This window comes from Telluria sp. AZSoR62 (genome assembly GCF_058111565.1).
Genome location: NZ_JBYTST010000004.1, coordinates 1 through 54,623 on the forward strand (window position 1 = coordinate 1; position 54,623 = coordinate 54,623).

Consider the following 54,623-nt stretch of genomic DNA (forward strand, 5'->3'; position numbering starts at 1 on the left):
CGAACCCCCACACCTCGCGGCACATGGACCTGAACCATGCGCGTCTACCAATTCCGCCACGTGGGCACTGAACTGCTTACTCTGCTACAATAGCAGGCTTTGTCATTTTTCGCCAGATCAACTTTCGTCGATCATCGCGCCAAACTTGGTTCCCGCTACTGCCTGCTCTCCCGCCGCGGCTTGCGCCCCGTGCTGAAGAGACCGAGATTATAGCGGAAGGTTTGCAAAAGTCAAAGACCCGCCGTGGCAAGTTTCCCCGGGCACGCTTCACGCCAACTGTTAGGCGAATCCCCGCGTCCTCCGTTACACTACGCCTGCCAAGGTGTCAATCAAACACAATCCCCGGCTTCGCAAATGGCGGCGCCCACAATCAAGAGAAATAAGAAAACGATTTGAAGCAACCTACTCATACCATTCCGAGCCGCGAGGAAATCCTCGCCGTCTTCCGTACTGCCAAGAGCCCGCTCGACGCGGCTGAACTGGCGCGTGCCCTGAAGGTCAAGCCTGCCGCCCAGGAAGTGCTTGGCCGCCGCCTGAACGCCATGGAGCGCGACGGCCAGATCCGTTCCGACAACAGCGGCACCTATTCGCTGGCGGACCAGTCCAGCTTCATCACCGGGCGCGTGAGCGCGCACCGCGACGGCTACGGCTTCGTCATCCCGGACGAGGCCGGCGACGACCTGTTCCTGAACGACAAGGAAATGAACAAGGTCTTGAACGGCGACCGCGTGCGCGCACGCGTGACCGGCACCGACCGCCGCGGCCGCCTGGAAGGCACGATCGTCGAGGTCATCCAGCGCGCCAACACCCACATCATCGGACGCCTGATGAACGAGGGCGGCGTCTGGATCGTTTCGCCGGAAGACAACCGCATGAGCCAGGACGTCCTGGTGGCGGGCGGTCCGGGCAAGGCCAAGGCCGGCCAGGTCGTCAGCGTCGAAGTCATCGAGCAGCCCTCGCGCTTCCAGCAGCCGACCGGCAGGATCCACGAAGTGCTCGGCGAACTGGACGACCCGGGCATGGAAATCGAAATCGCCGTGCGCAAGTTCGGCGTGCCCCACGTGTTCTCGCCGGCAGCCCTGAAGCAGGCCAACCGCCTGCCGAACGAAGTGATCGACGCCGACCTGGCCGACCGCGTCGACCTGCGCGACGTGCCCCTGGTGACGATCGACGGCGAAGACGCGCGCGACTTCGACGATGCGGTCTACTGCGAGCCGGTCCAGATCGGCAAGACCAGCGGCTACCGCCTGCTGGTGGCCATCGCCGACGTCAGCCACTACGTCAAGCCGAACGACGCGCTGGACGAGGACGCGATCGAGCGCAGCACTTCGGTCTACTTCCCGCGCCGCGTGATCCCGATGCTGCCCGAGAAGCTCTCCAACGGCCTGTGTTCGCTGAACCCGGCGGTGGACCGCTGCACCCTGGTGTGCGACATGGTCGTCACCATGGACGGCGAAGTCACGGCCTACCAGTTCTACCCGGCCGTGATGCACTCGGCCGCGCGCCTGACCTATAACGAAGTGGCCGACATCCTCGGCAACACCGCCGGGCCGGAAGCCCAGCGCCGTCCGGGCATCGTGCCGCACCTGCTGCACCTGAACGAGGTGTTCCGCGCGCTGTTGAAAGCCCGCCAGCAGCGCGGCGCGATCGACTTCGAGACCACCGAAACCTATATCGTCTGTAACGCCGTGGGCAAGATCGAGAAGATCATCCCGCGCACCCGCAACGATGCGCACCGCCTGATCGAGGAGTGCATGCTGGCCGCGAACGTCTGCGCCGCCGACCTGCTGATCCACCACAAGCACCCGGGCACCTTCCGCGTGCACGCGGTGCCGACCGAAGAAAAGCTCAACCAGCTGCGCACCTTCCTCAAGCTCGTCGGCCTGAACCTCGGCGGCGGCAGCAAGCCGACCGCGCGCGACTACGCCGAGACGATGCAGAAGATCAAGGAGCGCCCGGACGCAGCCCTGCTGCAGACCATGCTGCTGCGCTCGATGCAGCAGGCCGTCTACAGCCCGGACAACGTCGGCCACTTCGGCCTGGCCTACGAGGCCTATGCCCACTTCACCAGCCCGATCCGCCGCTATCCCGACCTGCTGACCCACCGCGCCATCAAGGCCATCCTGCAAGGCAAGCGCTACGAGCCGAAGGGCATCGAGCTGGGCAAACTCAACACCACCATGTCCAATTCCGCGCGCAAGCAGGCTGCCAAGGACAAGGCAGCGGGCACGCAGAAGAACGAAAGAGACCTGACCATCTGGGACGCGTTGGGGGTGCACTGCTCGGCCAACGAGCGCCGCGCCGACGAAGCGTCGCGCGACGTCGAGAACTGGCTCAAGTGCTTCTTCATGCAGGACAAGCTGGGCGAAGACTTTACCGGCACCGTCTCGGGCGTGACCGCCTTCGGCATTTTCGTCACGCTCGACCAGCTCTACGTCGAGGGCCTGGTGCACATCAGCGCCCTGGGTACCGACTACTTCCAGTACGACGAAGCGCGCCACGAACTGCGCGGCGAGCGCAGCGGCCAGCGTTACGGCCTGACCACCAAGGTCACCGTCAAGGTAGCCAAGGTCGACCTGGAGTCGCGCAAGATCGACCTGGTGCTGGCCGAGTCGTCCGACACCATGCCGGCGCCGATGGAACGCGCACGCCAGGCCGCCATCGATGCAATGGAACCGAAGGGCCAGAAATCCGACAAGCAGTCCGGTTCGCGCCGCGGCCGCGACAAGGACCGTGGCCGCGGCAAGGGCCGCGGGCAGGAAGCCGCCGCGCCGTCGCGCTTTACGACGACTGAACCCGAGTCCGAGACCGAAGCGGTCGTGGCCGCGCCATCGAAGCGTCCATCGCGCAGCGCCCGCAAGGCCGCTGCCGCAGCGCGCAATGCCGGCAACGGCATGGACAACGGCAACCGTGCTCCGCAAGAGGACGCGCAGTCCGTGACGCCTTTGACGCCTGTAGCGCCTGCGGCGCCTGTGGCGCCGGCAGAACCTGCTGCAGCGCCGGCTGCCAAGCCGGCCAAGGCCAAGGCCAAGGCGCCAGCCAAGGCCCCGGCCGAGGTCGCAGCGCCAGCCGAAGCCCCACCCAAGGCCAAGGCCCCGGCGAAGAAGGCGGCCGCGAAGACCGTGGCCAGGGCGCCGGCCAAGACGGCCGCCAAGGCCCCGGCCAAGACTGCTGCCAAGCCAGTCGCCAAGACCCCAAGCAAGAGTGCCGCCAAGACGAGCGCACCGAAAACCAAGACGGAGGCCAAGACCCCCGCCGCCAAAACTAGCCGGAAGAAGTAAGCAATGAAAAATAAAATGTTATTCGGGTTCCACGCGGTGACCTCGCGCCTGCGGCACGAGGCGCAATCGGTGGAAGAGATCTTCGTCGACGCGTCGCGCCAGGACCGCCGCATGCAGGACCTGATCGCCAACGCCAAATCAAGCGGCGTGCGCGTCATGCCGGTCGATGCCTCGCGCCTCGACAAGATCACCGGAACCCGCCGCCACCAGGGCGTGATCGCCTTTGCCAGCCAGCTGGCGCTGGCGCGCAACCTGGACGAGCTGCTCGACGCCATCGAAGGCCCGCCGCTGCTCCTGATCCTGGACGGCATCACCGATCCGCACAACCTGGGCGCCTGCCTGCGCGTGGCCGACGGCGTCGGCGCCCACGCCGTCATCGTCCCGAAAGACCGCGCGGTCGGCCTGAACGCCACCGCCGCCAAGGTCGCCAGCGGCGCGGCCGAGACCGTCCCCTACATCACCGTCACCAACCTGGCGCGCACCATGCGCGAGCTCAAGGAACGCGACATCCTCCTGATCGGCACCACCGACGACGCCGACAAGGGCCTGTACGAAGCCGACTTTACCGGCCCGGCCGCCCTGGTCATGGGCTCGGAAGGCGAGGGCATGCGCCGCCTGACCCGCGAGACCTGCGACGTGCTGGTCGGTATCCCGATGTTCGGCTCGGTCGAGAGCCTGAACGTGTCGGTGGCCTCGGGCGTCTGCCTGTACGAGGCACGCCGCCAGCGCATCGCGCGCGAAGGCTGACCGGTTCCGCTCCGATCGGGGGCAATCATGCTGCGGCATGATTGCCCCCGATTCCGTTGTGCCGCCATCGCGTCGACTTTCCCCGCATCACCTCAAGCACCCACCCGCAACATACGCTACCATCCCAGTTGGTTTGCGATCATCCTTATTATGTTTTCCAACTTACGCGACGATATCCGCAACATTCTCCAGCGCGACCCTGCCGCACGCAACGGCTGGGAAGTCCTGACCTGCTATCCCGGCCTGCACGCCGTGATCCTGCACGGCTGGGCGCATGCCTGCTGGCGGCTGAACCTGAAGTGGATCGGCCGTTTCATTTCCTATGCCGCGCGCGTCATCACCGGCATCGAGATCCATCCCGGCGCCGTGATCGGCCGCCGCGTCTTCATCGACCACGGCTTCGGCGTGGTGATCGGCGAGACCGCCGTGGTCGGCGACGACTGCACCATCTACCAGGGCGTCACCTTGGGCGGCACCACGCTGGTTGCGGGCACCAAGCGCCACCCGACCCTGGAGCGCGGCGTGATCGTCGGCGCCGGGGCCCAGGTGCTGGGCGCCTTCACGGTCGGCGAGTACGCCAAGATCGGCTCCAACGCGGTGGTCATCAAGCCGGTGCCCGGCGGCGCCACGGCGGTCGGCAACCCGGCCCACATCATCCGGAAAGAAGACCAGTCGCGCAGCGCCCACCTGTTCGCCGCCTATGGCGTCACGCCCAACGGCGACGACCCGCTGTCGAAAGCCCTGCGCGGCCTGATCGACCACGTGGCGCGCCAGGACGAGCAGATCGAGCGCCTGTCCAACACCATGCGCGAAGCCGGCCTGTGCTGTCCGAAGCTGGAGGAGGGTGATAAACTCGACTCGGAACAACTGAACCGACTGGTCGAATAAGGAAACGCATGACGAACGACGCTACTGTCGCGCAGGGCAGCGACAGCCCCGCGGCGCCGGCCCCCGCGGTGCTGGACGATGTTGAAACCCGCGTGCTCGCGGTGCTGGCCGAAAAAGAGGCGCTCACGCCCGATAACTACCCGATGTCGCTCAACGCCATCGTCAACGGCTGCAACCAGCTCTCCAGCCGCGACCCGGTGATGCAGATGACCGACGAGGTCGTGCAGGACACCCTGCAGCGCCTCATTGAGCGCAAGCTGGTCAACGCCACCTCGCAGGCCGGCGCACGGGTCGTGAAATACGAGCACCGCATGCGCATCAAGTGGACCCTGGAGCAGGACAAGGTGGCGGTGCTGAGCATCCTGATGCTGCGCGGCCTGCAGACCGCGGGCGAGATCCGCACCCGCACCGGCCGCCTGCACGAGTTCAAGAGCGTGCAGGATGTCGAGGCCACGCTGCAGTTCCTGATCGATAAATACCCGCCGCTGGTGGCGCGCCTGGAGCGCGCGCCCGGCACCAAGGAGCCGCGCTACGGCCACCTGCTGGGCGGCGAGATCGCCGCCAATGCCTACGAACCCGCGGCCGCCGGCTCCTCGGGCGGCAGCGGCGGCCGCGTCGGCCAGCTGGAACAGGAAGTGGCCGCATTGCGCGGCGAGCTCGATAGCCTCAAGGCCCAGTTCGAGGCGTTTCGCCAGCAGTTCCAGTAGGCGGCTCCTCGTAGCGCAGCTCGATGATCGCCTCGTCGCTCCAGCTGCTGGACGCGATCGATACCGCGAACCTGCTGTCCTTCACTTCCAGCACCTGCGTGCGCTCGCCTTCGCGCAGCACCGCTCCGGCAAGCGGGGCGTCGGCGTAGAAGTCGAAGCTGGCTTCTTTCTTGTCGTCGAAGAAGCTGCACCAGTCGGTGGTGAGCAGCACGCCGTTGATCAGGACGACGCCCCAGAACGGAATCTCTTCCTTCGCGACCGCGATCATCACCTTGCATTCGAGCCGCAGGTCCCCCATGCGACGCTGGTGCGGCGCCAGGCCGGGCGTGCGGATATCGGGCATGACGCGGTAGTGCCTGCGCTTGCGGTTCAGTTCCAGCTCGCTGTCGGCGGCCAGGGCCGCTTCGCTGCGCGGCACCACGAAGCGCCGCGCGCTATCGACCGCCACCGGCATCCTGAAGCCGCCGTCGCCGACCAGGCGGATCGCCAGCGGCTCCGGCGCCTGATCCTTGATTTGCGGCGTCAGCCGGAAGCGTAGCTGCTCGACCCTTGACGCGAGTTTGTGATGCCTGTCGAAGGCGTCCAGTCCGGCCAGCACCGCCTTGTACTTGCGCACTTCCGGGTTGCGCATCGCATTCACATGCACCGGATCGAGTTCTTTTACCGGCGTGTCCTGCGCCGCGCCGGCGGCGCTGCACAGGAGCAGGGCGGCGGCAAGGATGGTGGTCCGTGCCCGCATCGTCAGCCTTCGTCGCGGAAGCGGCGCAGGCGGATCGCCGCGTACAGCATCGCCACGCCGGCCACCACGCCCAGCCACACGCCAGGGGTTGCCAGGGTCGCGTAGGACTGACCCAGCAGCAGCGCCGGATCGAGGCCGTTGTCGGCATTCTCGAAGGCCGACATGTCGGCCGCACCCAGCCAGATCCCCGGCAGCAGGCCGCCCAGGCCGCGCACCACGACCTGTTCGACGAACCACTCGACATCGACCACCCGGTTCGTCACCTGGCTGAGCAGGAAGTTGAACCACTTGAGCAGCACCACGGTGATCAGGGGAATGCCCACCGCCCACAGGAAGACCTTGGAGCGCGCCCAGCTCGACACCAGCAGCAGCCAGCCGACGGTCGGCAGCGCCCACAGGATGTACAGCGGCAGGAAGGCCAGCAGGTAGAGGGGGCTGAGGTAGAGGTTCGGTTCCGACAGCACCGGGGCGAACAGGTTCAGGCCCTTGCTCGATGCGGTGATCATGCCGATCACCAGCAGCAGGAGCGAAGCGGCGACGGCGACCACGATCGTGATCAGGGGCGCCACCACCAGCGCGGTCACCACTTTCGACAGCACGGTGTCGCGGTCCGACAGCGGGAGCGACTTCCAGAACAGGATGCTGCGGTCGCGCCGGTCGTCGTACAGGGCCGACAGGCAGTAGAAGAACACCACCACCGGCAGCACGATGAACAGGGGCGCGGCGATGCCCATGTAGCTCGAGGCCGCGATGTGGGCGATCTTGTAGCGCAGCGCCTGCGGGAAGCCCTGGATCGAGACCAGGTTCTGGCCGTCGATCTGGATGTGTTCCGGCCCGCCGAAGGCCATGCTGTACATGAAGCCGCCGCCGATGAAGACCACCATCGCGATGGCTACCGCGATCGGCGCCCAGAAGAACGCGCCCTTGTGCTCCCAGAATTCGCGCTGGAGCAGCCATTTCATGGTTTTCATGCGTAGGTTCCTTTCATGGTCGCGACGAACAGGTCGGCGACGCTGGGGTTACGGGTTTCGCCCAGCTGGGCGAGCTGGCTGCGTGCGACGCCGCCCGATTTGTTCGAATCGAACAGCATCACCGACTTGCCGAACACGGTGCGCTGGTCGATCGGCGACAGCGCATTGGCTGCCGTGACCTTGTCGGCCGAGACCATCACTTCGGTATAGCGCTCGCCCACTTCCTCCATCGAGGCGGCCAGCACGATCTTGCCGTCACGGATGAACATCAGGTCGGTGAGGATGTGCTCGACCTCTTCCACCTGGTGGGTGGTGATGACGATGGTCTTCTCTTCGTCGAAGTAGTCTTCCAGCAGGTTCTGGTAGAACTGCTTGCGGTAGATGATGTCCAGGCCCAGGGTCGGTTCGTCCAGCACCAAGAGCTTGGCGTCGATCGCCATCACCAGCGCCAGGTGCAGCTGGACGATCATCCCCTTCGACATCTCCTTGACCTTCATCCCGGGCTGCAGCTTGGTGTGGGCGATGTAGCGCTCGGCCTTGCTGCGGTCGAAGCGCGGGTGCACGCCGGCCACGAAATCGATCGCGTCGCGGACCCGCAGCCAGCGCGGCAGGATCGCCACGTCGGCGATGAAGCAGACTTCCTTCATCAGGTCGTCGCGCTGGGTGCGCGGATCGAAGCCCAGCACCGAGAGCTGGCCGTCGAAGGGAATCAGGCCCAGCGCCGCTTTCAGGGTGGTGGTCTTGCCCGAGCCATTGGGGCCGATCAAGCCGACGATGCGCCCGGCGGGAATGTCGAAATCGATGCCGTCGACGGCGGTACGCTTGCCGTAACGCTTGGTCAGGCCGCGTGCGGAGAGCACGGTGCTCATGCCGAACCTCCCGGCGCAGTCCCAGGGCTGGCGCGCAGCAGCTGCTCGAGGTCCAGGCCGAGGCGGCGGATGCGCTCGACCATGGCGGGCCACTCTTCGCGGATGAAGCGCTCGCGTTCGGTGGTCAAGAGTTTCTCGCTTGCTCCTTCGGTGACATACATGCCAATTCCCCTTCGCTTTTCCACTAAGTTCTCGTCGACCAGTTCCTGGTAAGCCTTCGATACGGTGATCGGATTAAGTTGATATTCGGCCGCGACCTGGCGCACCGAGGGCAGGGCATCGCCCGCCTTGAGCAAGCCGTCGAGCATCATGCCCACCACCCGCTCCTTGAGCTGGCGGTAGATGGGGGTGTTGTCATTCCAGCCGACTGTCATGTCCAGCCCTCCTTTGTCGAAACGCGCTGTGGTTCATCCCTGTCTCCATGTTGGTGCTGCATTGAAGTGGTGTGGTAGTAATGTATAACACCAGTTTGGCAAGTGTCAACATACATACGCGAGATTATTCCGGCTTGGCCAGCGGGCGCGGTGTCGGCGCAAATGTTGGTAGGATGCGAAGCCATGGAACAAGGAGACGCACGATGCACAACTGCCCGAACTGTGGCGTGTCGCCACTGGTCCACGCCGCCCGCGAGATGGTCTACAGCTACAAGGGGAAGCAGCTCACGATTCCCGAGGTGATGGCGGACTGCTGCGCCGGCTGCAACGAAGTGATTTTTACGATGGGCGAGCACGAGCACTATGGCGAACTGATCAAGGCATTCCAGCGCCAGGTCGACGAGGCGGGGCCAAGCGAGATCCGCAACATGCGCAAGGCGCTGGGGCTCACGCAGCACAAGGCGGACGCCATGTTCGCCGAAGGAGAGGGGGAGTTTGCGCGCTACGAGTCCGGCAAGGCCGAGGCGCCGGTGGCGCTGGTGAAGCTGCTGGGCTTGCTGGGGCGGCATCCGCAGCTGCTCGACGAGGTGCGCTGAAGCCTGTCGAGCCCCATGATGTGACGCGACCCGTAGGGTGGGCAGGTTTCCTGCCCACGCGTTCAGCTCCAGCTGGGGCAGCCGCGACAACGCTTCAGGCACCTGTTGGACGCGTGGGCAGAATCTGCCCACCCTACGGGGCAACAAAACCTTGGCTTAATCGGCCACGCGCGGCGTGAATCGCCCCTGGTCATCCAGCTCCAGCCAGCCACCGCGCAGCGGCGCCACATCCAGCTCCCAATCCGGCAGCACATGGCGCACCCGCCCGTCGTCGCGCTCGTGCATGGCCGGCCGGTGCGTATGCCCATGGACGATCACCTCGGCCCCGGTCGCCTCGAACAGCGCATCCACCGCGCCAGGCGTCACATCCATGATCTCGTAGGATTGCCCGGCCTGCGCCTCGCGGCTACCCTCGCGCAGGTTAGCGATGATGGCCTTGCGCTGGGCTAAGGGCATGCCGAGGAATTGCTGCTGCCATTCGCGGTCGCGCACCTGGGCGCGGAAGGCCATGTACTTGAGGTCGGCCGTGCACTGGGCGTCGCCATGCACCAGCGCGATGCGCCGGCCGCCGGCCTCGAAGACGTGCGGCTCGGCCAGCAGGGTCAGTCCCGCCGCTTCGGCAAAGCCCTGTCCCACGAGGAAATCGCGGTTTCCGGCCAGCCAATAGATCTCGACGCCTGCAGCGCTCACGGCGCGCAGCGCATCGATGACCTGTGCGTGGAAAGGCTCGGCGAGATCGTCGTCGCCGGCCCAGTATTCGAAGATATCGCCCAGCAGGTAAAGCTGCCGGGCTTGCCGCGCCCGCCCGGTCAGGAAGCGGAAGAAGCTTTCCGCCGTGCGCGGGTGCGCCGCCTGCAGGTGCAGGTCGGACACGAAGAGCGCGAGCGTGGTCATCGGATCGATGGGTGCCGCAACAGCCCGCGCACTGCCTTCATCAGAGGACTTCGGCTTTTTCGATGATGATCGGGTCGACCGGCACGTCCGAGTGCATGCCCGTGCGGCTGGTCTTGACGGCGTTCATCTGGTCGACGATGTCCTGGCCTTCGGTGACCTTGCCGAACACGGCATAGCCCCAGCCGTCCTGGCCTGGATAGTTCAGGAAATCGTTGTTCTTGGTGTTGATGAAGAACTGGGCCGATGCCGAATGCGGCGCCGAGGTACGGGCCATGGCGACGGTGTACTTGTCGTTCTTCAGGCCGTTCTTGCCTTCGTTCTCGACGGTGGCGTCGGTGGCCTTCTGCTTCATGCCCGGCTCGAAACCGCCGCCCTGGACCATGAAGTCCTTGATCACGCGGTGGAAGATGGTGTTGGTGAAGTGGCCCTTGTTGACGTAGTCGACGAAGTTGGCGACCGTCTTCGGCGCTTTTTCCGCGTCCAGTTCGAGGGTGATGTTGCCCATGTTGGTGCTCAAGCGTACGCTGGTCATCGAATGTCCTTTGAGTTGGTTTTTGTTGAGAGTGCGAAAACAGAATGCATTTTCACGGCGCCGCTATTTTACTAGCTTGTCGCCCTTGAGGACGGTCGCGGACTGGATGAAGATCGGTTTCACCGGCACGTTCTGCATGCCCTTGACGTCGTCCACCAGCACGCCCTTGATTTTATCCACGACTTCCTGGCCCTTGACGACCTTGCCGAACACGGTATAGCCCGAGCCCTTGTAGTTCGGGAAGTCGATGCCGGAATTGTCTGCCACGTTGATGAAGAATTGCGAGGTGGCCGAATCCGGGTGGTCTTCGCGCGCCATGGCCACCGTGTACGGCTGGTTCGACAGGCCGTTGTTCGATTCGTTCTTGATTGGCTTGTTGGTCTTGCGGCCCTCGAACTTCTCGTTCATGCCGCCGGCCTGGATCATGAAGCCCTCGATCACGCGGTGGAAGATCGTGCCCTTGTAAAAGCCCTGCTTCACGTACTGCATGAAATTGGCGACCGTCCTGGGCGCCTTGTCCTGGTCCAGCTGCAGCACGATCTCGCCCATCGAGGTCTTGAGCGCGACCTGCGGTCCATTGACCGGCGCGGCGGCGGGCGCCGCGGCTCCCAGCGGCGCGTCGGCCAGCACGGCGCCAGACAGGAGCAGGGCGCCCGCGCCAAGCGCGAGGCGGCGCAGCAGGAAGGTAGAGATCGATGCGGTCATTGTCTGGGGTCTCCTCTGGTGGACATCGCGCAAGGCGATGTCAAGTCTTTTCCCGAAAAATAAAGCTGAACCATATGCGGCCAGCCGGGATTTTAACAATGCTATACTTTGCGCGGAACGTCCCATTCTATCAAAGAAGAACAACACCAAGGGTTCAGACGATCTCGACGCAATCCCGCCGTGCCGGCACACGCTACCAGCGTGCGTCCCGCTACCGCATTGCCCGATTTCTCGTCCCGTTAGAACACACCCATGAGCCAACTCAAGATCTACAACACGCTCGCGCGTGACAAGCAGGTATTTGTCCCGATGGAAGCCGGCAAGGCCGGCATGTATGTCTGCGGCATGACCGTGTATGACTACTGCCATGTCGGACATGCGCGGATGATGATGGCCTTCGACGTGATTTACCGCTGGCTCATGGCGTCGGGCTACGAAGTGGAATACGTCCGCAACATCACTGACATCGATGACAAGATCATCAAGCGCGCAGTGGAAAACGGCGAGACCATTGGCGAGCTGGTGGCGCGCAATGTCGCCTACATGAACGAGGACATTGCCGCCCTCAATATGCTGCCTCCGACCAAGGTGCCGCGCGCGACCGAATACGTGCCGCAGATGCTGTCGATCATCGAGCAGCTGGAAAGCAAGGGCCTGGCCTACAAGAGCACCGACGGCGACGTCAACTACGCCGTGCGCGGCTTCGAAGGCTACGGCAAGCTGTCGGGCAAGTCGCTCGACGACTTGCGCGCCGGCGAGCGCGTCGACGTCAACAGCGGCAAGCGCGACCCGCTCGACTTCGTGCTGTGGAAAGCCGCCAAGGAATCCGAACCGCTTGAGGCCAAGTGGGATTCGAAATGGGGCAAGGGCCGTCCGGGCTGGCATATCGAGTGCTCGGCCATGTCCTGCGCCACGCTCGGCGAGCATTTCGACATCCATGGCGGCGGCGCCGACCTGCAGTTCCCACACCACGAGAACGAGATCGCCCAGTCCGAAGGCGCCTTCGGCGGCAACATGGTCAACTACTGGATCCACAATGGCTTCGTGCGCGTCGACAACGAGAAGATGTCCAAGTCACTGGGCAATTTCTTCACGATCCGCGACGTGCTCAAGCAATACGACGCCGAAGTCATCCGTTTCTTCATCGTGCGCGCCCACTACCGCAGCCCGCTGAACTATTCCGATGCGCACATCGACGACGCCAAGGGCGCCTTGAATCGCCTGTACACGGCGCTGTCGATGGTCGAGCTGGACAACGAGACCCCGGCGGTCGACTGGGAAGAAGCCCACGCCGTTCGCTTCCGCGAGGCGATGGACGACGATTTCAATACGCCACTGGCAATGGCCGAACTGTTCGACCTGGCAAGCGAAGTCAACCGCACCAAGTCGGTCGAGGCTGCGCGCCAGCTCAAGGCCCTGGGCCGCGTGCTGGGCTTGCTCGAGCGCTCGCCCCAGGCTTACCTGCAGGGCAGCACGGGCGGCGCCGACGCCGGCATCGACGACGCCATTGCCCGCCGCGCCGCCGCCAAGAAGGCGCGTAATTTTGCCGAAGCCGACGCCATCCGCGCCGAACTGACTGCCGCCGGGATCATCCTGGAAGACAAGCCGGACGGAACGACGACCTGGCGCCGCGCATAATGGCAGACAAGGACAAGCCGGTGGCGGCTCTCGAAGCGCCGGGCGAACTGTCGGGAGAGCTGTCGGTTCCCGCCTATTGGGCGGAAGCGAAAGCCGCGCTGATGGCGCGCGACCGCATCATGAACAAGCTGATCCCGCAGTTCGGCGACTTGCACCTGCGCGGCCATCCCGATCCGTTCACCACGTTGGCCCGTTCCATCGTCGGCCAGCAGGTCACGCCCAAGGCGGCCGACCTGGCCTGGGGCAAGCTGCTGGCGATCTGCCCCAAGCTCTCCCCGGCACAAGTGCTCAAGGCCGGCGCGCCCGAGCTGGCCGGCTGTGGCTTGTCCAAGCGCAAGACCGAATACATCCTCGACCTGGCCGACCATTTCAAGGCCAGGCGCGTCCATGCCGACCTGTGGTCGCAGATGGACGACGAGGCCGTCATCGCCGAACTGGTCCAGATCCGCGGCATCAGCCGCTGGACAGCAGAGATGTTCCTGATATTTAATCTGCTCCGCCCGAACGTCCTGCCGCTCGACGACGCCGGCCTGATCCAGGGCATCAGCCAAAACTATTTCTCTGGCGAACCTGTTTCCCGCAGCGATGCGCGCGAGGTGGCGGCCAACTGGGAACCCTGGCGGACGGTGGCCACCTGGTACCTGTGGCGCAGCCTCGACCCGGTTTAGGCCTTCCCAGCGCACACGGGTACGGTAAAATAGCGCCCAAAATCAGGCTAGACGCGTGCCGCGCAGTCGGACGCCGCGGCCACGAAATAATACGGAGGTACAATGACTAAAACAACTTTCCTCAATTTTGAGCAGCCAATCGCCGAGCTCGATTCCAAGATTGAAGAGCTGCGCTTCGTGCAGGACGATTCCGCCGTCGACATCTCCGAAGAGATCGACCGCCTGGCCAAGAAGAGCCAGCAGCTGACCAAGGACATCTACGCCAAGCTCACGCCATGGCAAGTGTCGCAGATCGCGCGCCACCCGCAGCGTCCCTACACCATGGACTACGTGAACGAGATCTTCACCGACTTCCATGAACTGCACGGCGACCGCACCTTCGCCGACGACCAGTCGATCATCGGCGGCCTCGCGCGCTTCAACGGCCAGGCCTGCATGGTCATCGGCCACCAGAAGGGCCGCGACACGAAAGAGCGCGCGATGCGCAACTTCGGCATGCCGAAACCCGAAGGCTACCGCAAGGCCATGCGCCTGATGAAGGTCGCCGAGAAATTCGGCCTGCCGATCTTTACCTTCGTGGACACCCCGGGCGCCTTCCCCGGCATCGACGCCGAAGAGCGCGGCCAGTCCGAAGCGATCGGCCACAACCTGTATGTCATGGCCGAGCTGAAAGTGCCCCTGATCGCCACCATCATCGGTGAAGGCGGTTCCGGCGGCGCGCTGGCCATTGCCGTGGGCGATGCCGTGCTGATGCTGCAATACGCGACCTATTCGGTGATCTCGCCGGAAGGCTGCGCCTCGATCCTGTGGAAGACCTCGGAGCGCGCCTCGGACGCCGCCGAAGCCCTGGGCCTGACCGCCCATCGCCTCAAGGCCAACGGCCTGATCGACAAGATCGTCAGCGAGCCGCTGGGCGGCGCGCACCGCGATCCGAAAGGCATGGCGCAGATGCTCAAGCGCGCACTGGCCGATACCCTGCGCCAGTTCACCGGCGTCAAGACCAAGGACCTGCTCGAAGCCCGTCACCAGAAACTGATGAGCTACGGCAAGTTCAAGGAAACGCTGCCGCGCGAAGAGTGAGCCGTTCGAAAGCCGGAGCCGTTCCGGCAGTCCTTGCGCAGGCCTTGACCGGCCTGCGTGCTTCAACTTCCCCGACGTCCATGGCGATTGCCTGCAGCGGCGGCCTCGATTCGATGGCCCTGCTGCGGCTCGCGCACGACTGGGCCGCCGCTCAAGACATCGAGCTGCACGCCTTCCATGTCCACCACGGGCTGAGCCCGCATGCGGATGCCTGGCTGGCGCACTGCCGGCAAGCTTGTGCGGCGCTGGGCATCGCCTTCGACCATCGCCGCGTGGACGTGGTCAAGGGCAAGGACGGCACGGAAGCCGCCGCGCGCAAGCTGCGCTACCGCGCCCTCGGCGAAATGTGTCTCGCGCACGGCGTGCCCTTGCTGCTCACCGCCCACCACCTCGACGACCAGGCCGAAACCGTGTTGCTGCAGCTGCTGCGCGGCTCGGGCCCGGCCGGCTTGTCCGGCATGGACGCCGCGAATCACGCGCCCGAGCTGCTCGGCGACGCGCACCTGCTCATGGCGCGTCCCCTCTTGAGCGTCTCGCGCGCCGAGCTCGAAGCCTATGCGCGGCTGGAAAACCTGGCATGGGTGGAAGACGAATCCAACAGCGACCCACGCTATGCGCGCAATGCGCTGCGCCACACGGTGATGCCGGCCCTGGGCGCCGCCTTCCCCGGCTTCCAGCAGCGGCTGGCGCGCGGCGCGGCGCACGTGCAGGCGGCCCAGCGCATGCTGGACGAGCTGGCGGCGCAGGATCTCGCCGGCTGCCTCGACGGCGACACGGTGGACCTGGCGCGCCTGCAGCTGCTCAGCCGCGACCGGGTGGACAACCTGCTGCGCCACCTGTTCGCGAAGCGCTGCCTGGCCATGCCCTCGACGGCCTGGCTGGGCGAGATGGTCTCGCAGCTGTTCTCGGCGCGCGAAGACGCCCAGCTCAAGGTCACGCACCCGGCCTGCCATATCCGCCGCCACCGCGGCAAGCTGCACATCACGCCGCGGCTGCCGGACCTGGCCGGCATGCGCGATCCCGACGACGAAGGCGTGATCGAGAAATTCGGCGAGCGCTTTCGCTGGCAAGGCGAAGCATCGCTGGCTTTTCCGGCCTATGGCGGCGTGCTGCATTTCGATCCTGCGCCCGAGGGCTTCGATGCGGCCTGGCTGCGCGCGCAGCTTCTGACCATAGATTTCCGCAAGGGCGGCGAGCGCCTCAAGCTCGCTCCCAACCGTCCCACGCGCGGCCTGAAGGCCCACTACCAGTCGCTCGGCGTGCCCGCCTGGGAACGCGAACGCGCGCCGACGGTCAGCGCCGGCCGCGTGCTGCTGTTTGCCGCCGGCATCGGCATGGATTGCCATCACCTGGCCGCAGGGGAGGGCGCACGCATCGCCCTGCGCTGGGTGCCCGCGAGCGAATAGTTTCTGTACGAAAAACGTATTACTTTATTTTCTTTTCGTATAGCTTTTTCTATTCCCTGCCTTGTGATACTGCGCTGCAGCATGCTAGAGTAAGGGTCCCCTTTTGATCCTTCAACAAGCTGGAACCCTCCTGATATGGCTTTAATTGTCCACAAATATGGCGGGACGTCGATGGGCTCGACGGACCGTATCAAGAATGTCGCCGCGCGCGTGGCCAAGTGGCACGACGCGGGCCACCAGATCGTGGTGGTGCCGTCGGCGATGTCCGGCGAGACCAACCGCCTGATTGGACTGGCCAAGGAAATCATGGCCCAGCCGGACCCGCGCGAACTCGACATGATCGCCTCGACTGGCGAGCAGGTTTCGGTGGGCCTGCTGGCGATGGCGCTGCTGGCGATCGGCAAGGACGCCGTCTCCTACACCGGCTGGCAGGCGGGCATCCGCACCGACTCCTCGTTTACAAAAGCGCGCATCCAGTCGATCGACGACACTCGCGTGCGCGGCGACCTGAACGCGGGCAAGATCGTGATCATCACCGGGTTCCAGGGCATGGACGAGGACGGCAATATCTCGACCCTGGGCCGCGGCGGCTCGGATACGTCGGCGGTCGCGATTGCGGCAGCGCTGAAGGCCGACGAATGCCTGATCTACACTGACGTGGACGGCGTCTACACGACCGATCCGCGCGTGGTGGACGAAGCGCGCCGCCTGTCGAAGATTACCTTCGAAGAAATGCTGGAGCTGGCCTCGCTGGGTTCGAAAGTGCTGCAGACGCGCTCGGTCGAATTCGCCGGCAACTACCAGGTCCCGACGCGCGTGCTGTCGTCGCTGACCGATCCCCTGATGCCGCTGGACGAGGAAGCGAAGTCCGGCACCCTGATTTCGTTTGAGGAAGAAAGCAATATGGAACAAGCCGTCATCTCCGGTATCGCCTTTAACCGCGATGAAGCCAAGATCACCGTCCTGGGCGTGCCGGACAAGCCGGGCGTCGCCTTCCACATCCTCGGCCCCATTGCCGACGCTAATGTTGAAGTGGACATGATCATCCAGAACCAGTCGGTGGACGGCAAGACCGACTTCACCTTCACCGTGTCGCGCGGCGACTACGTCAAGGCCATGAGCGTGCTGGAAACCCAGCGCGAATCGCTGGGCGCGGCCAAGGTGCTGGGCGACGCCAAGGTCTCGAAGGTGTCGGCCGTGGGCGTGGGCATGCGCAGCCACGTCGGCGTCGCTTCGCAGATGTTCCGCACGCTGTCGGAAGAGGGCATCAACATCCTGATGATCTCGACCTCGGAAATCAAGATTTCGGTGCTGATCGACGAGAAATACATGGAGCTGGCCGTACGCGCGCTGCACAAGGCATTCAACCTGGAACAGGCTTAATTATTTTCAGAAATTTTGCCGTGCAATCTTGACCAAACGAGGTCCAGACCTTAAGATGCCTGCACTCAGCGCTGACTGCGAAGCCGGCCCTGATTGGAGACGTGGCCGAGTGGCCGAAGGCACATCCCTGCTAAGGATGCATACGGCTTATACCTGTATCGTGGGTTCGAATCCCACCGTCTCCGCCAGATTATCGTCCCTAGATGTTTAGGGACATCAAGGAACCCGCTGTTCTCATAGAGACAGCGGGTTTTTTGTTGCCTAATACTGTCCAGTATCGTCCCCCAGGAGCCAGCATCCTTGGGGGCTCGTTTGGGGGCCTCGTTGGGGCTCCCCTGGACAGGAGGCCCCCAGATGCCCAAGCGCGTACCGCCGCTGACCCAGCTGCAGATCAAGAACGCCAAACCCGCGAGAAGCCCTACAAGCTCGCCGATGGCGGGGGCCTCTACCTCGAGGTCACGCCAAGCGGCGGCAAGCACTGGCGCATGAAGTACCGCCAGCCCAACGGCAAGGAAAACAAACTTCACTTCGGCGCCTTCCCTGCCGTGTCGCTCCTTGACGCGCGCGAGCGGCGCGACAGCGCCCGCCAGCTCCTGGCCGCTGGTGCCGATCCGGCCCGCGTACGCGACGAGCAGGCGCGCCAAACACGAATGGCGGCCGCAAACACCTTCGAGCAAGTGGCGCGCGAATGACACCAGACGATGCTTGCGCAGTGGCAGCCCCAGACCGCCCGCGATATCCTCCATCGTTTCGAACAGAACATCTTCCCCCAGATAGGGAAGTTGGCCGTCACCGAGATCCAGCCGCGTGACGTCATCGATGCCATCCGTGCGGTTGAGCGGCGCGGGGCACTCGAGATCGCCAGCCGGCTTGCCGCAAACTGTTCGCGGGTATTCAGGTACGCGATGCGCTGCGGGCTGGCCGAGCGCAACCCGGCGGAGCACTTGCGGGAGGTGCTCGCGCCGCGGGAGAAGGGCCACTTCGCAGCAGTTGGGCCGGATGGGCTGCCGGAATTCCTGCGCGCCCTGAACGCGAACGAGGCGTGCATGGGACTGCCCGTGCGGGTCGCGATGCGCCTGATGCTGTTAGTGTTCGTGAGAACCTCCGAGCTGATCGAGACGCCGTGGGCAGAGATCGACCTTGAGACGGGAGAGTGGGTCATCCCGTGGCGCCGCATGAAGCGCGGGAAGCGGCGTATCAACCCGGACAAGACGGATCACCAGGTATGCCTGCCGCGGCAGGGCCTGGCCCTGCTGCGCCAGCTGCACCGGCTCACGGGTGGCGGCACCTGGCTGTTTCCCAACATGCGCGACCCACAGCGCCCGATGAGCAATAACACCTTGCTGAAGGCGCTTGAGCGGATGGGGTACAAGGGGGACATGACCGGGCATGGCTTCCGCTCGCTTGCCATGAGCACCTTGAAGGAACAGCTGGGCTACCGGCATGAGGTGGTGGACCGCCAGCTCGCCCACGCGCAGAAGGACAAGCTGGAAAGTGCATACGACTGGGCGAGTTACCTTGAAGAGCGGCGCGCGATGATGCAGCGTTGGGCTGACTACCTCGACGAGGTGGCAGTGGCCTCCTTTCCGCCGCGTAGCGAGGTCCGTCAGGTACGAGCCGAGGGAGAGCGCGGTCGGCTGGCACCATGAACTTGGATCGAGGCCGTTGTCCACACTCTCTCAAGTCACACGATTCATGATTTTGTTGCCTGGAGGATCGCCGAGCGGATAAAGGGGCCAAAATCGGGGGTATTAAGCGCTGGTCCTGACCAGCTTTGCAGGGCTATTCTTGAAGACGTCGCAACTGATTGGAATAGCAATGCAAACGCCAGTTTTTCCGAGCCACGGCCGGATCATCCGCATCAGGGAAGTCATCGCCATGACCGGGCTTTCCCGCTCAAGCATCTACGCAGCCATCAAGCAGGGCACCTTTCCAACGCAACTCAAGCTGTCCACTCGCTCATCAGGTTGGCTGGAGAGCGAAATAATCGAATGGAGGGAGATGCGGCCACGAGGTTCTCAGCGGGAAAGCTGAAGGGCGGTCCAGCTGAAAGGGATTTCAGATCACATATGGGTCACAAGGGCGTTCTTGACTACGTCTCGCACTTCTAGGGCAACGATAATGATCAATCAGCGGTCGCGAAACTCGCTGAGTGGTCGACATTCGATTCTGAAGTCGATGTGATAATGGTCGTCGTGCCGGACCCAAGGGCGCTTCTTCATGAAAGGCATCGTGCGGCGTAAGTCGTCTCCGCGCGGGCTACTGCTGAAAAGATTTTCCATCAGCCCCCGATCGAAAATGACCCGTTCAATGGCGATGCCATGCTGGCGAGCCGCCAGTGAAATTTGATAAAGATGTTCGGCCATCGCATCGAAGTCTATGCGAAAACCCGGGATGTGCCCGTGCTCGTCAAATTCGAGTCCGTAGCCAAATTTGTTCTTGAGCGTCGACGGCAACGGTACTGAACGATTCGCATCGTCCAAGACTGGCACCATGAAGTCAACGGAGAGGCCCGCCTGATGCGTTCGGTGGGGACGTATTCGGCCACCGTGTGCAAATCCGGTTTCTCCGTAGACATACGTCTTATCAGGCATCGTCTTTCTAACGTTCGCGTATGCGCTTAGCACAACCTGATGCACGAGATTGTGAACGTGAGTCCTGCCCAACTCAACCCCCATTGTGCTATAGGCCAGGAAGTTGTCGCCCTGGGGCGGCAATCGCACTCCACCAGATAGCCGCCCGTTGCCGACTGTGCCGTAGCACGTACTTGCACTCGCCAGGCACGGCATGCATAACGCCAGGGCGGCAACCACGAGCGGGGCTTGCGTCCTGATTCGAGTGACGAGTGCGGCGCGCCAAAGCCTGAAGGGTACGCTCGAAACCATCATAGTGAAGAGATCAGTTTTGCGCCACAAGCGGTCAAATCGCTATCATATGCATAGGGGCGTCCGATATGCTTTGCCCCAGCGCCATCTGGCTTGATGGGGAAGTTGCCTTTGCACTTGGGGCAAAAGGTCATATCGTCTGCAAGCGCTGCTTCTTTTCCCAAGACCACCGTTCCTGATGAAACAGAAATAACTTGGCCGCCGTGATCGGTCTTGTCATTCAAGCGTATTACTCCACGTCCTTCATGTTTCATCTGGCTCTCTCTTTCACCGCATAAGGGCATTGCGTCAAGCATTTCCCGCAGTCCGTCTGATGGCTTATTTATTGGTCAGGATCCTGCACTAGACCGGTCTTGAAATGCTTGTCGCTATCCGTTAGCGTTCTCTTTTTGCCAGCATCATCATCCACCAGCCGATAGCTAAGGGATCCGTTTTTTTCATCTATTAATCCGTTTTTAGGGTGGTCGTCTCCCTGATCGATGTACATTGATATGCTCTTGAGGCAACTCTGCAATAGAAATTGATCTCGAAGAAGTAGTTTTCGTCCGAGCATCTCGACCAACAGCAGGTAGTCTTCATAGCCTGCACCGCAGTAGCCCCGTCCCATTGCATTAGGACGCGAGGGTTCTCGGGTCATCACAATGAAGATTTGCGACTCTGAATTGCTGGGATTTCCAATCAGACGAACATCTTCTGCTCGTTTCAGGTGTTTGGAAATGCTTGGAGCCACTTCGCAGGCGATGTTATTCTGATCATCTTTTGCTGTAACCTGTTGCCTTTTCACGTTTAAGGTTATTCGCCCGCCATCAGGCGACTTCAATAAGAGCTCAGTTGCTGGGGCGGACTGAAATATAAAAGCCGTAATGAGAATAAACAGGAAATTTTGGAGACTAAACTTTCCGTGGCCATCGCAATCGGTCTTAGCGTTCATGCGAATCACTTCGCGGACCTCTTGTTCCATGGTCTGTCCAGCTCATCGGTTCTTGCATTATCACTTCGTACCTGAAGTATCCGGTTTGCTTTTGGGTAAAAGGTAGGATCCCTCGGGTGCGCCAGGCACTTTAACCCTGAACTTCAGGCTGGAGAGGAGTTTGTCCCACAATGCAACGGCCTCGTCGTCACTGACCGATGCCTTACTTGCGGCCCCGACTAAATTGTCCTTGACCTTGGTGAACATGGCGGCGTGAAACTCTGATGGGTTTGCCACGTCTGTCGGCGTACCTACGAAGGCCCACTCGAAATCGTGAGTACCGTCGGGCCTCCGAATGAGCGATTCTTCGCCCTTCCAATGTTGTACGTCCCGTTTGCCTTCGCGCAGGACGTCCCGCTTGGGATACGAGGCACCCTGGGTTGTTTGCGCGGCTTTGATGCGGGCGAGCAGGGGCAACTCGTTACGCTTCATTTCCTCGAATGTGGCTTTGTCGTAATCGGCGTAAGCGTCCTTGTTGGAACTGACGGAGAAGGTGACGTCCGGAAGGCTGGGCAAGTAAATTCCTGCGCTGATCGTTTCCTGAGCCACATAGCGATCGCTAGGCATGAAGCCGTGTTCGATGCAGAAACCCGGCTCAGTCGGTATTTCCTCTGCAGCGCGCAATCGCAAGCTTTCGGCCCGCGCTAGCTGTCGGGCGATCACCGTGCTTTCGGTCTCGCCCTTTAAGATCGAATCATCCAATACGAATGTGAGTTGGTCTTTACTGATGTATGTATCGAAAAAGAGAGCATTGTCCTCTTTATGGTATTTGCTTTCAAAATAGCGCACTTGCCAGCTATTTGCGATGGGCCCTGGACCGTAATAAGTGATCTCGGCACTGTCGTCTTCCCACTTTACTTTCCTTATTTTCTCGTCGGCGCGGTGCTTTGCCTTCTCCAATCCGCCGGAAACGACCTCAATGCCAGAGTCGAGAACGGCACTTCCCGGAATAAGCTGCGCTTCCTGAGGCACTTCAATCGCATAGCGGCCAAAACAGAGAATTTTGGTTTTTTCGAACAACGCTTGCAGACGTGGGCTGAGCTTGACTGGTTCGGGCACGGCAGTCTCCTTATAAGTGTAACTGCGGGAATTTCCAGGTAGCGAAACCGAAACGATCAGCGAGACTGCCAGAATAGAGCCACTTATTAGGTAAGTCATGGTTTTCACGATCACTCCCATTTCGCTGTCTTGGCGATTTGAACAACGGAATACAGCAGGGACGCCAGCACGTTCTGGTCGGCATAGCTTTTTTGGTGCTCATAGCTTTTGCCCTTCGTCTCGCCATGCACGAACAATTTTCCGGCGATCAGCTTGGCGGAGCGGGCGGCAGGAACAGTTTCGTCGCCCGGCGCCGCTGGGGGCTGCAGCGTAAGGGTCAGCACGCGCGTACCAGCTTGGACTTTCAGTGTGCTCATGGCATCATCGCTCAAGAGTTTCCAGCTCTCGACCGGGGGAAGCTTGACGTTCCTGGCATCCCATACTTCGCGGTCAGCCACCTTGAACACGACTTCGCCGTAGCTGGGGCGTTCCAATGACGAGCAGAAGCTGCCATAACAACTGCTCGGGTGGAATGTGGTTTTGATATCTTCTATAAATTCTGCAGCCTTTTTGAGACGATAGATGACGCCAGCGATGCCACCACCAGCAGCAGCTCTCACCCTCCCCGGGTTGACCCAATCTGGATGGAGAAGCCGCCACCACTTGTCCGGTGGCTGAAGGTAAATGCTTTCCAGTGCACTTTCTGCGTTGCCGGGCCAACTCCACATTTCGCGCCCCGACCCGTCTACTACCTTAAGCCATGCCGTGCCATACGCCGAACCGGGAAACAGCTCCAATGCTGCAGGGGCATTGGCGAGGATGGCAGTGGCGTGTTTCCCATTGATGCCTAAAACCTTTGCTACAGTCTCGGCTTCTATACCCGACCCATCAAGAAAACCGAAACGCATGCGTTTATAGGATGCGGCGGCGCCCATGGTTGGCATCACGTTATGGTAAATGCCGAGCACCTTGACTGCAGGGTCGTTGAGCAGGTTTCCATACTTTGGATGGATGAGCGCACGGGCGAGCAGACCGCCCATGCTGTGCGTAACGATGATCACTTCGTCGCATTTAAAGCCCCGCTTCTGGTAGCCCTTGGCAAGCCCACGTATGCGTTCCGCGATCACCCGAGCAGATACGCCATTGCTCTTCAAATAGTTGTACCCCATGGCGTGCACTGGGTACCAGCACCCGGCGATCTTCTTGAGATCCTCCTCCGTCAGTGCAGTGCCTGCATCCACGCCACCAAAAGTGCGGGGATCGGCAAAGAAAGGTTTCCACATTGGATTGGCCGCACCTCCTACCATCATATTGTTGAGGTGGCTTTCCGTTGTTTTCAACATCTGCCCATAAGCTCCGGCAAACAGGATCTCGCTCCAGCCACGCCACCGTGCGACCTGTGCCGGCGTTTCGCGCTTCTTCACCAATGGGCCGCGCCTGAAGTTCCGTCCTGTTGCCGCACGCGTTCCTATCAGGGGCGGAATGGGTTCGAGGTTGTCGGGGACGTTTTGATGCAACTTGTCCGCAGCCAGCGTTTCAGTGCCTTCGGGATCGAAACGATCCTTGCTCTCGGTGTAGTGGTAATACTCGACTTCCGTTTCGTTCGGATCGAGGATGAGCTGCCGCTGTGCCGGCGAAGCATCCTTATACCACCCACCGATACCAGTGCTAAAAAGAAAAAGGCCGGCTTTGTCGATTTTGCTAGACATGTCGTCGGGGCGCCACGAGCGATTATCCGGCCGCTCCAGCTCCTTCTGCCGTTTTTTGCTCAGCCGAAGATTACTACCCATCACGCCGGGCAGGAAAATCACGGGAATCACTTTTTTTGGCGGGAGCTTGACGTCGTGGCGGATCGTGTCGGACGTCTTCGTCATGTAGACTGTGTATTCCGCCCACCCGCCAACGCCTTGCGTGAACTCACCCTGGTGATTTCCCCGCTCGTTCAATCCCGATTGATCGCTCATGGTAATTCGCCCTTGTAGCGGATGGTGTAGGAGTCGAAACCACCGGATTTCTGTACCTCGGTGCTACCGTTGGCTGCGGTTTTGCCGTCGATGACCGTTCCATCGTCACGCACGAGTTCGTATGCAATGTTCTTTTCGGGCTTCAGGTTCGCGTCGACAAAGTTGACCTCCTGGTCGAACTGGTACTCCGACGAGCGTTCGTTGAATGCTTGCGACACGCTCTTGGCTGGCAGCGTTTCGAGATTGCCGTGGAAAAGTACAGGCGCGGAGGTGAAAAACTGCACCTTTTCGCCGATCTCGACCATGTTGTTGACCCCGTGCAGGCGAACGCCTTTTTTCCCACGAACGTTGACCCAGTCGGTCTCGCTGAGCATGTCGAGCACTTTGTTTGCGATGATCTCGACGTTGTCGCTTTGCGCCTGTACCGACACGACACCACTTGCGGCGATCAGCTTCATTCCTGCCTTGTGGACGAAGAGCCTGAAGGTCTTGCCGACGCTGGCAAACAGGCCATCGGCGCTTGCCACCGATAGACTCTTTCCGCTCGTGATCGCAGTGTGGCGTTCGCTAGCGATATGGGTCGACTGCGCGCTCGTTAGCTCGATCCCGGCAGGGCTGGCCATGACAAGATGCGGCTCGGCGAGTTCGGGAAACGATCCTTTCGGCGCTCCCCGGATTGCCGAGTTCTGGGCCTTGATGTCCTCGGCAGCGTCTTCTTGCTGCCCGGCCTCCTGGGCTTCGTGATCGATCGCCATCGAGGCCAGCTGTTCCTGGATCTGTGCCGCTGATGCCAGTCGCTGTGCGGTCTCCCCTAACTCCTTCATGTGGGACGCGGCGTTCTGCCGCGCCTCAGTCGTGATTAGCATGCCCTGCGCGGCGCGTGCGACACCCCATGCGTTGGTCGCCAGTTCCCATCCTTCGCCACGTGCGTCCTTGCGACCAGCGTTGTCCTCGATACGCGTGATATGGCCGAGCGAGAGCTGACTGCACTGGTGGTCGCTCTTGAGTTGGGCCTGGATCTGCCCGTTTGTGTCGTCGAGGACCAGATGATTGCTACGCCCGGCAGAGGAGTTGCCGGGAGCTAGCTCGCGACTTCGCAATCCTGTCAGTGCCCGCTGCGGGGGAACGCTCCACGGTGGCATGTTCCGTTCATTGAAGACGGCCCCTGTGATGATCGGGCGATCGGGGCAACCTTCCAGCCATTGGACAAGCACTTCGGTCCCCACTCGGGGGATCGCTGCGGCTCCAAATTCCGCACCCGCCCAGGAGCTCGCTACTCGCACCCAGGCCGAGCTGCGTTCATCGTTGCTGCCCACCCGGTCCCAATGGAATTGCACCCGCACCCGCCCGTACTCGTCGGTATGAATCGAGTCCTGGCCGGATGGCCCGACGACGATGGCAGTCTGCGGAGCGAGGATCCTGGTGTCCGTGCTGTTGAAGCTCCTGCCTGGCCGCCAAGGAATACTCTTGCGGGTGCAGGTCAACCAGTTGCGATAGACGATTTTTTCATCCGCATCTTGCAGGTAATTGTTGGTGGCGGTGTGGCGAACTGACAGGATCAAAAATTCGTCCTTGCTGGCGTCGCGCTTGGCAGCAAGGATGTTGTGATTGAAATGGTCTACCAAATGGAACCAGCGGCCCGGCATCAGGAAGCGGTCGTTACCTTGTGCTTCGACGTACTTGGCGACTGCCTCGAATTCTTCCATCCGGATGCGGCTTTGCGCATCGCCATCCCTGAAGTTCCGGAAGCCGTAAGCGCCCGTGTATTCATACGACTCGATCGCTGGCACATCTCCCTGTCGGTTCACAGTGGGCACACTGACGCTGGTAGGAATCGGATCCTTGAAATTGAAACCGTTCAAGGCAACGCTGGAAGGGACGGCTTGACGTGCTGGCGACCAGTGGTCGATGGCGTCCTCTTCCAAAGAGCTGCCTTCGCCGTGAAAGCGCACCTCGGTAACGCCATCGATCGCTGTAGCTTGTGTGGAATCGCTACTGATGACGAGCTTGTGTCCACTGAGGTCATGTTCGTACCAGTAATACCAGCCTGCGGCTTCCCAGCGTCGGCTCAGGTAGTTGTAGTCTGTTTCGTTGAACTGGCAAGCATCGGTCATGACCGGGTCGTCAGCGGTCACGCGCCAATCCCATTGGGCATGCGTGCCACATTCGCGAAAGATTTCCTCCGTCTGGTCGCGCAAGGTTTTCCCATGGAACAGGTAACTATCCTTGCGCAGGCTGAGGAATTTCAGCCAGGGGCCAAGCCTCGCTTCGTAAAAGGTGATGCCGCCGTCGGAATGGCAGCGGCGGAAGCTGAACACGTAGCCGGAGAAGTAGCGCAGGCCGCCGTCCCTGCGCACTAGCTCGATGTTGAGCAGCTTGCCCTGCATCTCCTTGAGAGCGAGGTCGGCGGCGTCGCACAGCAACTCGACCGTGAACTCGAAATCCCTGGACAGGCTTTCCGTGGCGTCGATCTTGTTGACCAGGAATTGTGCGCTTGGGGCATCATTGTTCGGGAACGACATGCGCAGGATGCGATTGTGCTGCCGGTCATAGATCAGATCGTGAATGGAGCGACTTAGGTTGGTCATGTGCGGTCTTGGAAAGCTCGAGCGAGTGGTTGTCTGCTATCCGCCGGGAATCTGGCAGGGTGAATACGCTGCGTCGTTACGCCGGTCACTGCTACATTATTTCTGGCCCGGCCTGTGGTGAGTTCGTACGCCTTCGGTGGCGGTGGCTGGCCATCCAGCCGATCGGCATGGATCAGGATTGGAGCGACGAAGATCAGCTTGCGCGAACTGCGGGTGAGGCCACATGGCTGGGCTCGGAAATGGCCGCGCCGCCAGTGCGGCGCCCTGATGCCGGTGGCGCCACGCGCAGGCAGTATTGCCGGTGCGCTCGCAGGGCCGACCGTTATGTGGGCATACAAGGTATCCAGGCGGCGCTGCAGTTTTGCGTGCTTTTTCGGCCCCACGCCCGCTAGCCGCTTGAGTGCGGCGCTGTGTTCCATATTCACCTCTTTGCGCGCGTCCTTCAGGCCGAGGTAAAGGAACACTTTCACCATGTTGTTGATCAGCTTCATCAGCGGATCGTCGTCGGGCGTGCGGTGGACATCCTGACCCATCAGGATTCCCCTGGCCCACTGGACGACGGTCTCGCCAGGCCTGAGCAAGGGACCGCAGAGCAACTGCGCGCTGATACCCTTGTCGTTCGTGGCGTAGACGATCACCAATTCAATCACGGTGATGAATTCGTTGCGTTCGTCGGACGAGCTGGGCCTGCTCACAAAACAGAAGATGCCCTCGATCCAGCGGCCACTGATGCGGTCATCTGGCGTCCTGAAATGTTCTGCCGTAGTGCGGTTCAGCTGGAGGTACTGCGCATCGAATGGTGGCGAGAACAGCTGCATAGGCAGCGTGTCGTCGATATCGGATTGCATCAGGAGGGCGTCAAGCGCTCGCGTGGTCTCGAGCAGTGCGCCGCGTTTTCGTTCGAAGTGAATATTTGCGGCCCACCTCACAAAGGTGGCAAACGTGGCGTCTGGCCAGCCAGGCGGACGCTGGTGGCGCGCACGCTGACCAAGATGTTGGTCGACTTGCCAGCACAGCTCGTTGATGCAGTCGAGGCAGGTGGCGCGCGGGGTAGCCCAATCGTCCCACAGTCGCCGACTCCAGTCGTGGGCGGTGAACACGCCCCGCCATTCCTCCAGCGCGCCCTGGTTGCGAAACGCGACTGGATAGGGAAGACCGTCCAGGGTTGCCAGCGTGCTCGCCTTTATCGCCGGCCCTAGCTGTCCAAGGACGCTGGATCGGAACTTGTCCCGGAGCGCCGTGTACTCAGCATATTCGGCAGCGGGTGCACTGGCACGAGCCACAGGCTCTACGTCGGGGACGCGAAACACGGTATCTGCCATGGTGACCATCTGCGGTTGGGTGAGCTGCTACCTGCTGCGATGAAAACCTTTTAATTATTCAAGGATATGCAGCAGGGAAACTTGAGCAAACACAACTTGTTGATGGTCGTGACATCGGTGGTTCGATACGAGTGGGATAGTGAACCAATCCAACGTGCGATGCACAAAAGGAGCTTGCCAACGAGTTCGTCAGAGACACAGGCACAGGCAGGCGCAGAAACGAATGGAACTAGCTCCCGGTATAGCGCCGGCGGTTGCTGGCAGTGCGCGCCGCCAGAACCAGCCGTCCCTCGCGCTCCCAGCGCTGCAGCGTCTTGACCGTGAACCCGAGCAATCTCGCTGCGTCTCCGGTCCTGGTGGTAGTGGCCTCGTCCGGCTATCTAACGGAGCAGGGCAGGCCGGGAGCGCTCGCGGACCTGGCCCGCCACAACTGCATCCAGTTCGCACTGCCCAGCAGCGGCCGCAACATTCCCTGGCTGTTCAAGGAGGAGGGCCGCGAGCTCGAACTGGCAACGACCGGCGCCTATGGCTGCGCCGAAGACATCCTTGGCGCGGTGACGCTGGCGCGCGCCGGCGGCGGACTGGTCCAGACCTATCGCTTCATCGTCGAGGACGACCTGCGCGCGGGCCGCCTGGTAGAACTTCTGCGGCAACATGGCGGCCGCACTCGGCCGTTCTGCCTCATCTATCCGCATGCGCGCCACGTGGCCTTGCGCGTGCGCGTGTTCGTCAACTTCCTTGTCGAGCAACTGCGCGTTGCCCCGGTTCGCTACGGAGCAGGCTGACGCGCATTCATTACACGGTGTATCGATTGTCTTGCACCTGACCATCTTTTTCCTTTCCAGTCCGCTGCCTATAGTGGTTTCCATGGACGACGCGCTGCATCCGGGACGGCGCCTTCCATCCCACCACGTCACGGAAAAAAGGAAACATCATGAACCAGCAAGCCCGCACCGTCATCATCACCGGCGCCTCGAGCGGCATCGGCCTGGCCCTGGCCAGGGCTTACCTGCAACGCGGCGACCGGGTGGTCGGCAACGCCCGCAGCGGCGAACGCCTGCAGGCAGCCGCCGCCACGCTCGGCCACCCAGGCAACTTCGTCGGCGTGGCCGGCGACATCGCCGAGCCCGCCACCGCCGACGCACTGTTCCGCACCGCGATCGAGCGCTTCGGCCGGGTCGACGTGCTGGTCAACAATGCCGGCATCTTCATCGCCAAGCCGTTTGCCGACTACACGCCCGAGGACGTGCAGCGCCTGGTCGCCACCAACCTGATGGGCTTCTTCTATCCGTCGCAGCTGGCGGCGACCCACATGGCCGCCAACGGCGCCGGCCACATCGTGAACATCACGGCCAGCGTCGCCCTGCAGCCCAATGGCCGGGCGCCGGCGGTGCTGCCGGTGCTGGTCAAGGGCGGCCTGAACAGCGCGACCCGCGCCCTGGCGCTGGAGCTGGAGCTGGCCCCGCATGGCGTCAAGGTCACCGCCGTCGCGCCGGGCATCATCGATACCCCGCTGCACCCGGAAGGGGCGCACGAGTTCCTCGCGGGCCTGCAGCCGAGCGGTGCCTACGGCCAGGTGCAGGACATCGTCGACGCCGTGCTCTACATGACCGACGCCAGGTTCACCCAGGCGGTCCTGCCGGGCGCCACCGCGACGGATTTCTGGAGCACGGCCGGCACCCCGGTCGAGCACCTGCCGCAGGAGATCGTGATGCGCGCCGATGCCATGGTCGACGCGGCCCTGGCCGGGCTGGACGCGGGCGAGCCGGTTACCATTCCGGGCCTGGAAGACGGCGCCAAGTACACGGCCTTCGAGGCGGCGCGCCTGGCCATGCATCCGGAACTGTCGACCTCGGTTCCCGCCAGCCGCTACCGCAAACTGGCCGCGGCTTGAAGCGGGCTCAGTGACCGTGCCCTGCCACGCCTGGCGCGCCGGGCACGGTCACCTCGACGGTTTCGCCGCCCAGGATCCGGTGGGTGGGGTCGGCCATTTCCAGCTTGAGCTTGTGCCGGCCGGGCGGCAGGCCGACGACGATGACCGGATCGAGGCTGGTATGGGCCCAGGTCGCCGGCCCGCCATCGACGGTCACGTGCAGGTGCCCGAGGCGCGGCGAAACCTCGGCGGCCTTGGGCCCGAAGACGGCCATCGTGCGCAGGTGGTCGGTCTGGAATTGCAGGATGACGACACCGCGCGCCAGCGCTTCCGGCACCGGTGGGTAGACAGTCAGCCTGGGAGGCGGCTCGGCCGCGAGCGGCAGCACCGGCGGGGCGCGCCCGGCCTGGGCCAGGGCGGCGGAACATGGGAAACCGAGGCACGCTGCAAGCATTGCTGCCGCGGGCAGGCTGGGGTGTGCTGGCATCGGGCGTCCCTTCACGACAATGGCGGCCACGGCTTCACTATCGGCCGCGGCCACGCCCTTGTCAAGCGAGACGCCCCCGGCGGCAGGGGCGTTGCGCGTCAGGCCGCCGGCATCTTGCGAAAGCCGATGGCGATCCGGTTCCAGGTATTGATGGTGCCGATCGCGACCGTCAGGTCGGTCATCTCCTTGGGCGAGAAGTGGCGCGCCAGTTCGTCGTAGTCGGCGTCCGGCGCACGGGTCTGGGCCACCAGAGTCAGGGCTTCGGTCCAGGCCAGCGCGGCGCGTTCGCGTTCGGTGAAGAAGGGCGTTTCGCGCCACACGACCACCCCATGCAGGCGGCGATCGGTTTCGCCGGCCTGGCGCGCTTCGCGCACATGCATGTCGACGCAGAAGGCGCAGCCGTTGATCTGCGAAGCGCGCAGCTTGACCAGCTCCAGCAGGGACTGTTCCAGTCCGAGCCCGGCGACGCTGCGCTCCAGGGTCATCATGGCGTTGACGGCTTCGCGGGAAGCAGAGTAATAGTCGATACGGGTGCTCATGGCATGCTCCAGACGGGTAAGTGAGAGCGACCATGATAAGCAGCCGGGCCAGGCGTGCGGGTGACCAATCCGCGCCAATTCCGGGTGGCCACCGCCGCTTCGGTCCCGCGGGGCTTCCCCTGGCGTGAGCGGCGTCTCTACAATGAGGGTGGGAGGCAACATGGAACTGCACATCACGATCGAGGGCAAGCGCGACCTCGGCGGCCAGCTGTACCGCGGGCTGCACGCCGCAATCGTCTCGGGACGCCTGGCCGAAGGCGAGCGCATGCCGCCGACCCGGCTGTTGTCCGGGCAGGTGCACATCTCGCGCAAGACGGTGGCCGAGGTGTATGCCCGCCTGGTGCTGGAAGGGCTGCTGGAGGCGCAGGTCGGAGTCGGCACCTTCGTGCGCGCGCCTGCCGCCCCGCGCGCGGCGCAGCCGGGACAGCCTCTTGCCGGGGCTGCAGTGCTCGCCCGCTGGGGCGCGCTGGACACACCCCTGCGCCACCCTGCGCCCGAAGGCTATTCGCGGTTCGAGTTCATCGGCGGCCACGTGACCCGCTCGCCGTTCCCGTCCGAGCAATGGCAGCGCTGCCTGAAGACCGCGGCGCGGCGCGTCGCCGGGGAGCGCGGACGCTACGCCGCCACCGAAGGCGTGCTGGCATTACGCCAGGAGGTCGCCGCGCATGCCGGGTTCACCCGGGGCGTGCGCTGCCGCGAGCACGAGCTGGTCATTACCCAGGGCGCCCAGCAGGCCCTCGACCTGATCGCCCGCGTGCTGGTCGAGCCGGGCGCCGTGGTCGCCGTCGAGGAGCCGGGCTATCCGCCGGCCCGGCAGCTGTTCGCCAGCCAGGGCGCGCAGGTGATCGGGGTGCCGGTCGATGGCGAGGGCATCGTGGTCGACGCAATCCCCGATGGCTGCCGGCTGATCTATGTGACCCCCTCGCACCAGTTCCCGCTCGGGATGGAAATGAGCCTGGCGCGCCGCCAGGCCCTGCTCGAGCGGGCCGCCCGGATCGGTGCCATCGTCATCGAGGACGACTACGACAGCGCGTTCCGCTACGAAGGCCGTCCGCTCGACTCGCTGCAGAGCATGGACCGCCACGGACTGGTCGCCTATGTCGGGACCTTTTCCAAGGTGATGTTCCCGGAACTGCGCATCGGCTACGTGGCCGCGCCGCCGGGCATCCTGGAGGCGCTGCTCACCGCCAAGCACCTGACCGGCAACCATACGCCCACGCTCGCCGAACACGCGCTGGCCACGTTCATGGAGGGCGGCCACCTGCAGCGCCACATACGGCGCTGCCACGCCGTCTATGCCGGGCGCCGCGAGCGGCTGTTGCGCCGCCTGGCCGGCGACCTGGCACCCTGGCTGGAGCCGGTCGCCTTCAAGGCAGGCCTGCACATGAGCGCCTACCTGCGGGCCGACACCGACCTGCCCCTGCTGCTGCGCCTGGCGCGCCGCGCCGAGGTCGGCCTGTACCCGACCGCTGCCTTCCACGCCGGCCCGTTCGCCCGTCCCGGATTGTTTTTCGGCTTCGGCGCCATCGATACGGTCGACATCGACGAGGCGCTGGACCGGGTGCTGCAGCTGTTCCAGCAGCTGTCGTGATGCCGCGCACGCGCCGTCGATTGTTGCGCAATGTGTCCGGGCCGCTCGCAGACACAAGACACCCGCGCGCAGACACAAACCCGACACGTGCCCGATACCGGGCCACGGTGTAATGGGTGTGCCGCTGAAACGGCCGTCATGCCATCCCGGCCGCGGCGCAGCAGCATCCAATCAAGGGGAATAGACATGAATGCACACGGATCGAAGGGCGTACTGGCGCTCGCAATGGCGGCAGCGGCCGCGTGGCCGCTCGGGGCGATGGCGCAGCAGTTGGACGCGAATGGCATCGGCCGCACCGAAGCGGTGCGCCACGCCTTCGACGGCGGGCGCGAGGCGATCCAGGTCAAGGTCGACTTCGGGCCGCACATCGCCTTTCCGAAGCATTCCCATCCGGGCGTGGAAATCGCCTATGTGCTGGAAGGGACGATCGAATATGTCGTCGACGGCAAGCCGGTGAAGCTCAAGGCCGGCCAGTCCTTGTTCATCCCGGCCGGCGCCGTGCATTCGGCGCGCAACCTCGGCGGCGGCATCGCATCCGAACTGGCGACTTATGTGGTCGACAGGAACAAGCCGGTACTGGTCCTCGACCAGCCCTCGAAATAATCGGACACGGGGCCACACATGAATCGAAGCAGACGCACCGCCCTCGCCGCGGTCGCCGCGGCCTGCGCCCTGGCGGCCCTGGCCACAGGCGCGGCCGGCAGCGCCGCCGCGGGCAGCAGCACCCTGCGGGTCGAAGGCATCTCGCCAGGGTTCGACGGCGCCACCACCTGGCTCAACTCCGCGCCGCTGGGGCCCGCGCAGCTGCGCGGCAAGGTGGTGCTGGTCGACTTCTGGACCTACTCCTGCATTAACTGCATCCGCACCATCCCGTATGTGCGGGCCTGGGCGCAGAAATACCGCGACCAGGGCCTGGCCGTGGTCGGCGTACACACGCCCGAGTTCCGGTTCGAGGAAGACCTGGCCAACGTGAACGCGGCGCTGCAGCGTTTCCGGATCGATTTTCCGGTGGCGGTCGACAGCAGGCACGCGATCTGGCGTGCCTGGGGCAACCGCTACTGGCCCGCCTATTACCTGATCGACGGCGCCGGACGTATCCGCTACCACCAGTTCGGCGAGGGCGATTTCGACAAGATGGAGCGCGCCATCCAGCTGCTCCTGGCCGAACAGCGCGGCGCGCCGCTGGCCGACACCAGCCTGGTCGCGCCGGTGGCCCACGGCGAACAGATGGCGGCCGACACCGGCAGCATCGAATCGGGCGAAGCCTATGTGGGCTACCACAAGGCCGCCAATTTCCACTCGCCCGAGCGCATGCGCGCCGACGCCGCCCAGACCTATAGCGTAGGACGGCTGGCGCTGAACGAGTGGGGCCTGGCGGGACGCTGGAAGGTGGGCGCCGAAAGCGCGCAGGCACTGGAGGCCGGCGCCGCGATCGCCTACCAGTTCAGCGCGCGCGACCTGCACCTGGTGCTGGGCCCGGGCGAGGCGGGGCGCAAGCTGCGCATCCGGGTCACGCTCGACGGCAAGGCGCCCGGCCTCGATCACGGCAGCGACATCGACGCCGCCGGCGAGGGCGTGGTCGACGGCACCCGTCTGTACCAGCTGGTACGGCAGGGCAGCATACGCCAGCGCCGTTTCGAGATCCGCTTCCTCGACCGCGGCGCGCAAGCCTACGCTTTCACCTTCGGCTGAACCCGGGCAGCCGGCCAGCCAGGCAGGGAAAACGGCGGCGATCCAGGATCGCCGCCGTTTTTTTGCCTGCGCTTTCTTCAGTCGGAGCGCGCGCCGTCCCCGGCGCCTGGGCGCCATACCCGGGTGCGGCCAAGCACGCGGGTGGCCAGGAAGCCGTCGCCCAGGCCCGCGCCGATGCCGAAGCTCAGCACGCAGTCATAGGCTTCCTGCCCAGGGGGCGGCGCGAAGCGGCTATTCCCGGTGGGAGCCGCCGGTTGCGCGATCGTGCGCGCCGGTTGCGGGGTGACGTGCGCCTCCCGCAGGGCGCCCGTCACGGCCTTGCGTAGCAATGCCGGTGCAATGCCGGTGGCGCCGCACTGGCCGCCGCCGCAGATCTCTTGCCCGGCCTGCGCCGATCCGGACAATGCGAGCACCAGCCCCGCCGTCCAGCTGCGCCCCAGGTGGCGTCCGGGCGGTCGGCTCATCGCGCACTCCTGCGTTCGTTCGCCGGCGCCGGGGTACGGGTGACGAGCCGGTCGAGCGACAGCGCGCCCGCGCCGCGCGCCACCAGCGGCAGCAGCAGCGCCGCCCACGCCAGGTGGGTCGGCCAGGCCGCCGGGTAGACGAATAGCTGGATCACCGCCGTCATTCCCAGCAGGGCCAGGGCCGACAGGCGCGTCGACAGGCCGAGCAGCAGGAGCAGCGGGAACAGGTGTTCCGATATGGTTGCCAGCTGTGCCGCGGTCTGCGGCGCAATCAGGGGCAGGCCGTATTCGTACTCGAACAACTGGTAGGTGGAAGCCTTGATGGTGAACAGTCCGTCGACCTTGGTGCGCCCGGACAGGAAGAAGATCGAAGCGGCGGCGCTGCGTGCGAGCAGCAACAGGAGCGACGGAGGCAGCAGGCGTGCGGCCCACTGGCCTGGTGTGGTGGTCATGAGCGTGTTTCCTGGCGAAGAGGGTGGAGGGATGGGGTGCGCCATTTGCCGGCGCGGGCCAGCGCGAGTACGGCGTCGGCGAAGGCATGCGGGACGGCGTTGGCTTCCAGGAACACGGTTGCGGCGGCCGTATCCGGGAGGGCGCGATCGATGCCTTTGGGGGCGGCCAGCACCAGGCCGATGCACCGCGTGGGGCGCCACCGGGACGCCGCCCAGGCGGCATCGGCGCCCGCGCCGACGCCGGCGAACACGGCTTCCGGGATGTGCAGGGCATCGATGAAGTCGATCAGGTCCTTGCCTGGCGCCGCCTGCCGTGGCGGGTGCGGGGCGCTACGGCCATGCAACTGCGGCGCCAGCACCCGCAGGCCGCTGGCCGCCAGCAGCGGCGCGATGCCGGCGAAGCTGTCGACGCCGTGGCCGAGGTCGTGCACCAGCACCACCGGACGCCCGTCGAGGGGCCCGGCGGCGAAATAGGCCAGCTCGGTCAGCCCGGTCGATACGCGTTCGGTGGCCGCCGGACCTGTGGCCGCCGGCGAGGCGGCGGCGGGCCAGGCCGGCAGGCCCAGGGCCGCCAGGCTGGCGGCCTGGCGCAGGAAGCGGCGCCGCGGAAGATGATGGAGCATCGGTATGTCCTTTGTGGAGAGAAGGGGGGGCTTCACGCGGCCCCGGACGCGTCCGTGATGAGTCCGGCCCCGATCCAGTCGGCCAGCAGGGCGCCGGCGCGCGCCACGCCGGCGTCTTCGCCCAGGCTGGCCGCCAGCAGGTCGCAGATGCCGGCGAAGCTGCCGTGTTCGGCCAGCGCGCTCAAGGCCCGCCCCTCGAGCGCGTCGGTGGCGCGCAGGCAGGACACGAAGCCGCTGCGCCACACCACATGCCAGCCGGGTTCGGCCAGCATCGCCGCTTCCGGCGCGGCGACGTCGTCCGACAGGGCATGCCAGACATCGGCGGCATTGGTCAGGGCGCGCGCCAGGTGCAGGCTGGAGGTGAGTCCCAGGCGCAGCTCGTCCCAGTCGAGTGCGGCCAGCTCGCCGGGCGCCAGCGGCGCGGCATCGCTTGCCACGAAGGCCGCGCCCAGCGCCAGCTCGATCCAGGCCAGTTCGTGCAGGTCGGGATTGTTGGGAAACAGCTTCTCGAGGGTGGCGCCGAAATCTGCGGCATAGGCGTCCAGGGTCCAGCCGTGCGGCGGGAAAGCGTTGATGTGCTTGACGGCCGCATGCAGGAAGGCGTCCTCGCCCATGCGCTGGCGCAGCAGCGGGCAGGAGGCTTGCAGGCAGCCCACTAGTTGGGCCCGGTAGTTGTTCTGGTAGACGGCCAGTCCGGCGCCGTGCGCCGCCGGCAGGCGCGCAGCGGCGGCGGCTTCGCCGGTCACCAGCCACAGGCGGAAATCGCGTTGCAGGTCGCGCAGCGTCATGCTGCCTCCCGTTTTGCCAGCGCGCGCGCGATATCGAGCTCGGCCAGCAGTTCGGCCAGCGGCGGGACCGCCGCATCGCGCTCGATCATGGTGGCGACAGGGCCGCAGCGTGCGATCGCTTCGGCGTACAGCGCCCAGACCGGGGCGGAAACGGGGCCGTCATGGGTATCGACCAGCAGGTCGCCGCTGCGGCTGTGGCCGGCCAGGTGGACTTGTCGCACCTGGCCGGCCGGAATCCCGTCAAGGAAGGCGAACGGATCGAAGCCGTGGTTGGCGGCGCTTACGGCCAGGTTGTTCACGTCCAGCAGCAGGCCGCATCCGGTGCGCCGGCATAGCGCGGCGAGGAATTCGCACTCGCTCATCGCACCCGGGAATTGCAGGTAGCTCGACGGATTCTCGAACAGCATGGCGCGCCCGAGCGCGTCCTGGGCCCTGTCGATATTGCTGCACACCAGGTCCAGCGCTTCCAGGGTATAAGGCAGCGGCAGCAGGTCGTGCGAATTGAAGCCGTCGATCCTCGACCAGCTCAGGTGGTCGGTCACGTACAGCGGCTCGATCTCGTCGGCCAGCATGCGCAGGCGCGCCAGGTAGTCCGGGCGCAGGCCGTCGCTCGAGCCGATCGACATCGACACGCCATGCAGCACCACCGGATGGCGCTCGCGCACCTGGCGCAGGATGTGGCGCGGCTGGCCGCCGTCCACCATGAAGTTCTCCGAGGTCACTTCAACGAAATCGACCGCGACCTTCGTTTGGAGGAAATCGGGATAGTGCTCGCGGCGCAGGCCGAGGCCGAAGCCGGAAAAGACGGGAGGGGAGGGAAATGCCGGCATGGGTGCCTCGCGAAAACGTGGTTGCGAACGGGGTGGCAAAACGGCCCGCCCCCGGGAGCAGGGCGGGCCCGGCCTGCTTATTGCTTCTCGGTGACGGTGCCGCCCAGCGCCTTGCACTCGGTCGGGGTCTTGACCAGCACGCCCTGGCCCTTGCAGTCGTTCAGGCCCTTGCAGTCGTTCTTGGCGGTGGCGCACAGGCTTTCGCCCTTGCAGTTGTTGATGCCGTAGCAGCGGCCCGGCTTTTCCTTCTCGGCCGAGATCGACGGGTTGGACAAGCCGAGGGCGGCCAGGGCCAGCAGGGCGATGGCGCCGGCCTTGCCGACGCGCGAAGAGGTGGAAATCGTCATGGTGTTGCTCCTTGCAGGTGGGGTGGATGGCGCCGCCCCTTGGCGGCGCCGGGGAAAATCACAGGTTGGCGATGGCGGCCTGCTCGATCAGGGCGGCCACTTGTTCCGGGTGCGACAGCTGCACCGCGTGGCTGGACGCGATCTCCACGGTCCGGGCGCGGGCGCGCTGGTACATCATGCGCTGCGTGTCCGGATGCAGGAACCGGTCCCTGGTGGCGACGACTGCGTAGCTGGGCTTGTCGCGCCAGGCCGCCGCATAGGCCGGCGCGTACACGAAGGCCTGGGTGGTCGGCGCCTGGGAGGCCGCCAGGAAGTCGGCGCGGTTGGGCGTCAGGTCGGCAGCGAAGTTCTGGTGGAAGCGCGCGCGGTCGGCCCAGTAATAGCCGGCCCAGTCGGGCTTGGCGGCTGGTTCCAGCGGAACCGCATCGAGCAGCTGGCCGCTGTTCTCGCCGACCTGCGGCGCCAGCGCGGCGACGTACACCAGGGCCTTGACCTTGGCGCCTTCGCCGGCGTGGCCGATCACGGCGCCGCCCAGGCCGCCGCCGACCAGCACGACCTTGCCGAACTGGTTGAACAGCACGCGCCGGGTGGCGGCGATGTCGCCCTCCAGGCTGTCGTGCGACGCCGGCACCACGGTTACCCGGTAGCCCTTGTGCTTGAGGATGTCGTGCACCACGCGCCAGCTGCCGCCGTCGACGAAAGCGCCGGGGACGATCACGACGTTCCCGGCGCCGGCTGGCGCCGCCTGGGTTACGGCCGGGGCCAGCGCGGCGGCCAGCAGAAGGGAAGCAAAAGCGTTCATGACCTGTCCTTACTTGCGCGGGGTCAGCGAGCCGAAGCCCTTGGGGGTCTTGATGGTGGTGCAGGTGCCTTTTTCGACCAGCGTCCAGGCGTCGCCCTGGTAGTCGGCGACCGAGGTGGCGGCGCAGGACGTGCCTTCGCTGGCGGCGCAGTCGTTCTGGCCGGCGAGCGAAACGCCGTAGCATTTCTCCATCGGTTTCTTGACGTCGGCGGCGTGGGCGCTGGCGGCGCACAGGCTCAGGGCAAAAGCGGCGGCAAAGGCGGCGCGGGTAGCGTGCATGGTGTTCTCCTGATGGTGGTTGGGGTAAAAATGCCGGGGATGGCGGGACCTTAGAAATCCAGGTATTGCGGGCCGGGCGCGATGTAGAGCAGGACGTCCTGGCCCGCGGCCTCGCGCGGAACGATGCGCGACAGGGGCACGACGCTCACGTTCGGGGCGGCCTGCACGAACCAGGTGACGCTGCGTCCGCCTTCGCGGATGGCGACGGTTTCGCCGTTCCTGACGTTCAGGTAGCGGGTGCCGGGCTTGACTTCGAGGACGCGCTCGGCGCTGGCGCTGATGCCGACCGGGCCGACGTCCGGATTGGCGGCGGGCGCGCCGTGGGCGGCGCCGCCAAGGGCGAGCGTGAGCAGGAACAGGCGGGTGGCAATCTTGTGCATGGTGGTTCTCCGGTTGGCAAGCGACGGTGTCGCGACAGGAACCATTAGACGCCCGCGATATGTCCCGGACATCTCCGCTGTATGTCGGGAGGAGGCCTTGGTGTGTCTGGGTCCGGGCTGGACATAATCGGAAACAAACCCGGACACGAACCCGGAAACCAGCGCGGCGCCAGGCGGCGGCCGGCAGTCAGGCGGCGCGCAGCGCCAGGCGCGCCTCGAGCCCGCCACCGGGGCGCCCGTGCAGGCTCAGTGCGGCCGGCAGGGCGGCGGCCAGCTGGCGCGCGATGGCCAGTCCCAGGCCGGTGCCGCCGGTCTCCCGGTTGCGCGAGCCCTCGAGCCGGTAGAAGGGTTCGAACACGGCTTCGAGCATGTCTTCCGGGATGCCTGGCCCGCGGTCGAGCACGCGGATGACGGGCCCGCCCGGCGCGCTGCAATCGAGGGCCAGTTCGACGTCGCAGGCGTACTTCAGGGCGTTGTCGAGCAGGTTGCCGACGATGCGGCGCAGTGCCTTGGGACGGGTCAGGACGATCGCCCCCGGCTCAGCCGAAAGGCGCAGCGCGGCGCCGCCGTCGCGGTAGTCGAGGGCAATACTGTCGAGCAGGCCGGCCAGGTCGAGCGCGCATCCTGGTTCTGGCTTGCCGTGCATGGCGCGCGCATAAGCCAGGCCTTCGCGCACCAGGTGCTGCAGTTCAAGCAGGTCGGCGCCGAGTTTTTGCTGGAGGGCCGGGTCCTCGGCCAGGTCGATGCGCAGGCGCATGCGGGTGATCGGCGTTTGCAAGTCGTGCGACACCGCGGCCAGGATGCGCAGGCGCTCGTCGACATAGCCGGCGATGCGGCGCTGCATGGCGTTCAGGGCACGGGTGGCGCGCACCACTTCGGACGGCCCCTGTTCGGGCAGCTCGGCCGGGTGCAGGTCGGGGCCGATCGCGTCGGCCGCATCGGCCAGCGCACGCAGCGGCTTGGTTGCCTGGCGAACGGCCAGCCAGCAGCTCAGCGCCACCACCGCCAGCTGCGCTCCCAGCACATAGGGCAGCCAGGGCGAGAGCGGCAGGCCGGGGCGCGGCCGGAACTCGATCGTGAGCGGATCGCCGTCGGCCAGGCGCAGGTGCAGCTGGAAGCGCTCGCGCGGCCCGGCCAGCGCGTTCGCGCTCAGGCCGTAGTCCGGGGCCAGTGCCCGCGTCGCCGAGGCCAGCAGCCGGGTGGACAGCGGCGCCTTGACCGGCGGGCCGGACTCGCCGGCGCCGGGCAGGAAGCGAAAGCCGCGGCGTTCGAGCTGAGGTAGCCAGGCGGCGCGCTCGGCGCGCGGCAGGCGCTCGAGCAGGGCGACGGCCGCGCGTACGTCGATCTCGACGTTGTCGATCATGACGCCCATGTTGACCTCGTCGCGCTCGCCGATGGCGAGGGTGGCAGAGAGCAGCAGGGCCGCGCTCAGGCCCGCCAGCAGGATCAGCGCCAGGCGCGCGAACAGGGTGGGCGGCGCCAGCCGCGCCAGCAGCGCGCGCAGGGGCGTCATGCGGCGCTCTCGAGCAGCTCGACCGCGCTGGCGAAGACATAGCCTTCGTTGCGCAGGGTCTTGATGTAGCGCGGCTCGCGCGCCCCGTCGCGCAGGCGCTGTCGCAGCCGGCTGACCAGGATGTCGATCGAGCGGTCGAACTGGTCGGCGTCGTGGCCGTGGGTCAGTTCCAGCAGCTGGTCGCGGGTGAGCACGCGCTGCGGGTGGTCGAGGAAGACCCGCAGCAGGCGGTATTCGGCGCCGCTGACGGGCACCGCCACGCCGGCGGCGTCGAGCAGGTGGCGCGCCACGGTATCGACCCGCCAGTCGCCGAAGGCCAGCAGGGTGGCGGCCTGGGTCAGCTGCATGTTGGGCGGCAGCATGCGGGTGCGGCGCAGCACGGCGCGGATGCGCGCCAGCAGCTCGCGCACCGAGAACGGCTTGGGCATGTAGTCGTCGGCGCCCATCTCGAGCCCGACCACGCGGTCGAATTCGTCGTCGCGCGCGGTGAGCATCAGGATCGGCAGCGCGCGGTGCTTGCCGGCGCGCAGCTCGCGGCACAGCACCAGGCCGTCGTCGCCGGGCAGCATCAGGTCGAGCACGAGGGCGTCCGGCGTGAAGCGCTGCAGCGCGGCGCGCATCTCGCGCCCATCGGCGGCCGCGGTGGCGCGCAGGCCCTGCTTTTCCAGGTAGGCGCAGACCAGCTCGCGGATGCCGCGGTCGTCGTCCACCACCAGCACGTGGTCAGGCTCGCGCATGGCCGCCTCCGTGGACGAAGGCGGCAGCGCCGCGCGCCGCCGCGTCTATTCCGGCGCCTGCGCCTGGTCGTGTTTGCGGGCGTTGTCCAGCAGGTTGGCGCGCAGGGTGACCAGGGTGCGGTGCAGCTCGGCCGACTGCTCGGGGCTGAGCCGGGTTTCCGAGACCACGCCCTTGCCCAGTGCGCTCAGGCGCAGCCGGTGGCCGGCCTCGGTCAGCCCGACCCGCACCTGGCGCTCGTCGCGGGCGTCGCGCTGGCGCCGCACGTAGCCCATCGCCTCGAGCTTCTTGAGGATGGGGGTAAGGGTATTCGACTCCAGGAACAGCTTCTCGCCCAGGCCGGTGACGGTCTGGTCGTCCTGTTCCCACAGCGCGATGATGGCGATGTACTGGGTATAGGTCAGGCCGAGTTCTTCCAGGATCGGCTTGTAGGCCTTGCCCAGAGCCAGGTTGGTCGAATAGATCGCGAAGCACAGGAATTCGTCCAGCCTCTTGACGCCCGGGTCGCCGGGTTTCACGCGCGTTGCCGGTTTCATTGCCGTTCTCCTTGTTTGCTTGACGCTCGCGATTATATATCGCGCCCGATTTTTTCAATATCCGGTTCATGGCTTATCCCGGCTGGGCGGCGACCGCCGCAGGGGCGCCGGCGGCGCGGATGCGGCGGTCGGCGAGGACGGCGATGCCCAGCGCCAGCGCCAGCAGCGCGCCGGCCAGCAGCCCGATGTCGTGGCCCTCGAACAGTGCGATCGCCGCGCCGCCGAGCACGCCTGCCGACGACACCCCGACGTACAGCGCGGCCGAATTCAGGCCAATCAGCAGCGGCGCCGCCGCGGGCGCCAGGACGATCAGGCGGTGCTGCTGCGGCACCAGCAGGCCCCAGCCGCAGATGCCCCAGACCACGATCGCCGGCACCGCGCTCCACAGATGGGCCGAGGACCATGGGGTGAGGACGAAGTTGACCGCTGCCACCAGCAGGGCGCCGAAGATGATGCGTCGGCTGCCGAGGCGGTCGGTCAGGCGTCCCGCGACCAGGTTGCCGGCGGTGGCGGCGAGGCCCCACAGCAGCAGCAGGGCGGCCAGCGTGCTGGACGAGCCGCCGGTGACGCGGTCAAAGATTACGCCAACATAGGTGTACACGGAGAAGGCGCCGGCATAGGCGACCAGGGTGGTCAGCAGCACCAGCGCAATGCGGGTGTCCTTCAGCGGGGCCAGGCGCTGGCGCAAGGTGGCCGCTGGCAAGGGAGGGATCGCGGGCATGAGCAGCCAGACCCCGATGCCGGCGACGCTGCCGACGATGCTGACGAACCACATCGTGCTGCGCCAGTCGTCCAGGCCGGCGATCAGGGTGCCCAGCGGCGCGCCCAGCGCGGTGGCGCTGGAGAGCCCGGCGATGACGATGGCCAGCGCCGTGGCGCGCCGCTCGGGCGGCACCAGCGCGGCGCCGGTGGCGGTGGCTGTCGGGCTGTACATCGCCGCGCCCAGGCCCGCGATCACGCGGCTGGCCAGCACCCAGCCGATCGAGGGCGCCAGCGCCGTCATGACGTTGCCGGCCACGAAAATGGCCAGCCCGGCCAGCAGCAGGCGCTTGCGCGGCCAGTGTGCCGCCAGCGCCGCTACCGTGGGGGAAAGCAGGGCATAGCTCAAGGCGTACAGGGTCACCATCTGCCCGGCCAGCGAGATCGACACCCCGAGCGAGGCGGCGACCTGGGGCAGGATGCCGGCGACGACAAAACTGTCGGTGCCGACTGCGAACATGCCGGAAGCCAGCACGAGTAAACGTCGATCCATGGTTGTGAACTCCTTCGGTAAATGGGGCTGCGGCCGGCCGCCGATGCCGTCGTAAAAATGAATCGCATGCGATATGAATCGGTGCTAATTTATTCGCTCCCCAGATCGATGTCAAGCGGAAGCGATTGAGGCGTGTGCGATACGATGGTAAAAGATGTTGCTAAACCGGGCCTGCCAGCGTCGTTTAACGGAGGATTACATTGAAAGAGGCGACGATTTCAGTGGCGAGGACGGCGGGTAATCCTGAGAGGTCGGTTGACCTAACCGGCGAATGCTATATTATGTGTCGCATCCGCTTCAATCGGCATCGCTACATCAAAAGGAACCATCATGACCTCGATCGACCAAATCCTCTACACCGGCAAGACCTGCGTTACCGGCGGGCGCGACGGCGCGGCGCGCAGCACGGACGGGCGCCTGGACGTGCCGGCGTGACATACGCCGGCCCCGCCCCCGAACGCAGCCTGCGCTGGATGGTATGGATGGGCTCCGACGGCGGCCGCGCCTTTCCGATCGATGTCCACGAACTCAACGAAGCAGGCTATACGTGGGCCGACACGCCGCTGGGGCAGGATGCAACAGCGGTGGCCATCCGCACCGGGTCGGTTCCGGCACCACCATCAAGATCTGCCTGCCGCGTTCGCACCAGGCCGAAGAACAGGCCTTCAACATGGCGGTGGGCGAGGTGGTGGGCGGCAGCAAGACCGTGCTGGTCGTCGAGGACGACCTGGCGGCGCAGGCCCCCGCGGTCAGCATGCTGACGGCGCTGGGCTACCGCGTGCGCCGCAGGGCGAGCATCCCTACCTGAGCCTGGCCAAGCCCTGCCAGGTCGACCGGATGGACGCGATCCTGCGCGGCGCCGCCAGCATCGCGTGATGCGCATCGTGCAAGGCGGGCGGGGTCAAGGCGCCGCCGGCCGGATCTGGGTGCTCTGGTGCAGCGTGTTGCGCCAGCCTTCCGGATGGCGGGTCCAGACTCGCACATAGCGCCCACGGGCCGGCTGGGCTGCCGGCGCCGCCGGGCCGCCGGCGCGGTAGGTGCCGGTGACGATGGCGGTCTCACCATGGTCGAGCAGGTTGATTTCCATGTCGTTCTGGCGGTAGTCGGGGAGACGGAACTCGTTGCGCGCCAGCGCCTGCAGGAATTCGGTCTTGCTGCGCACGCGTCCGTTGCTCTCGACATGATAATAGTCGCCGCTGATCAGCCGCCGCAGCACCTCGATGTCGCGCTGGTCCAGCGCCTGCGCACGCAGCCGCTCGGCCTCGCGCACGCCGGCGGTGCTGGACACCATGCGCACCGGCTCCTCGGCGCCGGTCTCGGCCGCGATGGCGGGCAAGGGCAGGGTGGCGAAACAAACTAGAAGCAAGAGCATGGCGCGCATGGTGTTTCCCTCGGACGGTCTGTCATGATTATAGGCATGCATGACGGGTGGAATTGTCACGAAAATGCGTATTTGCGACACATTCTTGGTGTCCGGAACACAGTAATTTTGTGTTGGCAATTGCGTATCTGTTAAAGTCTTGCATGGGCAGTGCTGGTGCTGCTCCCCTGACCCTGACGGACGTTTATGCCTGCTGCCCCATTGCCATCGGACGAACTCGACCGACTGTCGCTGCTCGACACGCTCGACCTGCTCGATACGCCTCCCGAACCCGTGTTCGACCGCGTCACGCGCCTGGCCAGCCGCATGCTCGACGTGCCGATCGCGCTGTTTTCGCTGGTCGACGCCGACCGCCAGTGGTTCAAGTCGCGGGTCGGCCTGGATGTCCTGCAGACCCCGCGCGAGGACGCCTTCTGCGCCCATGCGTTCGGCATGCTGACCCCGCTCGTGGTGAACGACGCCAGGCAGGACGAGCGCTTCAGCGACAACCCGCTGGTCAACGGGCCGCCGAATATCCGCTTCTATGCCGGCGTGCCGATCCGCACCACGGCCGGGCTGGCGATCGGCACCCTGTGCGCGCTCGACACCAAGCCGCGCGAGCTCAGCGCCGAAGACGCGCAAATGCTGGAGGACCTGGCCGCGATCATGACCAAGGAAGTGCAATACCGCGAGCGCCTGGCGCTGGCGCGCGACCAGCTGCGGCGCTCGAAGGATGTGCTGGGCGAGAGCGACGCGCGTTTCCGCACCATCTTCGACATCGCCAGCGTCGGCATCGCGCTGGTGGCCCCTGGCGGCGGCTGGATCAGCGTCAACCGGGCGCTGTGCGACATCGTCGGCTACAACGAAGAAGAGCTGTCCGGCCTGACCTACCAGGACATCACCCATGCCGACGACCTGACGCTCGACCTCGGCCTGCTGGCGTCGCTCGAGCAGGGCGAGATCGAGCAGTACCAGCTCGAGAAGCGCTATATCCGCAAGGACGGCGGCACGGTCTGGATCAACCTGAACCTCTCGCCCAAGCGCGATGCGCACGGCACGGTGGAATACTATGTGGCGGTGATCAAGGACATCGACGCCGAGAAGCGCGCGCAGGAAGCCATCGTCAAGCTCAACGCCGACCTCGAACAGCGCGTGGCCGGACGCACCGCGGAACTGCAGGAAGCCAACCGCCTGCTGCTCGAAGCGGCCGAGCGGCAGCGCATCGCCGAAGCCGAACTGCGCGCGCGCGAGGCCCAGATCAGCAGCGTGGTCGAGAACGCCAACGACGCCTACATCGGCCTGGACGAAGCCGGCACCGTCACCGCATGGAACCGCCAGGCCGAGGAAACCTTCGGCTGGTCGCGCGCCGAAGCGCTAGGGCAGGCGCTCGAAGAGCTGATCATCCCGCCGGAATTCCACGACCGCCACCGCAGCGGCATGCAGCGCTACCTGGCGACCGGCAAGGCCACCGTGGTCGACCAGCGCCTGGAGCTGCCGGCGCGGCGCCGCGACGGCAGCCTGCTGACCGTGGAGGTGCGCATCCGCGCGCTGGAAGTCAACGGCCGCACCATGTTCAGCGCCTTCCTGCACGACATCACCGAGCGCAAGCAGGAACAGGCGCAGCGCGAATACGAAAGCCGCCACGACGTGCTCACCGGCCTGCTCAACCGCCGCGCGCTGATGGAATCGGTGCCGCTGGCCCAGGCCCGCGCGGGCCGCAGCGGCAAGACGGTCGGCATGCTGTTCATCGACCTGGACGGCTTCAAGGCCGTCAACGATTCGCAGGGCCACGAGGCCGGCGACATGCTGCTGAACGTGATCGCCGAGCGCCTGCGCCAGGGCGTGCGCAAGACCGACAGCGTGTACCGGCTGGCCGGCGACGAATTCACGGTGCTGCTCGAAGACATGGCCGACACCTTCGACGACGCCCATGTCGTGGCCGAGAAACTCATCTCCAGCATCTCCGAACCGGTGGACCTGCCCGGCCGCGCGGTGCGGGTGCGCGCCAGCATCGGCATTGCGCTGGACGTCGCCGGCACCGGCGCCGTGCGCCATCCGGACGAGCTGCTCAAGGAAGCCGACCAGTTCATGTACCGCGCCAAGAAGGCCGGGCGCGGGCGGGTGTGCTCGGCCAAATACCCCTGCTGACACGCTGCTGCAGGTAGGGCTTGACCTTCCCACCGTGGGAAGGACTATCCTTCGGGTATGGAACGAACAACACATCTGCATACCGGCGCCGGCCAGGACGGCGCCGTCTCCTTGACGATCGGCGGCATGACCTGCGCGTCCTGTGTCGGACGGGTCGAAAAAGCCTTGCGCGGCGTGCCCGGCGTGGCCGATGCAGCCGTCAACCTGGCCCTCGACACCGCCACCGTGCACGGCAGCGCCGACCCTGCGGCTCTGGTCGCGGCGGTACGCCAGGCCGGCTATGAGGCCAGCGAGCCGGGCGCGCCCTCCGCGCGCCCATCGGGCAGGGCGTTGCCATCCTGGTGGCCGGTTGCCGCGGCAAGCCTGCTCAGCGCGCCGCTGGCCGCGCCGATGATCGCGCAACTCTTCGGCAGCGACTGGATGCTGCCGGGCTGGCTGCAGCTGGCCCTGGCCACCCCGGTGCAGTTCTGGCTCGGCGCGCGCTTCTACCGTGCCGGCTGGAAAGCGCTGCGCGCGGGCAGCGGCAACATGGACCTGCTGGTCGCCCTCGGCACCAGCGCCGCCTACGGGCTCTCGCTCTTCCTGCTCCTGCAGCACGGAGGGCAGGGCATGCCCCACCTGTATTTCGAATCCTCGGCCGTCATCATCACCCTGGTCCTGCTGGGCAAATGGCTGGAAGGCCGCGCCAAGCACCGCGCCGTGGAGGCGATCCGCGCCCTCGAGGCGCTGCGCCCGGGCGAGGCGCTGGTGCGCCGCGGCGGCGCCGACACCAGCATCCCCGTCGATGCCTTGCGCGTGGGCGACCTGATGGTGGTGCACCCCGGCCAGCGCGTGCCGGCCGACGGCATCGTCGAAGAAGGGCGCAGCCACCTGGACGAATCCCTGCTCACCGGCGAGAGCATGCCGGCGGCCAAAGGCCCGGGCGAGCGCGCCACCGGCGGCGCCGTGAACGCGGACGGCCTGCTGCTGGTGCGCGCCACGGCGGTAGGCAGCGCCACCATGCTGGCGCAGATCGTCAGGCTGGTCGAACAGGCACAGGCGGTCAAGGCGCCGATCCAGCGCCTGGTCGACCGCGTCAGCAGCGTGTTCGTGCCGGCCGTGCTGCTGGTGGCCCTGGCCACGCTGCTGGCCTGGGGCCTGGCCAACGGCGACTGGCAGGCGGCCCTGCTCAATGCGGTGGCGGTGCTGGTGATCGCCTGTCCCTGTGCGCTCGGGCTGGCCACGCCGACCTCGATCATGGTGGGCACCGGCGTGGCGGCGCGCCACGGCATCCTGGTCAAGGATGCGGAAGCGCTCGAGATCGCGCATGGGCTGGACGTGGTGGTGTTCGACAAGACCGGGACCCTGACCGAAGGCCGGCCGCGCGTGGCGGCGGTCGAGGGGCTGGACACCGGCCGGGTGCTGGCGCTGGCGCGCGCCGTGCAGCAATACAGCGCGCACCCGCTCGCACAGGCGGTCGCCGATGCGGCAGGCGCGCGCGGCGCCGCGCGGCTCGAGGCGACCGGCGCCGGTGCGCTGCCGGGCCGCGGCGTGCATGCCGCGGTCGATGGGCTCCGGGTCCATCTCGGCAATGCGCGCCTGATGGCGGAGCTGGGCGCCGATAGCCGCGCCTGGCAGGCCGCGGCGCGGGCGCACGAAGACCTGGGACGCACCGTGTCCTGGCTGGCCGCCGGCGCCCCGGACGGCGGCGCGCCGCAGGTCCTGGGCCTGCTGGCCTTCGGCGATACGGTCAAGCCGGGCGCCGCCAGCGCGCTGGCGCGCCTGAAGGAAATGGGCATCGAGACCGTCATGCTTACCGGCGACAACGAAGGCGCGGCGCGCGCGGTCGCGGGGCGCACCGGCGTCGCGCGCTGGCAGGCAGGCGTGCTGCCCGCGGACAAGGCGCGCCTGGTGGGAGAACTCAAGCAGGGCGGGCGCAAGGTCGCGATGGTCGGCGACGGCATCAACGATGCGCCGGCGCTGGCGGCGGCCGATGTCGGCATCGCGATGGCCGGCCTGGATGCGGCCATGTACGCGGCCGGCATCACCCTGATGCGCGGCGACCCGCAGCTGGTGGCCGATGCGATCGCCATCTCGCAGCGCACCTATGCCAAGATACGCCAGAACCTGGGCTGGGCCTTCGTCTACAACCTGGTCGGCATCCCGCTGGCGGCCGGCGGACAGCTCGACCCGGTGCTGGCCGGCGCCGCGATGGCACTGAGCTCGGTGAGCGTGGTGGCCAATGCGCTGCTGCTGCGGCGCTGGCGTCCCGCGCCATCTTTTTCAACCGGACGGGCCGAAGCGCCCGGCCAGCCAACAGGAGGAAACATGACGATGGAACTGACGGTGGAGGGCATGAGCTGCGGGCACTGCGTGGGACGCGTGACCAAGGCGGTGCAGGGCGTCGACGCGGCGGCCCGGGTCGACATCGACCTGGCGGCCAAGCGCGTGCGCATCGACAGCAGCGCGCCGCAGGCGCCGATCGTGGCCGCGATCGACGCGGCGGGCTACCCGGTGAGCGCCTGCCTACAAAACTAGGAAAAGGGCGCGCGGCCCCGAACGATGCAGGGCGGGTAGCCAGCGCGGGTTTTTTGATCATGACAAGTAAATAAGGCTCACAAGCGCCGCCTTTTGGGCTATATTTTTGATGCGTATCAAATAACAGCAGGCTATAGGAGCATAGGCAGCGCGCGGCACGACTTCATCGTCGGGCATTCCACCGGGATGACACATGCGATACGGTGTTCTGGCAGAACCAGCAGATCTCGCGAAGCACCCCCCTACCCGGCGCCAGCTGCGCACTGTCCTTGGCGTCCTCGTCTTCCTGGCCGTGCTGTTCGCGCTGCTCGCGCCGGTCGCCGCCATGCCGCTGCCGGCCGCGCCGCAATTCGTGCCGATGTACCAGGCTATCCTCATCGGCAGCAATCTCCTCACCGGCATCCTCCTGCTCGGCCACGTGCATACGAGCCGCTCCTGGTCGCTCGGCATCCTGACCCTGGGCTACATCTTCACGGCGCTGATCGCCCTGGCGCACATGCTGACCTATCCGGGACTGTTCTCGGCCCACGGCGTGCTGGGCGGGAACGGCCAGACCACGCCCTGGCTATACATCCTGTGGCACGCGCTGTTCCCGCTCTACGTGCTGGCCTATACCCGCAGCTACCGGCGCCCGCTGCCGCCCCATTTCATGCGGGTCGGCACGCTGCTCATCGGGCTGTTCGTGGCCAGCCTGGTGCTGGTCTGCACGCTCGGCGCACGTTCGCTGCCGGCGCTGCTGACGGCGCAGCGCTACGAGGACGCCTACCGCTGGACCAGCCTCGCGGTGCTGCTGCTGTCGCTGGCCTCGCTGTACAAGCTGGGCGCCAAGCGCCCGCGCGCGGTGCTGGACGTCTGGCTGATCGTCGCGATGACGGCCTGGGTGTTCGAGGTGCTGCTGTCCTGCCTGCTCAACGAGGCCCAGTACGACCTCGGTTTCTACGCCGGCCGCCTGTATGGGCTGGCCGCGTCGCTGTTCGTGCTGGGCGCGGTCGCCATCGACAATATCGCCCTGCATGCGCGCCTGCGCGACACCTTCGAGGAGATGATCGAGACGCGTTCGCGCGCGCAGTGGCAAAGCCTGCTCGGGTCGGTATTGCAGCAGCTGCCGGACGGGGTGCTGATCGTCGACGGCGACGGCCACTGCCTGATGGCGAACGACCAGGCCGAACGCATGGCAGCGCGCTTCGCCCATACCGGCAAGGGCAGCAAGCCGGGCCCGGAGGCGATGCTGTCCCTGATCGGCGAGCCGGTGCGGCGCGCGGTGGCGGGCGTGCCGTTTCGCGATGCGATGCTCGAGAGCGTGGCGGGCGACGGGCGCCGCATGTTCACCGTCAGCGGCGCGCCGCTGCGCGACGGTGCGGCCGAGCTGGCGGCGGCCGTGATCGTCCTGGACGACATCACCGAGCGCACCGCGGCCAGCGTGGCGCTGGCCGGTGCGCTCGACCAGGCCAGGTACCTGATCGAGAACACGCCGCTGGCCGTGATCGAATGGGACCGCAATTTCGTGATCCGCCTGTGGAACCGGCGCGCCGAGGAATTGTTCGGCTGGAGCGCGCAGGAGGCGGTCGGACAGCGCATCGACGGCCTGCCGGTGATCCACGAAGACGACGCCGGCAAGGTCGCGACGACGATGGGGCAGCTGCTCGATTCGGCCACCAAATACGTCAAGTCCTGCAACCGCAACCGCACCCGCGACGGCCGCACCCTGCGCTGCGAGTGGTACAACTCGGTGCTCTACGACGAGCAGGGCGACATCGACAAGGTGTTCTCGCTGGTGCTGGACGTAAGCGAGCGCGAAGAGGCGATGGACGGCCTCACCGAGGCCGACCGCCGCAAGGACGTCTACATCGCCACCCTGGCGCACGAGCTGCGCAACCCGCTGGCGCCGATCGCGAATGCGGCTTCGCTCCTGCGCAGCAAGCACCTGGCGCCGGACCGCATCGAATGGATCGCCGCCATGGTCGGACGCCAGACCGCCCAGATGTCGCGCCTGCTGGACGACCTGCTGGATGTCTCGCGCATCAGCCGCGGCAAGATCGAGCTGCGGCGCGCGCCGCTCGAACTGGGCCGGCTGCTGCGCGACACCCTGCAGACCAGCATGCCGCTGATCGAGGCGGGCCGCCACCAGGTGGCGCTGAACCTGTGCGACGAGCCGCTCTGGGTGGAGGCCGACGCCCTGCGCATGACCCAGGTGCTGGCCAACCTGATCAACAACGCCGCCAAGTACACGCCGCCGGCAGGCCAGATCGAGCTCACCCTGAAACAGGAAGGCGGCGAGGCGCTGCTGCGGGTGCGCGACAACGGCATCGGCATCGAGCCGGACATGCTCGCGCGCGTGTTCGACGCCTTTGTCCAGGTGAGCAGCGCCAGCCACCTCGCCCAGGGCGGCCTGGGGATCGGGCTGTCGCTGGCCAGGGGGCTGGTCGAGCTGCACGGCGGGCGCATCGACGCCCACAGCGCTGGCCTGGGGCATGGATCGAGCTTCACCGTGCGGCTGCCGACCATCCAGGCCCCGGAGGGCCCGGGCGCGGTCGAAGCGTGCAACGGCGGCGCCTGCGGCCTGTCCAAGACCATCCTGATCGCCGACGACAACGTCGATGCCGCCGACTCGCTGGCCTGGCTGCTGCGCTCGGAAGGCGCGACCGTCGAAGTGGTGCACGACGGCGCCGCCGCGCTGCGGATGTACAACGAGCGCCCGGCCGACATCGCGGTGCTCGACCTGGGCATGCCGGAGATGGACGGGCTGGAGGTGGCGGCCGCGCTGTCGCACCGTTCGCCGCGCCCCTACATGGTCGCGGTGACGGGCCGCGGACGCAAGGAAGACCGCGCCGCCTCGCTGGCGGCCGGCTTCGACGAGCATTTCACCAAGCCGGTGGCGCCGCAGGAGCTGATCGATTTGCTGCGCAGGCTGTAGCGGACAGCGCCGGGCTTCCGCTGCTCTAGTCCCAGCGAAAGGTGTCTAGAGCAAATTTCAACTCTGCAATCTGCGACAGATCAACAAAGGAAGGGATAAATCTCATCCGCTAGCGGCGGGCGCTTAAGCTGGCCTTGTGGGAAGCGTGCGGCCAGGCCGCATGACCCGATCAGGAGGAGCCATGACTACCCTGCATGTTCGTGTTGCGCCCATTGTCTTTATGCTCCTGCTTGCCGGCTGCGCCGCTCACAGGGACACTTCCAGCGATTCCAGCGCTTCATCCAGTTCCGGAGCGTCGGGTTCGACAGCCGGCGACCTACCTCCACACAGTGGCACGACCAGCGCTTCGAGCAGTTCAGCCAGTTCCGGGACCACGGGCTCGACAGCCAGCGGCACACCTCCAAGTGACACGAGCGGGTCCGTCGGTAGCTCAACGACGGACGCGCTGGAGAATATCTGCCTGCAAAAGCCCACGCTACCCCAGTGCAAGTAGCCCGGCGAAGCACGTGGCGACGGGACTGCGCAAAGCGAAGGACACCGTCGAGATCGTCGCCGCGGTCATCGGCGTTGTGGCGCTGGTGTGGGCCGCGATTTTCGGGACTGTCCAATACCTGGACAAGAAGCGCGACGACCGGGTAAAGGAAACGATGGAATTCCTCGATCGCTACAATTCCGGCGCCGTCCTCGCGGCACGCCACGAGATTGTCGCGGCGTGGCTGAAACATGCAACCGAGCAGCGGCGCCTCATGCCGGATAGCGTGGCGGCCGAAGCCTTTCAGCAGTTCGTATTACGCGTCATCGAGCAAGAGAAGCTCGTGCTGCCGATCGCCACCATGCACGATTTCTTTGGCGCGCTGAACACCTGCATTGCCAATGCGATCTGCGAGCGGTCCGTCGCGATCGGCATCTTCCAGCGCGATGCGCATAATCTCTACACGCAGCACTACGCCTATATCGAGGCCGAGCGCAAGCGGCGCAAGGATGCGTCCTTCGGCGACGCCTTGCAGCGCGTGGCCAGGATGAAGTAGCGCTGTACCTGTTGCGCGCACCCGCCCGCGGACGCGATCAGGCGCCGGACAGGTGCCGGTCGATGAGCGGCGCCACCTGGTTCGCCAGGGTAGAGGCCAGGTTGTGCTCTCCGCCCGCCAACACGTGCAGCTCGGCATGCGGCAGGAGCGCGGCCAGTCGGCGGCCTACCTGCACGGGACTGAGCGGATCCGCATCGCCCCATAGCAGCAGGGTAGGGATGCGCAGTGTGGCGAGCCGCGGCGTCAGATCCTCGTGAAAGCGCGTGAACCAGTCGGGCAGGTCGGGATGCGCCTCGCGCATTGCCGGGCGCCAGTCGTGGGCGCCGTGTGCAGCCGCGCCCATGCCGCCCGAGGTCACCGACAGCACCAGGTGGGTAAGCTGTTCCGGTTCTCGCAGCGCGGCGAGGATCGCGACCACGCCGCCCATCGACTGGGCGATGAGGGCGCTGGGCTGGTCGAGCTGCGCCACGACGCGTTCGGCCAGGCCGTCGATCCCCTGGACGCGCGGCTCGCGCGGCACGCCGCCAAAGCCCGGCCAGCTCACGTGCACCTGTTCGGCCGGGTGCCGCAGCAGCGCGGCGGCAGGATGCCAGAATTCGGTGCGTCCCAGCGCGCCGGGAAGGAAGAGCAGCCTGGATGGGGTCCTGCGCATCATGGCTGACGGCCGGCAGCCGCCTGCGGCCAGCCGAGCTCTGCCGCCCGGCGCAGGCTGGCCTTGACGACCAGGCGGTGAAAGGGCGCGATGATGAAGAGGTAGGTCCGTCCGAGCAGGTTGTGGCAATGCACGACGGTGGAGGCGGTCAGCTGCGTCCCGCCCGTCGGCGCGCCCGCAGGCGAGACCAGGAACGAGGCCCGGAAATCGAGGTGCCGGTCGTCTTCTCCCACCACGATCTCGGTGTCGTTCACGCTGTAGATCCTGAAGATGCCGATGCGCGCGGCCTGCGCCTCGCCTGCCAGGCGCGTGAGCTGCGCGCCGGTCTTGAGCCCGAAACGGGCGACGACCAGGTCGCGCACCCGCATCAGGTAACCGACCCAGGCAGGCTGGTTCGCCACGACGAAGCGCGCCAGTACCGCGGGGTCGAGGCTGGCGCCGGGAGGCAGGCCGATGGCAAAGGCGTCCGCCAGGTGCACCACCCTATAGGTGTCGGCGACATCGGAGTGGGCGGGCAACGCGACGGGCGTGGCGGCGGCGAATACAGGCGGCATGGCGGGCTCCGGGACCTGGCGG

General features: G+C 65.6%; 57 protein-coding genes, 1 tRNA gene and 1 pseudogene. 25 read left to right on the plus strand and 34 right to left on the minus strand.

The genetic code is table 11. From position 1 onward, the window contains the following. The first annotated feature begins 392 nt into the window (after positions 1-392). The 4 genes from rnr (at position 393) to AC3XQU_RS07875 (ending at position 5,623) form a co-directional block, all read left to right on the plus strand. The gene (rnr, locus tag AC3XQU_RS07860; RefSeq protein ID WP_489873601.1) at positions 393-3,281 is read left to right on the plus strand and encodes a ribonuclease R; all 2,889 of its coding nucleotides are present in this window, start codon (positions 393-395) and stop codon (positions 3,279-3,281) included. A gap of 3 nt (positions 3,282-3,284) precedes the next feature. After that, positions 3,285-4,028: a 23S rRNA (guanosine(2251)-2'-O)-methyltransferase RlmB gene (rlmB, locus tag AC3XQU_RS07865; RefSeq protein WP_489873602.1), complete on the plus strand. Its 744-nt coding sequence runs from the start codon at positions 3,285-3,287 to the stop codon at positions 4,026-4,028. 150 nt (positions 4,029-4,178) lie between these two features. Then, positions 4,179-4,916 carry a serine O-acetyltransferase gene (cysE, locus tag AC3XQU_RS07870; protein WP_489873603.1) on the plus strand — a complete coding sequence of 246 codons (738 nt, stop codon included), beginning with the start codon at positions 4,179-4,181 and terminating at the stop codon, positions 4,914-4,916. An 8-nt stretch (positions 4,917-4,924) separates the two neighbouring features. After that, complete coding sequence (locus tag AC3XQU_RS07875) at positions 4,925-5,623, plus strand: YceH family protein (protein WP_489873604.1); 699 nt, start codon at positions 4,925-4,927, stop codon at positions 5,621-5,623. On the opposite strand, the gene AC3XQU_RS07880 is transcribed toward AC3XQU_RS07875, so the two are convergent. The 4 genes from AC3XQU_RS07880 to AC3XQU_RS07895 are packed head-to-tail and all read right to left on the minus strand — an operon-like array spanning position 5,583 to position 8,576. Beyond that, positions 5,583-6,362, minus strand: coding sequence for a hypothetical protein (locus AC3XQU_RS07880; RefSeq protein ID WP_489873605.1), 780 nt, complete (start codon positions 6,360-6,362; stop codon positions 5,583-5,585). The two genes, AC3XQU_RS07875 and AC3XQU_RS07880, sit on opposite strands and share 41 nt — an antisense overlap. Before the next feature lie 2 nt (positions 6,363-6,364). Beyond that, positions 6,365-7,333 (minus strand): hypothetical protein, encoded by a 969-nt coding sequence (locus tag AC3XQU_RS07885; protein ID WP_489873606.1) that lies wholly within the window; start codon positions 7,331-7,333, stop codon positions 6,365-6,367. Next, positions 7,330-8,202, minus strand: coding sequence for an ABC transporter ATP-binding protein (locus tag AC3XQU_RS07890; protein WP_489873607.1), 873 nt, complete (start codon positions 8,200-8,202; stop codon positions 7,330-7,332). The genes AC3XQU_RS07885 and AC3XQU_RS07890 overlap by 4 nt, the downstream gene beginning before the upstream one ends. After that, positions 8,199-8,576 (minus strand): GntR family transcriptional regulator, encoded by a 378-nt coding sequence (locus tag AC3XQU_RS07895; protein ID WP_489873608.1) that lies wholly within the window; start codon positions 8,574-8,576, stop codon positions 8,199-8,201. The genes AC3XQU_RS07890 and AC3XQU_RS07895 overlap by 4 nt, the downstream gene beginning before the upstream one ends. Before the next feature lie 203 nt (positions 8,577-8,779). Here AC3XQU_RS07895 and AC3XQU_RS07900 point away from each other — a divergent pair, with 203 nt between their 5' ends. Then, positions 8,780-9,172 carry a type II TA system antitoxin MqsA family protein gene (locus AC3XQU_RS07900; RefSeq protein ID WP_489873609.1) on the plus strand — a complete coding sequence of 131 codons (393 nt, stop codon included), beginning with the start codon at positions 8,780-8,782 and terminating at the stop codon, positions 9,170-9,172. 156 nt (positions 9,173-9,328) lie between these two features. On the opposite strand, the gene AC3XQU_RS07905 is transcribed toward AC3XQU_RS07900, so the two are convergent. From AC3XQU_RS07905 to AC3XQU_RS07915, 3 genes are all read right to left on the minus strand, one after another. Continuing rightward, entirely contained in the window at positions 9,329-10,066 is a 738-nt protein-coding gene (locus tag AC3XQU_RS07905; protein WP_489873610.1) for a UDP-2,3-diacylglucosamine diphosphatase, read from the minus strand. 40 nt (positions 10,067-10,106) lie between these two features. Continuing rightward, on the minus strand, positions 10,107-10,598 hold the full coding sequence (locus tag AC3XQU_RS07910; protein WP_489873611.1) for a peptidylprolyl isomerase: 492 nt from the start codon (positions 10,596-10,598) through the stop codon (positions 10,107-10,109). A gap of 63 nt (positions 10,599-10,661) precedes the next feature. Then, complete coding sequence (locus tag AC3XQU_RS07915; RefSeq protein WP_489873612.1) at positions 10,662-11,303, minus strand: peptidylprolyl isomerase; 642 nt, start codon at positions 11,301-11,303, stop codon at positions 10,662-10,664. A 252-nt stretch (positions 11,304-11,555) separates the two neighbouring features. Here AC3XQU_RS07915 and cysS point away from each other — a divergent pair, with 252 nt between their 5' ends. The 9 genes from cysS to AC3XQU_RS07960 all read left to right on the plus strand — a co-directional run bounded on the left by cysS (position 11,556) and on the right by AC3XQU_RS07960 (position 19,512). Continuing rightward, positions 11,556-12,941, plus strand: coding sequence for a cysteine--tRNA ligase (gene cysS, locus AC3XQU_RS07920; RefSeq protein WP_489873613.1), 1,386 nt, complete (start codon positions 11,556-11,558; stop codon positions 12,939-12,941). After that, positions 12,941-13,609 (plus strand): DNA-3-methyladenine glycosylase family protein, encoded by a 669-nt coding sequence (locus AC3XQU_RS07925; protein WP_489873614.1) that lies wholly within the window; start codon positions 12,941-12,943, stop codon positions 13,607-13,609. The genes cysS and AC3XQU_RS07925 overlap by 1 nt, the downstream gene beginning before the upstream one ends. A 102-nt stretch (positions 13,610-13,711) precedes the next feature. After that, positions 13,712-14,689 (plus strand): acetyl-CoA carboxylase carboxyltransferase subunit alpha, encoded by a 978-nt coding sequence (locus tag AC3XQU_RS07930; protein ID WP_489873615.1) that lies wholly within the window; start codon positions 13,712-13,714, stop codon positions 14,687-14,689. Then, positions 14,686-16,095: a tRNA lysidine(34) synthetase TilS gene (gene tilS, locus AC3XQU_RS07935; RefSeq protein ID WP_489873616.1), complete on the plus strand. Its 1,410-nt coding sequence runs from the start codon at positions 14,686-14,688 to the stop codon at positions 16,093-16,095. The genes AC3XQU_RS07930 and tilS overlap by 4 nt, the downstream gene beginning before the upstream one ends. Before the next feature lie 135 nt (positions 16,096-16,230). After that, on the plus strand, positions 16,231-17,478 hold the full coding sequence (locus tag AC3XQU_RS07940; protein WP_489873617.1) for an aspartate kinase: 1,248 nt from the start codon (positions 16,231-16,233) through the stop codon (positions 17,476-17,478). Between the two features lie 95 nt (positions 17,479-17,573). Beyond that, positions 17,574-17,666 (plus strand) — tRNA-Ser (locus AC3XQU_RS07945). A gap of 15 nt (positions 17,667-17,681) precedes the next feature. After that, entirely contained in the window at positions 17,682-18,170 is a 489-nt protein-coding gene (locus AC3XQU_RS07950) for an Arm DNA-binding domain-containing protein (protein ID WP_489873618.1), read from the plus strand. 9 nt (positions 18,171-18,179) lie between these two features. Next, a complete protein-coding gene (locus AC3XQU_RS07955; RefSeq protein ID WP_489873619.1) occupies positions 18,180-19,127 on the plus strand; it encodes a tyrosine-type recombinase/integrase in 948 nt (315 codons plus the stop codon). A gap of 169 nt (positions 19,128-19,296) precedes the next feature. Then, the gene (locus AC3XQU_RS07960; protein ID WP_489873620.1) at positions 19,297-19,512 is read left to right on the plus strand and encodes a helix-turn-helix transcriptional regulator; all 216 of its coding nucleotides are present in this window, start codon (positions 19,297-19,299) and stop codon (positions 19,510-19,512) included. Positions 19,513-19,607: 95 nt separating this feature from the next. Here the strand turns inward: AC3XQU_RS07960 and AC3XQU_RS07965 are convergent, their stop codons facing one another. The 8 genes from AC3XQU_RS07965 to AC3XQU_RS08000 form a co-directional block, all read right to left on the minus strand. Next, positions 19,608-20,366 (minus strand): penicillin-insensitive murein endopeptidase, encoded by a 759-nt coding sequence (locus AC3XQU_RS07965; RefSeq protein WP_489873621.1) that lies wholly within the window; start codon positions 20,364-20,366, stop codon positions 19,608-19,610. Then, on the minus strand, positions 20,363-20,617 hold the full coding sequence (locus AC3XQU_RS07970; RefSeq protein WP_489873622.1) for a PAAR domain-containing protein: 255 nt from the start codon (positions 20,615-20,617) through the stop codon (positions 20,363-20,365). Before AC3XQU_RS07970 ends, AC3XQU_RS07965 begins: the two co-directional genes overlap by 4 nt. 68 nt (positions 20,618-20,685) lie before the next feature. After that, complete coding sequence (locus AC3XQU_RS07975) at positions 20,686-21,324, minus strand: hypothetical protein (protein ID WP_489873623.1); 639 nt, start codon at positions 21,322-21,324, stop codon at positions 20,686-20,688. A 30-nt stretch (positions 21,325-21,354) separates the two neighbouring features. Further along, on the minus strand, positions 21,355-22,491 hold the full coding sequence (locus AC3XQU_RS07980; protein ID WP_489873907.1) for a T6SS immunity protein Tli4 family protein: 1,137 nt from the start codon (positions 22,489-22,491) through the stop codon (positions 21,355-21,357). A gap of 11 nt (positions 22,492-22,502) precedes the next feature. Continuing rightward, positions 22,503-24,335, minus strand: coding sequence for an esterase/lipase family protein (locus AC3XQU_RS07985; RefSeq protein WP_489873624.1), 1,833 nt, complete (start codon positions 24,333-24,335; stop codon positions 22,503-22,505). Next, a complete protein-coding gene (locus tag AC3XQU_RS07990) occupies positions 24,332-26,923 on the minus strand; it encodes a type VI secretion system Vgr family protein (RefSeq protein ID WP_489873625.1) in 2,592 nt (863 codons plus the stop codon). The genes AC3XQU_RS07985 and AC3XQU_RS07990 overlap by 4 nt, the downstream gene beginning before the upstream one ends. Then, positions 26,920-28,245 (minus strand): AcrVA2 family anti-CRISPR protein, encoded by a 1,326-nt coding sequence (locus AC3XQU_RS07995; protein WP_489873626.1) that lies wholly within the window; start codon positions 28,243-28,245, stop codon positions 26,920-26,922. Before AC3XQU_RS07995 ends, AC3XQU_RS07990 begins: the two co-directional genes overlap by 4 nt. A gap of 229 nt (positions 28,246-28,474) precedes the next feature. Continuing rightward, positions 28,475-28,579 carry a MerR family DNA-binding transcriptional regulator gene (locus AC3XQU_RS08000; RefSeq protein ID WP_489873627.1) on the minus strand — a complete coding sequence of 35 codons (105 nt, stop codon included), beginning with the start codon at positions 28,577-28,579 and terminating at the stop codon, positions 28,475-28,477. Positions 28,580-28,607: 28 nt separating this feature from the next. Here AC3XQU_RS08000 and AC3XQU_RS08005 point away from each other — a divergent pair, with 28 nt between their 5' ends. Both AC3XQU_RS08005 and AC3XQU_RS08010 read left to right on the plus strand, forming a co-directional pair. Further along, positions 28,608-29,030 carry a LysR substrate-binding domain-containing protein gene (locus AC3XQU_RS08005; protein WP_489873908.1) on the plus strand — a complete coding sequence of 141 codons (423 nt, stop codon included), beginning with the start codon at positions 28,608-28,610 and terminating at the stop codon, positions 29,028-29,030. Between the two features lie 149 nt (positions 29,031-29,179). Then, positions 29,180-30,139, plus strand: coding sequence for an SDR family NAD(P)-dependent oxidoreductase (locus AC3XQU_RS08010; RefSeq protein WP_489873628.1), 960 nt, complete (start codon positions 29,180-29,182; stop codon positions 30,137-30,139). 7 nt (positions 30,140-30,146) lie between these two features. Here AC3XQU_RS08010 and AC3XQU_RS08015 read toward each other — a convergent pair whose 3' ends face one another. Continuing rightward, the gene (locus AC3XQU_RS08015) at positions 30,147-30,572 is read right to left on the minus strand and encodes a DUF6130 family protein (protein WP_489873629.1); all 426 of its coding nucleotides are present in this window, start codon (positions 30,570-30,572) and stop codon (positions 30,147-30,149) included. Between the two features lie 131 nt (positions 30,573-30,703). After that, complete coding sequence (locus AC3XQU_RS08020) at positions 30,704-31,144, minus strand: carboxymuconolactone decarboxylase family protein (RefSeq protein WP_489873630.1); 441 nt, start codon at positions 31,142-31,144, stop codon at positions 30,704-30,706. A 160-nt stretch (positions 31,145-31,304) separates the two neighbouring features. On the opposite strand from AC3XQU_RS08020, the gene pdxR reads away from it, so the two are divergent. The 3 genes from pdxR to AC3XQU_RS08035 all read left to right on the plus strand — a co-directional run bounded on the left by pdxR (position 31,305) and on the right by AC3XQU_RS08035 (position 34,427). Beyond that, positions 31,305-32,735 (plus strand): MocR-like pyridoxine biosynthesis transcription factor PdxR, encoded by a 1,431-nt coding sequence (gene pdxR, locus AC3XQU_RS08025; RefSeq protein ID WP_489873631.1) that lies wholly within the window; start codon positions 31,305-31,307, stop codon positions 32,733-32,735. Positions 32,736-32,921: 186 nt separating this feature from the next. After that, positions 32,922-33,338, plus strand: coding sequence for a cupin domain-containing protein (locus AC3XQU_RS08030; protein WP_489873632.1), 417 nt, complete (start codon positions 32,922-32,924; stop codon positions 33,336-33,338). Between the two features lie 18 nt (positions 33,339-33,356). After that, positions 33,357-34,427: a thioredoxin family protein gene (locus AC3XQU_RS08035; protein ID WP_489873633.1), complete on the plus strand. Its 1,071-nt coding sequence runs from the start codon at positions 33,357-33,359 to the stop codon at positions 34,425-34,427. Between the two features lie 77 nt (positions 34,428-34,504). On the opposite strand, the gene AC3XQU_RS08040 is transcribed toward AC3XQU_RS08035, so the two are convergent. From AC3XQU_RS08040 to AC3XQU_RS08100, 13 genes are all read right to left on the minus strand, one after another. Then, positions 34,505-34,891, minus strand: coding sequence for a hypothetical protein (locus AC3XQU_RS08040; protein ID WP_489873634.1), 387 nt, complete (start codon positions 34,889-34,891; stop codon positions 34,505-34,507). Then, positions 34,888-35,343, minus strand: a complete 456-nt coding sequence (locus tag AC3XQU_RS08045) for a DoxX family membrane protein (RefSeq protein WP_489873635.1) — start codon at positions 35,341-35,343, stop codon at positions 34,888-34,890. The genes AC3XQU_RS08040 and AC3XQU_RS08045 overlap by 4 nt, the downstream gene beginning before the upstream one ends. Beyond that, positions 35,340-35,966 carry an alpha/beta fold hydrolase gene (locus AC3XQU_RS08050; protein WP_489873636.1) on the minus strand — a complete coding sequence of 209 codons (627 nt, stop codon included), beginning with the start codon at positions 35,964-35,966 and terminating at the stop codon, positions 35,340-35,342. Before AC3XQU_RS08050 ends, AC3XQU_RS08045 begins: the two co-directional genes overlap by 4 nt. A 32-nt stretch (positions 35,967-35,998) precedes the next feature. Then, complete coding sequence (locus AC3XQU_RS08055; RefSeq protein WP_489873637.1) at positions 35,999-36,754, minus strand: HvfC/BufC N-terminal domain-containing protein; 756 nt, start codon at positions 36,752-36,754, stop codon at positions 35,999-36,001. Further along, entirely contained in the window at positions 36,751-37,584 is an 834-nt protein-coding gene (bufB, locus tag AC3XQU_RS08060; RefSeq protein WP_489873638.1) for an MNIO family bufferin maturase, read from the minus strand. The genes AC3XQU_RS08055 and bufB overlap by 4 nt, the downstream gene beginning before the upstream one ends. Before the next feature lie 77 nt (positions 37,585-37,661). After that, complete coding sequence (bufA2, locus tag AC3XQU_RS08065) at positions 37,662-37,931, minus strand: BufA2 family periplasmic bufferin-type metallophore (RefSeq protein ID WP_489873639.1); 270 nt, start codon at positions 37,929-37,931, stop codon at positions 37,662-37,664. A gap of 58 nt (positions 37,932-37,989) precedes the next feature. Next, a complete protein-coding gene (locus AC3XQU_RS08070; protein WP_489873640.1) occupies positions 37,990-38,733 on the minus strand; it encodes an alpha/beta hydrolase in 744 nt (247 codons plus the stop codon). Between the two features lie 9 nt (positions 38,734-38,742). Continuing rightward, a complete protein-coding gene (locus tag AC3XQU_RS08075) occupies positions 38,743-39,012 on the minus strand; it encodes a BufA1 family periplasmic bufferin-type metallophore (protein WP_489873641.1) in 270 nt (89 codons plus the stop codon). Positions 39,013-39,062: 50 nt separating this feature from the next. Next, the gene (locus AC3XQU_RS08080; protein WP_489873642.1) at positions 39,063-39,392 is read right to left on the minus strand and encodes a CzcE family metal-binding protein; all 330 of its coding nucleotides are present in this window, start codon (positions 39,390-39,392) and stop codon (positions 39,063-39,065) included. A 187-nt stretch (positions 39,393-39,579) separates the two neighbouring features. Beyond that, a complete protein-coding gene (locus tag AC3XQU_RS08085) occupies positions 39,580-40,905 on the minus strand; it encodes an ATP-binding protein (protein WP_489873643.1) in 1,326 nt (441 codons plus the stop codon). Beyond that, complete coding sequence (locus AC3XQU_RS08090) at positions 40,902-41,642, minus strand: response regulator (protein WP_489873644.1); 741 nt, start codon at positions 41,640-41,642, stop codon at positions 40,902-40,904. The genes AC3XQU_RS08085 and AC3XQU_RS08090 overlap by 4 nt, the downstream gene beginning before the upstream one ends. Before the next feature lie 45 nt (positions 41,643-41,687). Then, positions 41,688-42,176, minus strand: a complete 489-nt coding sequence (locus AC3XQU_RS08095) for a MarR family winged helix-turn-helix transcriptional regulator (RefSeq protein WP_489873645.1) — start codon at positions 42,174-42,176, stop codon at positions 41,688-41,690. A 73-nt stretch (positions 42,177-42,249) separates the two neighbouring features. Then, on the minus strand, positions 42,250-43,428 hold the full coding sequence (locus tag AC3XQU_RS08100) for an MFS transporter (RefSeq protein WP_489873646.1): 1,179 nt from the start codon (positions 43,426-43,428) through the stop codon (positions 42,250-42,252). Between the two features lie 330 nt (positions 43,429-43,758). On the opposite strand from AC3XQU_RS08100, the pseudogene AC3XQU_RS08105 reads away from it, so the two are divergent. Then, positions 43,759-43,854: pseudogene (locus tag AC3XQU_RS08105) on the plus strand (peroxiredoxin); the annotation flags it as partial. A 121-nt stretch (positions 43,855-43,975) separates the two neighbouring features. Next, complete coding sequence (locus tag AC3XQU_RS08110; protein WP_489873647.1) at positions 43,976-44,236, plus strand: hypothetical protein; 261 nt, start codon at positions 43,976-43,978, stop codon at positions 44,234-44,236. 93 nt (positions 44,237-44,329) lie between these two features. Here the strand turns inward: AC3XQU_RS08110 and AC3XQU_RS08115 are convergent, their stop codons facing one another. Then, positions 44,330-44,809, minus strand: a complete 480-nt coding sequence (locus tag AC3XQU_RS08115; RefSeq protein WP_489873648.1) for a nuclear transport factor 2 family protein — start codon at positions 44,807-44,809, stop codon at positions 44,330-44,332. A 186-nt stretch (positions 44,810-44,995) separates the two neighbouring features. Between AC3XQU_RS08115 and AC3XQU_RS08120 the strand changes: the two genes are divergently transcribed. From AC3XQU_RS08120 to AC3XQU_RS08130, 3 genes are all read left to right on the plus strand, one after another. Continuing rightward, a complete protein-coding gene (locus tag AC3XQU_RS08120) occupies positions 44,996-46,936 on the plus strand; it encodes a PAS domain S-box protein (protein WP_489873649.1) in 1,941 nt (646 codons plus the stop codon). 57 nt (positions 46,937-46,993) lie between these two features. After that, a complete protein-coding gene (locus AC3XQU_RS08125) occupies positions 46,994-49,453 on the plus strand; it encodes a heavy metal translocating P-type ATPase (protein ID WP_489873650.1) in 2,460 nt (819 codons plus the stop codon). 193 nt (positions 49,454-49,646) lie between these two features. Continuing rightward, the gene (locus AC3XQU_RS08130; protein WP_489873651.1) at positions 49,647-52,367 is read left to right on the plus strand and encodes an ATP-binding protein; all 2,721 of its coding nucleotides are present in this window, start codon (positions 49,647-49,649) and stop codon (positions 52,365-52,367) included. A gap of 246 nt (positions 52,368-52,613) precedes the next feature. Here AC3XQU_RS08130 and AC3XQU_RS08135 read toward each other — a convergent pair whose 3' ends face one another. Beyond that, positions 52,614-52,778 carry a hypothetical protein gene (locus AC3XQU_RS08135; protein ID WP_489873652.1) on the minus strand — a complete coding sequence of 55 codons (165 nt, stop codon included), beginning with the start codon at positions 52,776-52,778 and terminating at the stop codon, positions 52,614-52,616. Between the two features lie 95 nt (positions 52,779-52,873). On the opposite strand from AC3XQU_RS08135, the gene AC3XQU_RS08140 reads away from it, so the two are divergent. Next, complete coding sequence (locus AC3XQU_RS08140; protein WP_489873653.1) at positions 52,874-53,395, plus strand: hypothetical protein; 522 nt, start codon at positions 52,874-52,876, stop codon at positions 53,393-53,395. A gap of 37 nt (positions 53,396-53,432) precedes the next feature. Here AC3XQU_RS08140 and AC3XQU_RS08145 read toward each other — a convergent pair whose 3' ends face one another. Together AC3XQU_RS08145 and AC3XQU_RS08150 are read right to left on the minus strand one after the other, a co-directional pair. Continuing rightward, positions 53,433-54,050: an alpha/beta fold hydrolase gene (locus AC3XQU_RS08145; protein WP_489873654.1), complete on the minus strand. Its 618-nt coding sequence runs from the start codon at positions 54,048-54,050 to the stop codon at positions 53,433-53,435. Next, a complete protein-coding gene (locus tag AC3XQU_RS08150) occupies positions 54,047-54,601 on the minus strand; it encodes a DUF2867 domain-containing protein (RefSeq protein WP_489873655.1) in 555 nt (184 codons plus the stop codon). The genes AC3XQU_RS08145 and AC3XQU_RS08150 overlap by 4 nt, the downstream gene beginning before the upstream one ends. Between the last annotated feature and the right edge of the window lie 22 nt (positions 54,602-54,623).

Bases quoted from the DNA above. Each gene is read 5' to 3' on its own strand.
- rlmB (WP_489873602.1), top strand. From the start codon at position 3,285: ATGAAAAATAAAATGTTATTCGGGTTCCACGCGGTGACCTCGCGCCTG.
- cysE (WP_489873603.1), top strand. From the start codon at position 4,179: ATGTTTTCCAACTTACGCGACGATATCCGCAACATTCTCCAGCGCGAC.
- AC3XQU_RS07875 (WP_489873604.1), top strand. From the start codon at position 4,925: ATGACGAACGACGCTACTGTCGCGCAGGGCAGCGACAGCCCCGCGGCG.
- AC3XQU_RS07880 (WP_489873605.1), bottom strand. From the start codon at position 6,362: ATGCGGGCACGGACCACCATCCTTGCCGCCGCCCTGCTCCTGTGCAGC.
- AC3XQU_RS07885 (WP_489873606.1), bottom strand. From the start codon at position 7,333: ATGAAAACCATGAAATGGCTGCTCCAGCGCGAATTCTGGGAGCACAAG.
- AC3XQU_RS07890 (WP_489873607.1), bottom strand. From the start codon at position 8,202: ATGAGCACCGTGCTCTCCGCACGCGGCCTGACCAAGCGTTACGGCAAG.
- AC3XQU_RS07895 (WP_489873608.1), bottom strand. From the start codon at position 8,576: ATGACAGTCGGCTGGAATGACAACACCCCCATCTACCGCCAGCTCAAG.
- AC3XQU_RS07900 (WP_489873609.1), top strand. From the start codon at position 8,780: ATGCACAACTGCCCGAACTGTGGCGTGTCGCCACTGGTCCACGCCGCC.
- AC3XQU_RS07905 (WP_489873610.1), bottom strand. From the start codon at position 10,066: ATGACCACGCTCGCGCTCTTCGTGTCCGACCTGCACCTGCAGGCGGCG.
- AC3XQU_RS07910 (WP_489873611.1), bottom strand. From the start codon at position 10,598: ATGACCAGCGTACGCTTGAGCACCAACATGGGCAACATCACCCTCGAA.
- AC3XQU_RS07915 (WP_489873612.1), bottom strand. From the start codon at position 11,303: ATGACCGCATCGATCTCTACCTTCCTGCTGCGCCGCCTCGCGCTTGGC.
- cysS (WP_489873613.1), top strand. From the start codon at position 11,556: ATGAGCCAACTCAAGATCTACAACACGCTCGCGCGTGACAAGCAGGTA.
- AC3XQU_RS07925 (WP_489873614.1), top strand. From the start codon at position 12,941: ATGGCAGACAAGGACAAGCCGGTGGCGGCTCTCGAAGCGCCGGGCGAA.
- AC3XQU_RS07930 (WP_489873615.1), top strand. From the start codon at position 13,712: ATGACTAAAACAACTTTCCTCAATTTTGAGCAGCCAATCGCCGAGCTC.
- AC3XQU_RS07940 (WP_489873617.1), top strand. From the start codon at position 16,231: ATGGCTTTAATTGTCCACAAATATGGCGGGACGTCGATGGGCTCGACG.
- AC3XQU_RS07950 (WP_489873618.1), top strand. From the start codon at position 17,682: ATGTTTAGGGACATCAAGGAACCCGCTGTTCTCATAGAGACAGCGGGT.
- AC3XQU_RS07955 (WP_489873619.1), top strand. From the start codon at position 18,180: ATGCTTGCGCAGTGGCAGCCCCAGACCGCCCGCGATATCCTCCATCGT.
- AC3XQU_RS07960 (WP_489873620.1), top strand. From the start codon at position 19,297: ATGCAAACGCCAGTTTTTCCGAGCCACGGCCGGATCATCCGCATCAGG.
- AC3XQU_RS07965 (WP_489873621.1), bottom strand. From the start codon at position 20,366: ATGATGGTTTCGAGCGTACCCTTCAGGCTTTGGCGCGCCGCACTCGTC.
- AC3XQU_RS07970 (WP_489873622.1), bottom strand. From the start codon at position 20,617: ATGAAACATGAAGGACGTGGAGTAATACGCTTGAATGACAAGACCGAT.
- AC3XQU_RS07975 (WP_489873623.1), bottom strand. From the start codon at position 21,324: ATGGAACAAGAGGTCCGCGAAGTGATTCGCATGAACGCTAAGACCGAT.
- AC3XQU_RS07980 (WP_489873907.1), bottom strand. From the start codon at position 22,491: ATGACTTACCTAATAAGTGGCTCTATTCTGGCAGTCTCGCTGATCGTT.
- AC3XQU_RS07985 (WP_489873624.1), bottom strand. From the start codon at position 24,335: ATGAGCGATCAATCGGGATTGAACGAGCGGGGAAATCACCAGGGTGAG.
- AC3XQU_RS07990 (WP_489873625.1), bottom strand. From the start codon at position 26,923: ATGACCAACCTAAGTCGCTCCATTCACGATCTGATCTATGACCGGCAG.
- AC3XQU_RS07995 (WP_489873626.1), bottom strand. From the start codon at position 28,245: ATGGCAGATACCGTGTTTCGCGTCCCCGACGTAGAGCCTGTGGCTCGT.
- AC3XQU_RS08010 (WP_489873628.1), top strand. From the start codon at position 29,180: ATGAACCAGCAAGCCCGCACCGTCATCATCACCGGCGCCTCGAGCGGC.
- AC3XQU_RS08015 (WP_489873629.1), bottom strand. From the start codon at position 30,572: ATGCTTGCAGCGTGCCTCGGTTTCCCATGTTCCGCCGCCCTGGCCCAG.
- AC3XQU_RS08020 (WP_489873630.1), bottom strand. From the start codon at position 31,144: ATGAGCACCCGTATCGACTATTACTCTGCTTCCCGCGAAGCCGTCAAC.
- pdxR (WP_489873631.1), top strand. From the start codon at position 31,305: ATGGAACTGCACATCACGATCGAGGGCAAGCGCGACCTCGGCGGCCAG.
- AC3XQU_RS08030 (WP_489873632.1), top strand. From the start codon at position 32,922: ATGAATGCACACGGATCGAAGGGCGTACTGGCGCTCGCAATGGCGGCA.
- AC3XQU_RS08035 (WP_489873633.1), top strand. From the start codon at position 33,357: ATGAATCGAAGCAGACGCACCGCCCTCGCCGCGGTCGCCGCGGCCTGC.
- AC3XQU_RS08040 (WP_489873634.1), bottom strand. From the start codon at position 34,891: ATGAGCCGACCGCCCGGACGCCACCTGGGGCGCAGCTGGACGGCGGGG.
- AC3XQU_RS08045 (WP_489873635.1), bottom strand. From the start codon at position 35,343: ATGACCACCACACCAGGCCAGTGGGCCGCACGCCTGCTGCCTCCGTCG.
- AC3XQU_RS08050 (WP_489873636.1), bottom strand. From the start codon at position 35,966: ATGCTCCATCATCTTCCGCGGCGCCGCTTCCTGCGCCAGGCCGCCAGC.
- AC3XQU_RS08055 (WP_489873637.1), bottom strand. From the start codon at position 36,754: ATGACGCTGCGCGACCTGCAACGCGATTTCCGCCTGTGGCTGGTGACC.
- bufB (WP_489873638.1), bottom strand. From the start codon at position 37,584: ATGCCGGCATTTCCCTCCCCTCCCGTCTTTTCCGGCTTCGGCCTCGGC.
- bufA2 (WP_489873639.1), bottom strand. From the start codon at position 37,931: ATGACGATTTCCACCTCTTCGCGCGTCGGCAAGGCCGGCGCCATCGCC.
- AC3XQU_RS08070 (WP_489873640.1), bottom strand. From the start codon at position 38,733: ATGAACGCTTTTGCTTCCCTTCTGCTGGCCGCCGCGCTGGCCCCGGCC.
- AC3XQU_RS08075 (WP_489873641.1), bottom strand. From the start codon at position 39,012: ATGCACGCTACCCGCGCCGCCTTTGCCGCCGCTTTTGCCCTGAGCCTG.
- AC3XQU_RS08080 (WP_489873642.1), bottom strand. From the start codon at position 39,392: ATGCACAAGATTGCCACCCGCCTGTTCCTGCTCACGCTCGCCCTTGGC.
- AC3XQU_RS08085 (WP_489873643.1), bottom strand. From the start codon at position 40,905: ATGACGCCCCTGCGCGCGCTGCTGGCGCGGCTGGCGCCGCCCACCCTG.
- AC3XQU_RS08090 (WP_489873644.1), bottom strand. From the start codon at position 41,642: ATGCGCGAGCCTGACCACGTGCTGGTGGTGGACGACGACCGCGGCATC.
- AC3XQU_RS08095 (WP_489873645.1), bottom strand. From the start codon at position 42,176: ATGAAACCGGCAACGCGCGTGAAACCCGGCGACCCGGGCGTCAAGAGG.
- AC3XQU_RS08100 (WP_489873646.1), bottom strand. From the start codon at position 43,428: ATGGATCGACGTTTACTCGTGCTGGCTTCCGGCATGTTCGCAGTCGGC.
- AC3XQU_RS08115 (WP_489873648.1), bottom strand. From the start codon at position 44,809: ATGCGCGCCATGCTCTTGCTTCTAGTTTGTTTCGCCACCCTGCCCTTG.
- AC3XQU_RS08120 (WP_489873649.1), top strand. From the start codon at position 44,996: ATGCCTGCTGCCCCATTGCCATCGGACGAACTCGACCGACTGTCGCTG.
- AC3XQU_RS08125 (WP_489873650.1), top strand. From the start codon at position 46,994: ATGGAACGAACAACACATCTGCATACCGGCGCCGGCCAGGACGGCGCC.
- AC3XQU_RS08130 (WP_489873651.1), top strand. From the start codon at position 49,647: ATGCGATACGGTGTTCTGGCAGAACCAGCAGATCTCGCGAAGCACCCC.
- AC3XQU_RS08145 (WP_489873654.1), bottom strand. From the start codon at position 54,050: ATGATGCGCAGGACCCCATCCAGGCTGCTCTTCCTTCCCGGCGCGCTG.
- AC3XQU_RS08150 (WP_489873655.1), bottom strand. From the start codon at position 54,601: ATGCCGCCTGTATTCGCCGCCGCCACGCCCGTCGCGTTGCCCGCCCAC.